This is a genomic window from Cystobacter fuscus, assembly GCF_002305875.1.
Taxonomy (GTDB): domain Bacteria; phylum Myxococcota; class Myxococcia; order Myxococcales; family Myxococcaceae; genus Cystobacter; species Cystobacter fuscus_A.
The window spans coordinates 5,854,119-5,911,789 of the sequence record NZ_CP022098.1 but is presented as its reverse complement, the minus strand read 5'-3'; the positions used below and the strand labels follow the sequence as shown (position 1 = coordinate 5,911,789).

The following is a 57,671-nucleotide window of genomic DNA, read 5'->3' as shown; positions in this document are numbered from 1 at the left end:
TCGATGACGACATCCGCGAAGGTCACGGGGCCGGAACCCGAGTTGGTGATCACCACCGGCATCCGTTTCACCACCCCCACTCGCACCTCGTCGAAATCGACATCGGGCACGGGATCGATCGCGGGTTTGACTCCCCGGCCCTTCAGCTTGACCGCGTAGTTGCTGTAGGTCGGGTCCGTGTTGACGAGGGCGAAGGTGGCCTGGACAAGGGAGTCCGAAGCCTCGGGCGCATGGAAATTCACATTCAACGACAGGGAGGACACTCCCTGCCCCTCGGGCTCGAGGGTGACCGCACCCGAGGGTTTGTTGAGGAGGGTGAAGGCCGCGTGGGTGGGATTGCCGATGGAGGTGAAGGTGATGGCGCGCGTGCCCGAGTTGCTCACCGTCACCGTCATCATGGTGTCGGTCCCTCCCCTCTTGTCACCGAAATCAAGTCCGTCGGTGGGACTCATGACCAGCACCGGCTTGTTGCCACTGCCCGACAAGGGAATGGTGTAGGTGCTGTAGTCCGGATCCGTGTTCACCAGGGCGATGGAGCCCGAGACGGGAACTTCCGTGTCAGTAGGGGCGCGGAAGCGCACCGTGAGCGACAGCGTGGAGTTGGCGCCGCCACCGGCCTGGAGGGTGACGGGACTGGCGGGCTTGCTGAGGAGGGTGAAGGCCGAGTGGGTGGGATTGCCGATGGAGGTGAAGGTGATGGCGCGCGAGCCGGTGTTGGTCACCGTCACCGTGGCATCCGTGTCCGTGCCGGCCCGCCGGGCCCCGAAGGCCAGGCCCGCCGTGGGGTCCCTCACCAGCACCGGCTTGTTGCCACTGCCCGACAGGGGAATGGTGTAGGTGCTGTAGTCCGGGTCCGTGTTCACCAGGGCGATGGAGCCCGAAACCGGCGTCTCCGAGTTGGTGGGGGCGCGGAAGCGCACCGTGAGCGACAAGGTGGAGTTGGCGCCCCCACCGGGCTGGAGGGTGACCGAGCCCGTGGGCTTGTTGCGGAGGGTGAAAGCGGCGTTGCTCGGCTCGCCGATGGAGGTGAAGGTGATGGCGCGCGAGCCCGTATTGGTCACCGTCACCGTGGCGTCCGTGTCCGTGCCGGCCCGCTGGGCTCCGAACTCCAGGCCCGCCGTGGGGTCCCTCACCAGCACCGGCTTGTTACCACTGCCCGACAGGGGAATGGTGTAGGTGCTGTAGGCCGGGTCCGTGTTCACCAGGGCGATGGAGCCCGAAACTGGCGTCTCCGAGTTGGTGGGGGCGCGGAAGCGCACCGTGAGCGACAGCTTGGAGTTGGCGCCTCCACCGGGCTCGAGGGTGACCGCGCCCGTGGGCTTGTCGAGGAGGGTGAAGGCGGTGTTGGAGGGGTTGCCGATGGAGGTGAAGGTGATGGCGCGCGAGCCCGTGTTGGTCACCGTCACCGTGGCGTCCGTGTCCGTGCCGGCCCGTTGGGCTCCGAACTCCAGGCCCGCCGTGGGGTCCCTCACCAGCACCGGCCTGTCCGAGCTGCCCGACAAGGGAATGGTGTAGGTGCTGTAATCCGGGTCCGTGTTCACCAGGGCGATGGAGCCCGAGGCGGGGGCTTCCGTGTCCGAGGGGGCGCGGAAGCGCACCGTGAGCGACAGCGTGGAGTTGGCACCTCCTCCGGGCTCGAGGGTGACCGAGCCCGTGGGCTTGTTGCGGAGGGTGAAAGCCGAATGGGAGGGGTCGCCGATGGAGGTGAAGGTGATGGCGCGCGAGCCCGTATTGGTCACCGTCACCGTGGCGTCCGTGTCCGTGCCGGCCCGCTGGGCTCCGAACGCCAGACCCGCCGTGGGGTCCCTCACCAGCATCGGCTTGTTGCCACTGCCCGACAGGGGAATGGTGTAGGTGCTATAGGCCGGGTCCGTGTTCACCAGGGCGATGGTGCCCGAAACGGGGACTTCCGTGTCCGTGGGGGCGCGGAAGCGAACCATGAGCGACAGCGTGGAGTTGGCGCCCCCTCCGGGCTCGAGGGTGACCGCGCCCGTGGGCTTGTTGCGGAGGGTGAAAGCCGAATGGGAGGGGTCGCCGATGGAGGTGAAGGTGATGGCGCGCGAGCCCGTGTTCGTCACCGTCACCGTGGCGTTCGTGTCCGTGCCGGCTCGCTGGGCTCCGAACGCCAGCCCATTCGTTGGGTTACTCGCCAGCACCGGCTTGTTGCCACTGCCCGACAAGGGAATGGTGTAGGTGCTGTAGTCCGGATCCGTGTTCACCAGGGCGATGGAACCCGAGACAAGCGCCTCCGAACTGGTGGGGGCGCGGAAGCGCACCGTGAGCGACAGCGTGGAGTTGGCGCCTCCACCGGGCTCGAGGGTGACCGCGCCCGTGGGCTTGTTGCGGAGGGTGAAGGCGGTGTTGGAGGGGTTGCCGATGGAGGTGAAGGTGATGGCGCGCGAGCCCGTGTTGGTCACCGTCACCATGGCGTCCGTGTCCGTGCCGGCCCGCTGGGCTCCGAACGCCAGGCCCGCCGTGGGGTCCCTCACCAGCACCGGCTTGTTGCCACTGCCCGACAAGGGAATGGTGTAGGTGCTGTAGTCCGGGTCCGTCGCGTCCTGGTTGGTGAGGGTGATGGAACCGGTGACCTCGTCCTCCGTGACCGTGGGCACGCTGAAGCGCACCGTGAGCGACAACGTGGAGTTGGCGCCTCCACCGGGCTCGAGGGTGACCGCGCCCGTGGGCTTGTTACGGATGCTGAAGGCGGCGTTGCTCGGCTCTCCAATGGAGGTGAAGGTGATGGCACGTGAGCCCGTGTTGGTCACCGTCACCGTCTCCTCGGGCTCCGTTCCTGCCCGGCGGACCCCGAAGTCCAGCTTGAGGTTCTCCGCCAGCACGGGCTTGTTCGCACGGCCCTTGAGCTGAATCAATTTGCTGTCGCTATTGGGATCCCCCTCGATGTCCAGGACGAGTTCTCCGTTGACCTCCTCCTCCGTGTCCTCGGGCCCCTCGAAATTCACATTGATCGTCTCCTCGTGCCCTCCTGGGATGAAGATGGGACCCGCCGTGGTTGGATCCAGGGAGAAGCTTGGGTGCGAGTAGGCGGCGAACGAGGGGGTGATCGTGAGGGTGTCGCTTCCCGCGTTGTATACCCTCACACTTTCTTGATGGACGGTCTTCGCGCGAACCAAACCGAAGTCGATCGGGGTCTCGTCCACCTCCGTGGCGAACTCCACACCAGTGCCAGAGAGGTCAACGGACAGCACTTCCTCCATGGCGTCACTGGTGATTCTCAACTGGCCATTGAACTGGCGCATCTGGTCAGCGCCAGGAGCGAACTTGACCTTGACTCCCAGGGGCGGATAACCCAGCCCCTCCGGATTCAAGACAAGTCCCGCGTCCGGAACGACTGGATCGACGACAATGAACCCTTCGCTGACTTCGATCTCGGAGATTGTCAGCGAAGCAGCGCCATTATTTCTGACACTGACTGACTTCGGATTGCTCTCCGTACCGGCCACCTGATGGTCGAACTCCAGTGTCGTGGGAGCTGCCAGGATGTGTCGTTCGACAACCGTCAGTTCGAGGTCGGCGTGCGAAATGCAGTAGCCAGTGCTGGTCGGTACCAGTACGAATTGGTTGCCTTGCGCTGTCCCCGCGTCCGTTGCCCCCGGCGTCCCACCGTCCGCACCCGCGGCCGTGCCCGTATCGGTAATCCACCCGATTCCATTGACCTTGTCCAAAACGGAGACCGCTACGCCATTCGCTCCGTTACTGGGCCCGTCGCACCTGTAGCTACTCGCTGAGCAACCCCGGCTCGTCGATTGGATGTTGGGATACCCGGCGTCACCAGTCGTCAGGGTGCGGTCGTTCAGTTTGACGACAACCTGCCCGGTGCCCGGCGCATTAACCGTGGCGCCATAGACATTGGCCTTGGCTCCCACGACGACCAGCCCGCGCGGAAGGATATAACCAAGGGACCGCTTGAATTCAGCAGAGTCGACCGCTCCCGGGCAGCGATACGCATAGGGGCTCCGGCACTTCAAACAATCCGTACTAGCTAAAGGTCCGCCTCCGTCCCACTCCAACCTGAGCATCCCCGCGTCGCGGTCGGTGATGACGCGAGTCCCCGCGTCGGGGTTGATGACGAGCGCCTCCTCCATGGCGTTCACCCAGAGCGAATCCTCGAGCGCGGCCCTTTCGGCGTCGCTCGGCCCGCAGGAGACCAGGCCGCCAAGGAGAAGCAGAGCCAGCACGTAGAGTCGGAACACTTGTCACTCCCCACGAAAAGAGCGGTAGGATTCTACCTGATCATGAGCTTACCTTCATTCCCGATCCGGCTCGCAATCACCGCGACACTGCTGGGCTGCCCGCTGGCCGCCGCGCAAAGCGGGGATCGGCTGCCGGGCTTCGAGCTGGAGCGACTGGAGACGAACATCGGGCGTGGCACGCTGCTGGTCGGCAACGGCGAACTGCTGGTGCCCCAGGGACTGAACGTGAACCTGCTGGGGCATTACCAGCACCTGCCGCTCGTGCTGCGCGACGCTGGGGACAGGCTCGAGGTCGTCCAGGACCGGGCCACGGCCCTGCTCTCGGCCAGCTACGGGATCCTGCCGTGGCTGGAGGTGGGCGCCCAGCTTCCGATCGTGCTCTTTCAAAGGGGAGCGAACCCCAGCGGCGTGGGCTTGGCAGAGCTGACGGCGCAGGGATTGGGAACTCCCGTTCTCCAGGTGCGGTTGGGGGTGCTGTCGCGGCGCCGCCGGCAACCGGTGGATCTGGCGGCGGACCTGGGCGTGGGTCTTCCGTTCGGCACCGGGACGGCGCTGGCCGGCGATGACGGATTTCGCTACCACGCGCGGATGACCGCGGGAATGGAGCTGGGCTGGTTCCAGACCTCGCTCGAGGCCGGCGTCCTGTTCCGGCCCAACATCCTCCTGCCCACGTCGGATTCGGATTGGGAGGTCCGCTCGGGGGCGTCCCCGGAGGTGCGGCTCGGGGCCGCGCTGGCCACGGTGGGCAAGGGTCTGCGAGGGGAGTTGGCCCTGCGGGCGACGTTCGCCAACCCCAAGCCCTCCTTCGAGTTGCTGGGTGGCATTCGCTTCCCCCTGGTCCCCTCGTTGGACGCCTTCGTGCTGGGCGGCCCGGGAGTCGGGGAGGCGCTCGGGACGCCGCTCTACCGCGTGATCATGGGCATTTCCTTCCGCAACGAGCCTCCGCCCAAGATCTCCTTCCTGGATGAGCGCGCGGACCAGGAACTGCAACTCGTCCTGGCCACGCCCCCGTCCACCTCCACGGAGGAGCCGGTCCGTCCGGTCGCCGCCTGGGAGCTCAATGCCCTGGGTCGTGGAGAGGCCCGGGTGGCCGACGACATGGCACCCCCCACGCCGCCCAAGCCCTACCAACCCGGTCCCCAGGACAAGGTCGTGCTCCGTGGGGAGTTGCACTTCGCGCGGGGCAGCTCGGAGCTGCCGGGAGTGGTTCCCCTGCTGGATCAGGCCGTCCTGCGGATGGCGGAGCGTGCCAACGCGGGCCGCATCCTCATCGAGGGGCATTCGGACAAGGACAGCGCTGACTCGTTCATGTCGGTCCGGCGCGCACAGGCGATCCGGCGCTACCTGATCGATCAAGGCATTCCCGCGACGCAGGTGCGCATCCAGGGCTTTGGCTCGGACTGGCCCGTCAGCGCCCAGCCCGCCACCGAGCAGGAGCGGCAGCTCAATCGCCGGGCGGAAGTGCTCGTCATCACCGACTCCTCCGCCCCACCCACCACCCAGTCCTCCCCTCCCTAGCCTCCCCGTCCACAGCCCCGGCGCCCCGCGCCGGTGGTGGGAGGAGGGTTCACCGGCGCGAGGAAGGAAGGGCTCCGATGCGGACCAGGAACCGCGTCTTGCGATCCATCTCCCGCTGCAGCTCGTCCAGGTGGCGGGACGAGGTTCTCTCGGGCGCCCTTTGGGAGGAAGACGGACCGCCCCCTCGCACGGGCATGAGGACGGGAGTGCTGGCGCCTCGCGACACCGCCACCTCCACGCGCGGGGCCGCCCCGTCATTCGCGTTGCTGGGGTTGCGCCGGACCAGTGCCGGACGAACGGGAAGCGGAGGGACCCGCTCCGCGACCGCACGGCCATAAAGCCAGGCACCACACCGCCAGAGCACATCATAGCGCTGGTGGAGCAGCGTCCAGAACCGGTCGCGCATCTCCAGGGCCCGGACGAGCGCGTTCTCCTCCTGCTTCGCGCCCCCTGGCTGCCCGAGCAGCATGCGCAATTGCCCGACGAGCTGCTCCGCCGCGTCAACCTCGTCGGGAGTCACGGGAGAGCGGCCCGCGATTCGCGCCGCGTTCCTGCGAAACAACGCCACGAGCGACAGACAATCCTCCAGGACGTCTTGCCGCGCGTGAAGCCAGACCTCGTCGATGTCCGGGTCGGGCAGGAGATGAGCCTCGGCGAAGGCGTCCGCGGCCTTGCGCAACCTGCGCCGCACCTGTTGAACGCGCTCGAACAAGGGGCCGAACGAGGCCGCCTCGCGCTCGCGTTCCACCCGGAGCGCGGCGAAGGCCAGGCCCTGCACGAGCCGAGGGAGCAGCGAGAGATCCCCGACATCGACGTGCGGCAACCCGCTCACGCTCTGGGCCCCTCCGCCCAGGACCTGCTCCACCGCGTGGCTCACACCGTGGTAGGCGAGGACGATGTCGGCGCAGCACTCCTCGATGAAGCCAGGCTCGAGAGCCTTGGCGGCGGAGAGGAAGGACTCGTAGGCCGATTGCGAGCTGATGCCCTCGAGCGCCAGGGTATCCACCGCCCCCGCTGACTCAGCCCCCTTGGCGCCATCCACTCGCATGCGCGGCAGATTATCGGGAGTGATCCAGGGTCGCAACGCACCGTCGACCAGGCAGGACGGCGGGCGAAGCCGGTGCCGATCCAACTCGCGCTCGATTTCGTCCTATCATCCGGCCGCTCGTCGGAAAGGAGTCCATACCTCATGAAGTTCAGCAAGGCCCTCCCGTGGCTTCCATCGCTCCTGGTGCTCGCGGGGTGCCCCAGTGAGCCGGAGCCCAAGCCGCCCCAGCTCGACAAGGTGTCCGTCACCTGTACCCCCACCACCCTGGAGGCCGGCCAGGGCGCGCAGTGCTCCGCCAGCGCCACGGACCAGAACGGTCAACCCTTCACCGTGTCCTCCTACACCTGGTCGTCCGGTGACGAGACCCTCGCCAAGGTGGATGCCTCGGGCAAGGTCGCCACCGTGGTCGTCTCCAGCGGCACCGTGGCCATCCGCGCCAGCGCCAGCGCCGGTGACACCACGCGCCAGGGTGAAGCCTCACTCTCCGTCACCCCCAAGCCCCCCACCGTTCATTCCACCCCCGTCACCGCCGCGGAGACCTGGCGGGCCGCCAACAACCCCCACCTGGTGAGCGCCGCGCTCGTGGTGGACGGGGGCGCCACGCTCACCCTGGAGGCGGGCACCGTGGTGCGCTTCGCCCCGGGCGCGGAGCTGCGGGTGGCCCACGGCTCCCTGCGGGCCCCCGGTACCCCGGAGGCCCCCATCCTGCTGCAGGCCCAGAACGGCGCCACGCGCGGCTCCTGGAACGGCGTGGTGCTCGCCTCCAAGGACAGCGCCTCGACACTGGAGCACGTCACGCTGTCAGGCTGCGGCCCCCAGAGCGCGGGCGCCTGTCTCGTCATCCGCGACGGGGCGGCTCCGGTGCTCAAGGACGTGTCGGTGCGCGACAGCGCGTCCACCGGCGTCCTCGTGGCCAGTGACGGCAGTTCCTTCGGCGCCGGCTCGATCCGGCTCTCCGTCTCGGGCAGCGAGGGCCCCGCGGTGCGCATCGATGCCAACCAGGCCGGCACTCTTCCCACGGGTGGCGCCTTCACGAGCAACAAGCCCGACGCCGTGGAACTCACCGGCGCGCGGGTCTCACGCACCCAGACCTGGCCCAACCCGGGCATTGCCTTCATCGTCAATGAGGAGCTGACCGTCGGCGACAAGACCACCCCGGCGATCCTCACCCTGGCCGCCGGAACGGTGGTGCGCTTTGGCGCCAACCTGGGACTCTTCGTGGGCTCCACTGGGGACATCCATGGAGGATTGGTGCTGGACGGCACGGCCGAAGCTCCCATCCTCCTCACCGCCCACGCGGACGCCCCCCAGCCGGGCCATTGGCGGGGTGTCCATGTGATGACCTCTGCTGCCTACGCGGGCCGCATCTCCCATGCCACCATCGAGTACGCGGGCGCGGAGCCGAAGCCCGACGACTTCACCACGCCAGGACAAGGCAACCTGAACCTCTATGGCAACCTGATCCAGGCCACGGCCTTCATCGCCACCGATCTCGTCGTGCGCAGGAGCAGTGAGCCCGGTCTCGTCCTGGTGGATGGGGGGGGGTTCGCCGCGGGCTCGGCGCGGCTGACGTCACGCGAGAACGGCACCTACCCCATCCTCATGCAGCCCGGTAACGTCCGCACACTGCCCCCGGAGCTCACCTTCCAGAACAATGGCATCAATGCGTTGGCGCTCCACGATGGAGAACTCTACGACACCCAGACGTGGCCCAACATGGGAATGCCCTACCTGCTCCGCGGTACGATGATTGTGGGTTTCACGACCCCACCCACGTTGACCCTCGCTCCCGGGACGGAGATCCAGCTCGCCCAGGGCGCGGCAATCCTGATCGGCGCTCGCGGCCGGCCGGGTGCCCTGAAGGCCGTGGGGACAACGGACGCCCCCATCCGCTTCGTTCCAGACATCCCCAATGCCCCCAATGGCCATTGGGCCGGACTCCATTTCTGGGACGCCACGGGAAGCCGACTGGACCATGTGCTCGTCTCGCACGGAGGCGGGGAAAGCCCTCCCTACCAAGAGGACGCCGTCTATGGCTTGGGCAATGTGAACGTCCACCGCGAACTCGGGAAGTTCATGACCAACAGCACCATGAGCAAGGCGAAAGAGTGCGCGGCAACCCGAGACAGTGGGCTCAACGATTACCTCGAAGACCCCTCGCTCAATAACAACTTCGCCGACAACCCGATCGATGCACTGTGCTGGAATACAGCACCTCGGTGAGTAGCCCGTCCCCAGTCAGCGCCACCCGCTGGCTGGGGATTACTTCAACTCCCGCTGGAGTGACGCCAGCAGGTTGAGGGCCTCGAGCGGCGTCAGCTCGTCCAGCTTCGTGGCCTTGAGCGACTCCAACACCTTCTGCTGCGCGGGCTCCAGCTTCGGCCCGCCTTCCCCACCGAACAGGCCGAGCTGACCCGGGGCCGGCGCCGACGTCCGGGCGCCGCGCCGCGCCAGCCGGGGCTTGCCGTTGTCGTCGAACTCCCCCGACTCCAGGTTCTGGAGGATGTCCCGCGCCCGCGCCACCACCTCCGGCGGCAGGCCCGCGAGCCGCGCCACCTCGATGCCATACGAGCGGTTGGCCCCACCCGACACCAGCTTGCGCAGGAAGAGCACCTTGCCCCCCTGCTCGCGCACGGCGATGCACAGGTTCCTCACCCGCGGCTTCTCCCGCGCCAGATCCACCAGCTCGTGGTAGTGCGTGGCGAAGAGCGTGCGCGCCCCACACTTGTCGTGCAGGTGCTCGGCCACCGCCCACGCGATGGACAGGCCGTCATACGTGGACGTGCCCCGGCCAATCTCGTCCAGCACCACCAGGCTGCGCCGCGTGGCGTGGTGCAGGATGTGACTCGTCTCCGTCATCTCCACCATGAAGGTGGACTGCCCCCGCGCCAGGTTGTCCGCCGCCCCCACGCGCGTGAAGATCCGATCGCACAGTCCAATCCGCGCCGCGCTCGCCGGCACGAACGAGCCCACCTGCGCCATCAACACCGTGAGCGCCACCTGCCGCATCACCGTGCTCTTTCCCGCCATGTTCGGGCCCGTGATGATGAGGATCTGCGACTCGCCCGAGTCCATCTTCACGTCGTTGGGGACGAACGCCTCCCCCGCCCCCAACATCCGCTCCACCACCGGATGGCGCCCCCCCGTGATGCTCAGCACCTCGGAGTCGTCCACCACCGGCCGCACGTAGCCGTACTCGGCCGCGCACCGCGCCAGCGACAACAGCGCGTCCGCCGTGGCCACCGCCTCCGCCGCCGAGCGCAGCCGCGGCGCCTCCTTCACCACCTGCGCCCGAAGCTGCTCGAACAGCTCCAGCTCCAGCGTGCCGCGCTGCTCGTCCGCCGTGAGGACCTTCTCCTCGTACTCCTTGAGCTCGGGGGTGATGAAGCGCTCGGCCCCCGCCATCGTCTGCTTGCGGATGTAGTCCGCCGGCACCAGGTGCAGGTTCGACTTCGTCACCTCCAGGTAGTACCCGAACACCCGGTTGTAGCGGACCTTCAGCGAGCCGATGCCCGTGCGCTCCTTCTCGCGCGTTTCAATCCGCAGCAGGTAGTCCTTGCCCTGCGTGGCGAGCGCCACCAGCTTGTCCAGCTCGGCGTGGAAGCCCGGACGGATGAAGTTGCCCTCCTTGAGCGTCGCCGGCGGTTCGTCCACCACCGCCCGCAGGAGCAGCTCCGTCAGCTCCGGCAATGCCCCGAGCGGTCCACCCAGGGCCTTGAGCAGCCCCGCCTCGCACCGCGCCAGCACCGCCGCGAGCCGCGGCAACTGCGCCAGCGACACCGCCAGCCCCCTCAGATCCCGCGCGTTGCCCGCCCCCAGCGACAGCCGGCCGCACAGCCGCTCGATGTCCCCCACCTCCTTGAGGGCCACCGTCAGCTCCTCGCGCCACACGCTGCGCTGCGACAGCTCCTCCACCGCGTCCAGGCGCGCGGTGATCTCCGGCCGCGAGCACAGCGGCGCCCCGAGCCAGCGCGCCAGCTTGCGCGCCCCCAGCCCCGTGGCCGTCCGATCCAACACCCCCAGGAGCGAGCCCTTGCGCCCCCCATCGCGCAGCGTGCGCAGCACCTCGAGGTTGGCCCGCGAGGACTCGTCCATCAGCAGGTGCCCGCCGCGCTGCTGGCGGCTGAGCCGATCCACGTGCGCCGCGTCCGTCTTCTGCGTGTCCTTGAGGTAGCGCAGCGCCGCGCCCGCTGCCCCCGTGGCCAGGGGCGCGTCCTGCAACCCGAACGCCTCCAACGACTGCACCGCGAAGTGGCCCCGCAGGAACACCGCGGCCCGCGCGGGCTCGAACGCCGCCTTCTCCAGCTCCGCCACCGCCGGCGTGCGCGTGAGCCGGGACACCACCAGGGCCGTCTCCGGCGAGTCCCGATGCCCCTCCGGCACCAGCAGCTCGCGCGGCTCCACCCGCGCCAGTGCCTCCACCAGCTCCTGCGTCGTCTCCGCCTCCAGGGAGAAGAACTCCCCCGTGGACGCCTCCAGCAGCGCCGCCCCGAAGCCCTCGGCCCCCGGGTACACCGCCGCCAGGAAGTTGCTCGCGCGCGGCTCCAGCGCCTCCTCGTCCAGCACCATGCCGGGCGTGATGACACGCGTCACCTCGCGCCGGACGATGCCCGGCCCGGCCCCCGGCTCGTCCACCTGCTCGCAGATGGCCACCTTGAGCCCGTGCTCCACCAGCCGTGTGATGTAGCGCCGCGCCGAGTGGTACGGCACCCCCGCCATCGGCACCTTCTCCGCGTTCTTCGCCCGCGCGGTGAGGGTGATCTGCAAGAGCTCCGAGGCGCGCACCGCGTCCTCGAAGAACATCTCGTAGAAGTCCCCCAGCCGGAAGAAGAGGATGGCGTCCGGATTGAGCGCCTTCACCTCGAGGTACTGCCGCATCATCGGGGTGAGCGCGCCGATCTCCCGCGCCCCGGCCGAGGGCTCGCCCGCCCCCTCCACCGCCGCCTCGACCTCGTCCCCGCTGCCCTTGACTGCCTTCGCCTGCGTCGCGCCCATCGCCGCCTCTTGTCTCACGCGTTCCGTCGGGGATCAACAGAACATCTGACCTCCGCCGTCCACCCGTTCACGCCTACTCCGCCCATGGGCCCATGCCCGCCTGGAGGGCAGGCACCCCGGGTGGGAAAGAATCGGTGGGAGCCCCGACCAAAAACGTGGCCTCCGAGGGCGCGGGTGTGCGAACTGTCCCGAACATGGACCCCCGCCCCGCGCCCCCTGTTCCCCGGCTGTTCCGGGCCGCCGTCGCACCCGTCCAGGCCTTCTTCAAGCTCGAGGCCAGCAGCGGCATCCTCCTGGCGCTGTGCGCCGTGGTGGCCATGGTCTGGGCCAATTCCCCCTGGGCCCACGGCTACGAGGCGCTCTTCGAGGCCCCCCTGGCGCTCGGCGCGGGCGAGGCCCTCTCCCACTTCACCGTGCGTGAGTTCATCAACGACGGGTTGATGGCGATCTTCTTCTTCCTCGTGGGGATGGAGATCAAGCGCGAGCTGGCCACGGGCGAGCTGCGCTCCCCCTCCCGGGCCCTGCTGCCCCTCATCGCCGCGCTGGGTGGCATGGTGGTGCCGGCGGCCATCTACGCGGCGTTCAACGCGGGCACCCCGGCGCTCAAGGGCTGGGCCATCCCCATGGCCACCGACATCGCCTTCGCCATCGGGTGCCTCACGCTGCTCAAGGGCCGGGTGAGCCATGGCCTGGTGGTGTTCCTCACGGCGCTCGCCATCTTCGACGACATCGGCGGCATCCTGGTCATCGCCCTCTTCTATGGCTCGGGACTGCACGTGTCGTGGCTGCTCGGAGCCCTGGGCGTCACCCTCGTGTTGGCGGCCTGCAACCACTACTACGTGCGCAATGGCGTGGTGTACGCGCTGCTGGGCACGGCGCTCTGGTACGCCCTGCACCATGGCGGCGTGCACGCCACCATCTCGGGGGTGATCACCGGCATGATGATTCCCGCGCGCCCCACGCGCCGCGGCCGGGAGGTGCTGCAGGAGCTGCACGGGTTCGTCGATCGGCTCCTCAACGAGCCCGAGGACGAGGAGGTGCGCTCCAGCCAGTTGCTGTACATCGAGGAGCGGCTGGAGGACATCGAGCCGCCGCTCACCCGCTTCGTGCACCTGTGGCACGGCTGGGTGGGCTATGGAATCGTCCCCCTGTTCGCCCTGGCCAACTCCGGCATCTCCGTGCGTGGCATGCACCTGGCGGATCTGCTCGCGCCCCTGCCCCTGGGGGTGATGGCCGGCCTCTTCGTGGGCAAGCAGACGGGAATCTTCCTGTTCACCTGGGCGAGCGTGAAGGCGGGGTTCGCGGAGATGCCGGGCCGGGCGCGGCTTGGACAGTTGCATGGGGTGGCGGTGGTGGCGGGCATCGGCTTCACGGTGGCGCTGTTCGTCGCGGGGCTGGCGTTCGCGAACGAGCCGCGGCTGCTGGCGGAGGCGAAGCTGGGCATCCTGCTGGGCTCTCTGTTGTCCGCGGTGGTGGGCTACCTGCTGCTGCGCTTCTCCCCGGTCCTCCCCGCGCCCGAGCCCGCGCCAGACCCGAGAACGGACGCACCCTGAAATTCTTGGGGTTTGCCGGGCGCCCGGGCCCGTGGAAAGGTGCCGCCCACCGTGCTCTTCCAGGACTTGAACCGCCTCCGGCAGATTGGGGTCATCGCAGCGCGCCACGGCTTCGGCGAGTGGTTCGAACGGGCCGGGGTGTGGCGCATGCTCGGGCGCCGCGAGAAGGTGGAGGTCTCCGCCGAGACCCAGCGCGCCAGCACCGCGCGGCGCTTCCGGATGCTCCTCAATGACCTGGGCCCCTCGTTCGTGAAGCTCGGGCAGGTGCTCTCCACGCGCGCGGACCTGCTGCCTGGCGAGTACGTCGAGGAGCTGGCCACGCTGCAGGATCACGTGGAGCCCTTCCCCCTGGAGCAGGTGTATGCGCGCATCCGCGAGTCGCTCGGCAGCGACGCCTCGGAGCTCTTCCGGGAGATCGATCCCAGGCCCCTGGCCGCGGCGTCCATCGCCCAGGTGCACCGCGCGGTGACGCTCGAGGGCGACGAGGTGGTGGTGAAGGTGCAGCGGCCGGGCATCGCCGAGCAGATCGACTCGGACCTGGCCGTGTTGCGCTCGCTCGCGCGGCTGCTGGAGGCCGTGGTGGAGGAGACGAGCCTCTACTCCCCCACGGGCATCATCGACGAGTTCGACCGGGCCATCCACGAGGAGCTGGACTTCGTGCACGAGGCGGCCAACATCCGCGCCTTCCTCGAGAACCACCGCAACCGGCCGTACATGACGATTCCGCGCGTGTACGAGGCGCTCAGCAGCCGCACGGTGCTGACGATGGAGTTCGTCCGGGGCGTGAAGGTGAGCCAGGCGCAGCTCTCACCCGAGGACCGGCGCGAGGTGGCCGGCCACATCCTCGACACGAGCTTCCGGCAGCTCTTCGAGGACGGGCTGTTCCATGGGGATCCGCACCCGGGCAACCTGCTCGTGCTGGAGGGCAACCGGCTGGCGCTGCTGGACTTCGGCGTGGTGGGCCGGCTCACGCGCGTCATGCAGGAGACGCTCGTCATGCTGGTGATGGCGGTGGCACTCAAGGACAGCGACTCGGTGGCGCGCATCCTCTACCGCGTGGGCGCGCCGGACTCGCGCGCCAACCTGATGGGCTTCCGCAACGACATCGAGACGTTGCTCGGCAAGTACCTCACGACAACGCTGGGCGAGGTGGACTCGCGCAGCCTCATGCGCGACCTGTTGGACCTGGCGGTGCGCTACCACATCCGCGTGCCCAAGGAGTACGCCCTGCTCGGCCGCGCCTCGGTGTCCACCGAGGGCATGCTGCGCAGCCTCCACCCGGACATGAACGTGCTCGAGGTGGCGATGCCCTACGCCAAGGAGCTGCTCGCGGACCGGTATGATCCGAGCCAGTTGCAGGGCGGACTGATGCGCACCCTGCTGCGCTTCCAGTCGATGGCGGCGGACCTGCCCACGCAGCTGTCGCAGATCCTGCTGGATCTGGAGTCGGGGAAGTTCAGCGTGACGGTGCGGGCCGAGCAGTTCGATCGGCTCAACGACAGCCTGCGCAGCGCGGCGCTGGTGATGTTCCTGGGCCTGTGCGCGTGCGGCACCATCGTGGGGGTGTTCATCTCCTTCGCGCAGACGGGGCCCTGGCAGTTCCACGGCCTGCCCGTGCTGGGCCTGTTGGGGCTCGCCCTGTCGGCGGGGCTCTTCGGGGCCACCTTCACCTGGTTCCTGTTCGGCAAGCGCTTCGGCAAGGTGCGCGTGAGCCGGTGGCTGGGCAACAAGAATCCCCCGCGGTGAGGAGTCAGGAACGGTGCCGCTCGGCCACGCGGTACAGCCAGGTGAGGGAGTGGTCCAGGAGCGACTGGCGCGAGCGCATGTAGTGGCGTGCCCGGACGAAGGGAAACCAGACGCGGCTGCCCACGCGCACCTGGGCCTCCTCGAGTTTGCGGCGCGGGATCCACTGGCCGCCGAGGTGGCGCACCAGGACCTCGCCCAGGTAGGCGCCCACCGCGGGGATCGCGTATCGCTCGATGACCTCCGGTAGATAGCGCGTCGGGAAGTCCTCGTGCCAGAAGTGGAAGTCGGCGTCCGTGAGCGACTCGGGCGTCGCATTGAAGACGGAGGGCGCCTTTGTGTGCAGCAGGGCCACGAGGTGTTCGGCGAGGGTGTCGTAGTGCTCGCGCGCCGCTTCCGGGTCGTCCACGTCCGAGGGCAAGGCGGAGGTGGCCGGAGCCCACTCCTCGGGCTCGGGCGGCTGCCAGGCGTTGAATTCGGCCACCTTCCGTTGGCGTTCGTAGCTGGCGACATCGTCCACCACGCGGGAGAGCAGCGGCGCGAGGTCCGGGTGGAAGCGGGGCTCCACGGGCGCGAGCAGGGCGCTGCGCTCGCGCAGGGTGCGCAATACGGTGTCGAAGTCCAGGTCCGGCCGAAGGTGGGCGTGAGCACGGGCCTGGGCGAGGCGTGCCTCGTCACTGGCGAAGTCCGCGGCGGTAGGCCACGTCACCAGGAGGACGCAGCCATTGGGAAGTTCCTCCACCCTCCAGGCGGGCGTGGACAGCACGCGCTCACGGCCGACGGACTGCACCAGCTTGGGGCCGAAAACGTTGAGCCAGAACACCTCGTAGATTTTGTCGAACCCATCTCTTCTTTGAATCTCGTCATCGCGGCCAAAATTGGGAGAGCCCGACAGGTTCAAGTCATCGGAGCTATGGGCCTTGGCATGATTGACCGGGTAGCGGGAGGCCCAGGCGCGCACCATTTCCACGAACTTCCGGCAGCGTTCCGCCTCCGCGAAAAAGGAGAGCGGTTTCACGTTGATGAGGATGTGCAGTTGGGGAAGGCGCGGCGGGTGCTTTAGCCCCAAATAACCATCCAGTGCGGGCAACTCCGTCCGGTAGAGTCCAAGGTCCGAGCTATTTCCATCGTGCCCCTCCTCCAACGCCTGCCAGAATGAAGTACGAGAGTACTTGCGTTTTCGCTTACCCTTGACGACGTTCGGCATCCATCCATCCGCGTATGCCTCGAACGCCTGAAGAAAGGGCTCCAACTCATTCTCCTGTGCGGCTTGAGGATCCACGTCACCTTTGAAGTCGAACCATAGACTATCCTCCGGTTTCAAATCATGCACGCTCAGCGATTTCATTGAATCAGCACCTCCACCTCAGGAATTTTTGCCGTGGTCTCGTGCACAGCCTCGTCCAATAGGCTTGGACCCCTGGGCATGAGCCCACCGCCTTCGTAGACGAGACGAATCCTTGAAACCGACACCTCGCGGCCCTGCCGGAGGATGGGCTGGAGGGAGTCTCGACGGATATCCAGTGTCTCACCATACTTCCACAGGGCTTCCCTTGCATCTTCAATCAACTGAGCTTTCAAGGCATTGAATTCCAGCCCCGAGAAGTCTCGACTCTTGAAGCTCAACGTCTCGACACGAGGTTGCCGCCCAGCGAATTCACCCTCTTCAATGATGAGCACATCCACGAAGCGCAGGCCCGTGTCCGGCTTTCTCACGCCCACATAGGTTTCGATGCGAGGTTTGTCAAAATCGCCCAGGAAGCGGCGCTGAGCCCGGGGCAGAGCCGCATCTGCCTTCAGCCGCTCCACCATGGTGCGCTCGAAGGCCAGCCCCCGGGTGAACCACCCCCACAGCCGCTCGTAGGCCTCCCAGCGCAGAGGACCCTTGGAGGCCTTGCCCTCCTTTATTTCCGCCAGGCGCCTCTCGTAGTAGGCGACGTACTCGCTCCAGCGTGGATTGCCCTGGGCCTCGGGCGGCGAGGCATCGAGCGAGGGACGCTGCTTCTCCAGCACCGCCACGTCCCTGGGCAGTCGCGGGCTCGAGGCTTCGAGTTCCGCCGCCGCGAGCTTGGCTTGCACCACCTCCCGGGTGAGGCCCGCCCGCTCATCCACCCAGGCGGCCAGGGTGGCGGGGTGCTCCATGACGCCGCCCTGTTTCAGCGAGGGGCGTGCGGCTTCATTCGCCGCGGAGGCGCCTTTCGTGCCGCCTCTTCCCGTCGAGGAGCCCGTGGCCTCGGGGTGGGCCCTGGACAGCATCGCCTGGGCCTTGGCGACGTTCCCCCGCGTCTCGTGCAACGCCAGGGCCGCATCCACCCCCCCCACCGCCACCAGGCGTCCCGCTTCCCTCCTGGCGCGGATGTATCCGGCCAGCTCTCGCATCCCCTCCTCGCCCAACAGCTCCCGCCCCCGCCGCGCCATGTCCTGGAGGCCCTTCACCCGCGACTCCACCACCTCCAGTCCACTCAACACCCGCGTCCCTACTCCCGGGACGCCTCGGCCCTCGGAGAGCCAGGCCGCGCCCTTCCCGCCCGCGTAGAGCGCCACCAGCAAGGCCGCGGGCGCCAGCTCGCGCACGGCCTGCTCGTACCTGCCCCGCACCAGCGAGTGCGCCCCCTGGCCCGTCCCGGCCACCAGGCCGTAGAAACCCAGTGGCACGCCGAAGGTCATGTGGTCCACGACGCCCACCGCCACGGAGCCCGTCGAGAATCGCTGCTCGAGTTGCTCGTGCTCCACCGCGTCGAGCGCCCGCTGGTAGGGCGGCGGCAGTTGGGCCTTGAGCGCCTGCAACGCCATGAGCGTGGATTGGGCGCCGTTCACCACGGAGCTGGTGGACAGCGCGTCCTTCGCCGCGCGGGACAGGCCTCGGCCTACGTCACTCCATTGGAAGTCACGCTCGGGATGAGACGAAGGCTCGATGCCACGAGCCTTCAGCGCCGGGTCCAGGGAAGGCAGTTGCTCGAGCAGCTCCGTGAGCCGCTTGTCCTGGGCGAGCAGGCGGAGGATGTCCTTCAGATCATCGTCATGGCAGGAGTCGAGGACGAAGTGGGCGAGCACCTCGGTATTGGCGGCGCCGTAGTGCTCCAGCGATTGGAGCAGGAAGACGGTGCGCTGGCGGTTGAGCGGGCCAGACGCCTCCTCGCACACCGGCCCCAGCGCCCCGAGCCGCACGGCGCTCCATGGATCCAACCGCGCCACCAGCCGGGGCATGTCCACGCGCCGCTGCAAGGCGAGGAAGTCGCCGGGCGAGGCACAGGAGAGGAAGGGCTCCAGGAGCGCCTGGGAATCGCCAGAGGAGAGGTCGGGCCAACCCGGGGCAAGAGCCTGGGTGGCACAGGTGGACACCTCCCCAGCCACGCCGCCGGAGCCACCAATCGCGCCCGTGGCGCAACCCGCCAGGAGCAGGAGCGAAACCAGGGCCAGGCGTGCCGGGCGCACCAACACCCTCAGGGCCCGGCGAGTCCGGGCTTGTCTCCCTCGGCGACAGGTGCGTCCCCGGAGGAGCCGCCCAAGCGCCGCGCCAGCCGCGTCTTCATCCGGTCCGCCACCACGTAGAAGGCAGGCACCACGAGCAGGCTGAGCACCGTGGACAACGACAGGCCTCCGAGCACCGCCACCGACATGGGGGCACGCGTCTCGCTGCCCGCGCCCAGCGCCAGCGCCGCCGGCACCGCCGCCATCATCGTGGCCAGCGTCGTCATGAGGATGGGCCGCAGGCGCACCGGCCCCGCGCGCAGCATGGCCTCGGTCGCGTCCGCGCCCTGCTCACGCTGCAACAGCGCGTAGTCCACCAGGATGATGGAGTTCTTCTTCACGATGCCCATGAGCAACAGCAGGCCGATCATGCTGAAGATGTTGAGCGTCGTGCCCGTGGCCGCCATCGCGAAGGCCGCTCCGGCGATGGACAGCGGGAGGATGGTGAGCACCGTCACCGGGTGCAGGAACGAGTTGAACTGCGAGGCGAGCACCATGTAGGCCACCAGAATCCCCAGCACGAGCGCGAAGAGCAGGCTGCTGATGGACTCCTGGAAGGCCACGCTCGAGCCGCCGAACACCACGCGCGTGCCTCCGGGCAGCTCCCGCGCCAGGCGCTCCACCGTGTCCATCGCTTCCTGCTGCGTGGCGCCCGGGGCCACGTTGGCGAAGATGCTGATGGCGCGCTCGCGATCCCTCCGGGTGATGGCCTGCAGCGCCGGGCGCTCCTCTTGCGCCACCAGCGACGACAACGGCACCAGTTCACCCGACTGGGTGCGCACCTTGAGCAGTGACAAGTCCTCCGGCCGCGCGCGCTGATCCTTGAGCAGGCGCATGCGCACGTCGATGCGCCGCCCGCCCGTGCTGTACTTGCCCACGCGCACCCCGCCCACCAGCGAGTTGAGCGTGCTGCCCACCGCCTCCATGGACACCCCCAGATCCGCGGCGCGCGCCCGATCCGGGGTGATGCGCAGCTCGGGCATGCCAATCTGGTAGTCGGTGTCCACGTCCACCACCTTGCCGCTCGCCTGGAGTTGCTCGCGCATCTGCGTGCTCGCCTCGATGAGCCGCTCCCAGTCCGCGCCGCGCACGCTGAACTCCACCGGGAAGCCGCGCGAGGCGGTGAAGCCACTCTGCGACAGGTCCATAACCACCGCGCGCAGGCCCGGATAGGAATTGAGCTCCTTGCGCAGCACCTGCTGGAACTCGGCCTGGCTCATGCGCTGCTCGGGCGGAACCAGGGTGACGTTGAGCATGCCGCCATTGACGCTGCTCACCCCGCCGCCACCGCCCACCACCGCGTAGAGCCGCGCCACCTCGGGCCGCCCGAGCAGGAAGGCCTCGGCCTTCTGGAACAGCCGGTTGCTCTCCTCCAGCGTGCTGCCCACCGGCGTCTGCATCCGCACCATCAACCGGCTCTGATCCTGCGAGGGCACGAACTCGCTCGACAGCGTCTTGAAGGCGAACCCGGAGACGGCCAGCAACACCACCGCTCCTCCCAGCACCCACCAGGGGTGGCGCAGCGCGCGCGCGAGCACCCCCCCATAGCGCCGCTCCAGCCACTCGAAGGCACGATCCACGGCGAGCCCCACCCGGCCACGCCCCTCGCGCCCCGTCTTGAGCAGCTGCGCGCAGCGCGCCGGCGCCAGGGTGATGGCCTCCACGTACGACAGCAGCACCGCCACGCACAGCGTGACGCCGAACTGGAGGAAGAACTTGCCGATGATGCCCTTCATGAAGATGACGGGCAGGAAGATGGCCACCACCGCCAGCGTGGCCGCCAGGGCCGCGAAGGTGATCTCGTGCGTGCCCTCGCGCGCGGCGCGCACCCGGTCCGCGCCCTCCTCCGCGTGCCGGAAGATGTTCTCCATTACCATGATGGCGTCATCCACCACGATGCCCACCGCCAGCGACAGCCCCAAGAGCGTGAAGGTGTTGAGCGTGAAGCCCAGGAAGTAGATGACCGCCACCGTGCCCAGGAGCGACATGGGAATGGCGAGGATGACGTTGAAGGTGCTCGAGAGCGAGCCGAGGAACGCCCAGCACACCAGCGCCGTCAGGATGCACGCGAGCAGCAGCTCGAACTCGATTTCATGCACGCTCTCCTCGATGAACTGGGTGGAGTCGAAGTTGACGCTCACCTCCAGTCCCTCGGGGGCATCCGCCTGGATCTGCGCCATCTTCTCGCGCACGCCCTGGGCCACCGCGACGGCGTTGGCGCCGCGCTGCTTCTTGATGCCCAAGCCCTGCGCGGGCTCGCCGTTGACGCGCGCCAGGCGGCGCTGGTCCTCGAAGCCGTCCTCCACCAGCGCCACGTCGGACAGGTAGACGGGAGCCCCCTCGGCCTCGCGCACCACGAGATGGCGCAGCGTCTCCAGATCCAACGCCTCGCCCATCACGCGCACGTTGATCTCCCGGCCCTCCGCCTCGATGCGTCCGGCGGGCAGCTCCACGTGCTCGCGTTGCAGCGCGGCGAGTACGTCCGCGACAGTGAGCCCCCGCGCGTCCAGCTTCGCCGCGTCCACCCAGATGCGCACGTTGCGCTCCAGCGAGCTGTTGAGCGCCACCTCCCCCACCCCGGGCACCGTCTGCAACAGCTCCTTGAGCCGGTAGCGGGCGAAGTCGGAGAGGTACTGCGGGGAGAAGGGGCCGGACACGCCCACCGTCATGATGGGCTGATCCTCGGGGTTGCTCTTGGAGACGACCGGCGGATCCATGTCCTCGGGCAGCCGGCGCTGGGCCTGGCTCACCTTGGCCTGCACGTCCTGCAACGACAGATCCACGTTGCGCGCCAGGTCCAGCTCCACCGTGATGGAGCCGCTCGACTGCCGCGCGCTGGAGGTGATGGACTTGACGCCCTCCACCTGCATCACCGCCTCCTCCAGCGGCTCGATGATGTCGCTCTCCACCGCCTCGGGCGAAGCGCCCTCCCACGTCACGCCGATGCTGATGACGGGGTAGTCCACATCCGGAAACTGGCTGATGCCGATGCGCTGCGCCGCCACCAGGCCGAAGGTGATGGTGGCCGCCATCAACATCCAGGCGAAGACGGGTTTCTTGATGCAGACCTCGGTGATGTTCATCGCACCGCCCCCACGCCGCCATCCGTGCTCATCACCCGAGGCTCGCCGGTGAAGGACGGTTCGTCCCCCTTGGCCAGCCGCACCGCCACGCCCTCCTTGAGGGCCTCGCCACCCCGCACCACCAGCTGCTCGCCGGGCTCGAGCCCCTCACGCACCTCCACGCGCCCATCCGCCGTGCGCAGGCCCAGCTCCACCACGCGCTCGCGCGCCTTGCCCTCGCGCACCACGAAGGCCAGGAAGCCGCGCTCGCTCGGGCGCACCGCCGTCTGGGGAATGACGGGCGCCCCGCGGGCCGTCTCCACCGGCACCGTCACCGAGGCGAACGAGCCCGGCCGCAACCCCTGGGCCTCCGCGCCCGCCACCTCGGCCATCACCTTCACCATGCGGCTCGTCGGCTCCGCCGCGTCCGCCACGTGGATGACGCGGCCCTGCCAGGCGCGCCCGTCCCCGCGCACCGTGAAGCGCGCCGGCATGCCGGGCTTCACCCGCCCCACTTCCGCCTCCGCCACGGTGAAGTGCAGCAGCAGCGGCTCGCGGCGCAGCAGCGTGGCCAGCACCGTGCCCGGCTGTACGTACTGCCCCGTCTGCACCGTGCGCGTCTGCAGCACCCCATCCAGCGGCGCCTTCACGTACGCGTCACGCAGGTTCAGCTCCGCCTGCTCCACCGCCGCCTTCGCCGCCGCCGTGTCCGCCGCCGCCCCGAGCGCCAGCGCCTCCGCGCTCTCGAGCTGCTCGGCGGGCAAGAGGCCCGGCTTCACCTCGTTGACCGACGCGCGCCGCTGGGACGCGGCCTGCGCCTGCATCCGCGAGGCGTCGGCCCGATCCAGCGCCGCGCGCGCCGCGCGCACCGCGATGCCGTAGCGCGTGGGCTCGATCTCCGCGAGCACCTGCCCCTTCTTCACCGACTGCCCTTCCAGGAAGCGCACCTGCTCCACCACGCCCGCCACGCGCGCGGTGATCTGCACCTGCTCGAACGCCTCCACCGAGCCCACCGCGGAGATGACGTACTCCACGTCCCGCGCCGCCACGGGCTCCACCTCCACCGGGAACTCGATGGGTCCACCCCGTCCACCCCCCCGGCCGCCTCCCTTGCCGCCAGCGGAGGCTTCCCCGGACGGCTTGCCACACGCCAGGGTCAGGATGAGCGCGATGCCCAGCCCTCGTGTCATCCCGTGCCTGCTCACTTACGGCTCCTTCCCAAGGGGATCGAGTCCCACCGCGGCCCGAAGCTCCAACAGGGCCGTGCCCAGCGCGTACCGGGCCTGCGCCAGGGAGACCTCGGCTTCGTATTGACTCACCTGCGCGTCACTCAATGCCAGCGAGGAAGCAAGTCCCTGACGATACAGGATGCTCGTCTCCTCGGCGTTCTGGCGTGCGGCCCGGACGGCCACCTCGCCGCGGGCGAACGACGCCTGGGCGGTGCGCAGCGACACCCGCGCGCTCTCCACCGCCACGTCCACCCGCCGCTCGCGTGCCACCGTCTCCCACTCCAGCGCCCGCGCCAGGGCGAGCCGCTCGCGGCGATCCGCGTAGCGCTCGCCCCCATCGAACAGGATCCAGGACAGCTCCAGCGCGAGGAACCCATTGCCCGTGCGTCCGGACAGGCCCGACTCGTTGTTGAAGGTGTACTGCGCGGAGGCGGAGAGCGCGGGGAACAGCCGCGCCAGGGGCTCGCGCGCCAGGGCCCGCTGCTGACCCACCCGCAACCTCGCGGAGAGCAGATCCGGCCGGCGCTCCAGGGCCCCCTGCTCCAGTCCCGCGAACGCATCCACGGGGCGCGAGGCCTCGCCGAGCAGCGTCTCGGGCGGCGCCAGCGGGCCCCGCGTGGGCGCCACCAGGAGGTAGCCCAGCTCCAGGCGGCTCGTCTCGGCCTGTCCCACCGCCTCGGCGAGCGTCGCCTCCGCGGTGGCCACGTCCAGCTCCGCGCGCGTCACGTCATTGGTGCTCGCCAGCCCCGCCGAGGCCCGCGCCCGGGCATCCTCCAGCGACTGCCGCGCCAGGGCGAGCCGGCGCTCGGCCGCGTCCGCCACCTGGAGCAGCCCCAGGGTGGACAGGAAGGCATTCGCGGCCTGGAAGGCCACCTGCCGGCGCGCCTCCCGCGCATCCAGGGCCGTCGCTTCCTGATCCCTCGCCGCCGCCTGGTACAGCGGGAAGCCGCGCGCGTCGAAGAGTGGCACCCGCACGGCGGCAGTGGCACCCAGGGCATTGGCGCGCTGGACGACCACCGTCTCGCCGCCCACTTCCCGCGTCAGCTCCTGCGGACGGCGGGTATAGGTGCCACTGGCGGAGAGTCGCGGCAGGAAGAAGGCCCGGGCCTTGGCCACCCGCGCCTCGGCCGCCTCGGCCCGCGCTCCGGCCGCCCGGGCCGTCTCGTTCTGCTCGGCCGCGAGCGACACCGCGCGCTCCAGCGTCAGCGGCTCCTCGGTGGACGGAACCGGCGAGGAGGTCTCCTCCTGGGCTCGCACAGCGGGCGCACATAAGACGAGCCAGGCACACAGGGGAACGGCGAAGGAGGAGCGCATCAGGGGCACGAAGAACAGGGGGGCGATCGGCCTCCATATCGGACATGGGCGGGCGCGACCACGGGAAACGCCCAGGGTTGAATGCTGCACCAAGCATCGGGCTCGACGCCCGGAAATGGACGGGCCCTGCGTTTATTCCTGGTACCGTGGCTCGTCCATAACCTGAAATTGACTTTGATTATCGATTTCAACTAGGACGCGGAGCGTCACCTCCTCGAAGGGGCCGCGGATGCGCTGGTTGGGATGGGTTCTCGGGTTGCTCGTGAGCGTGCCGGTGCTGGCACAGCAGGGCGAGCCGTCCGTGGACGGTGGGGTCGCGCAGGAAGCACCGGCGGAGGAGACACCGGTGATACAGACGGTGGTGACGGCGTCACGCTCGGTGGAGCGGCTCCAGGACACACCGGTGGCCGTCGAGGTCATCACCCGCAAGGACATCGAGGCCACGGGCGCGCGGGATCTGGCCGAGGCGCTGGGCGCGCGTCCGGGCCTGGAGTTGCGGCGCGGCTTCGCCGGCACGGAGCTGCGGGTCCAGGGTCTGTCCCCCGAGTACACCCTCGTGCTGGTGGATGGCGAGCGCGTGACGGGGCGGCTCGGCGGCGCCCTGGACTTCTCCCGGTTCTCCACCGAGGACATCGAACAGGTGGAGATCATCCGGGGCCCCTCCTCGGTCCTCTATGGCAGCGACGCCGTGGCGGGCGTGGTGAACATCATCACCCGCAAGGCCCAGCGGCCGCTGGGGGCCACGGCCCAGGCCTCGCTCGGCAGCCTGTGGCAGTTCGAGGCGGATGGCTCCGCGGAGCTGCGCGGCGAACGCGCGGGACTGAGGCTCAGTGGCGGCTTCCAGCGCCGGGATGGCTACGACCTGACCCCGGACACCCCGTCCACCACGGGCAGCTCGCTCGAGGGCTTCCAGGTCTCCGGGCGCGGCGACGTGCGCGTGACGGACGCGCTGCGGCTCGAGGCCCGGGCCGGTGCGTCCCGGCAGGTGCAACGGGGCGTCGACGAGGGCGCGGCCGGCGCGCTGTTCGATCGCGCGAGCCAGAACGAAAGCCAGGAGGTGACGCTGTCCCCCTCGTGGATGCTCTCCCCCACCGGCTCGCTCCAGCTCTCGGGCCGCTACTCGCGCTTCCGCCATCGCTACGTGTCGGATCAACGCCAGTCCTCCGCCCTGGATCAGGTGGAGGAGACGCGCGAGCAGATGGCGCGGGTGGGCCTCCAGCTCGACCAGACCCTGGCCCAGGTGCACCAGCTCGTGGTGGGCGTCGAGGCGATTGGCGAGACACTCGACTCCGATCGACTCTCGAGCCCGGGCCAGCGTGGCCGGCTGTCCCTCTACGGACAGGACTCCTGGAAGACGCCCCTGCCGGTGGCGTTCCACGTCGTGCCCGGCCTGCGGCTGGACGTGGACTCGGAGTTCGGCACGGTGCTCACCCCCCGGCTCGCCGTGCGGCTGGAGCCGGTGGAGACGCTCACGGTGCGCGCCAGCTACGGCCTCGCCTTCCGCGCGCCGAGCTTCCAGGAGCAGCTCATCGACTTCGAGAATCCCAGCGTGGGGTATGTGGTCGCGGGCAACCCCGCGCTGCGCCCCGAGCACTCGCGCGGCGCGACCGTGTCCGCGGAGTGGCGCGTCGGCGGCCGGAGCCTTCTGTGGACGAACCTGTTCCGCAACGATCTCTCCGACATGATCACCGTGGTGCAGGATCCCACCTCCCCTACCCTGCGCTTCACCTACGACAACGTCGCGCGTGCCACCGTGCAGGGCGCGGAGGTGGGCTGGAAGCAGCGGCTGCCGCTCGGGGCCTGGCTGGATGTGGGCTACACGTTCATCCACGCGCGGGATCTCGAGGAGGACCGGCCCCTCGAGGGACAGAGCGCGCATCGGCTCACCACCCAGCTCGGCCTGCGCTACCGGCCCTGGCGCCTGGAGGCGTCCGTGCAGGGCTCCTGGGTGGGCCCCCGCCCCTACTACCAGGCCCCCGACGGGACGGAGCGAACGGTCCACGCCCCCGCCTACACGACCCTGGACGCTCGACTCGCCCATGGGGTGCTGGAGTCGGTCCGGCTCTTCGTCGCCGGCCGCAACCTGCTGGGCGCGGGAGATGCCAACTACCTGCCCATTCCACCCCGCGCCTTCTACGCGGGGCTCATCCTCGACGTGTGAGGGAGGACGCATGCAACGCATTGTCAGGCAGTCGCGACACCGCTGGGCCCTGGGCCCCTTCCTGCTGCTCGGCCTCGCCGCGTGTGGCGGGGACATCCAACCGGAGCCGGGCCCCCAGCAACCCACCGATGGCGAGCCGGCCCCCTTGTTCCGCCACACCCGCGAGTCTGACGGCTCGGTGACCACGATCGTCGATGCGACCGATGGGGCGGCGTGGCACGCCCTGGATCTCGACACGGGCGAGGCCGCGGATGCCGCCGTTCAGTCCGCCTGGGATTTGTCCTTCCAGCGCTTCCACATCCGCACCCGTGGAGGCGTCAACGGCACGGGTGGCGTCACCGTGGCGGTGCTGGCGGACGCCTTCGAGTCAATCACCCAGGCGCCCGCCTCGGGCTACCACGAGGACGCCGCGGACGGGGACGACACGGACAGCGAGCCGGACAACGTCTTCGAGCGGGTGGAGGACGGCTGGTACAGCTACGACGTGATGACCCACACGCTCACGCCGCGCGCGCGGACCTACGTCCTGCGCACCGACGAGGGCCGCTACTTCAAGCTGCGGATGCTGAGCTACTACGACCCGGCTGGCTCTCCCGCGGTGCTCTCCTTCCGGTGGAAGCAGGTGGATCCACCGGCCCTTCCCTGACCCACGCACGAGGACACCACCCATGAAGAACGACCCTCTCCCCAAGACCCGAGTGACCGCTCTGACGCTGGCCGTGCTGCTGGGAGCCTGTGGCGTGAACGAGCCGGTGGATCCCCCGGCCGAGGCCCCGCGGTGCGAGGCGAGTCCGGTGCGCTGCGCCGAGCAGAGCATCGATCAATTGAACCTGCTCACCACGGTCTCCACGGGGGAGATCCGCGAGGAGGGAACGACCGCGGGCGAGTTCCACACCTACGTGGACGCGCGAGCGGGAGGCTCCTCCTCCACGCAGTCGTATACCTATGTCCGCTTCACGTCCCAGGGACTGAGTCGGGTGGCGGTGGAAGATCAAGCGGCCCTGGCCTCGACGGACTGGGACATCGCCTTGCGCCGTTACACCATCCGGGTGAACAGCGGCGTATCCGGCCCCTCGTGCGTCGCGGTGGCCCGGACTCCGGCGGGCACGGCCTTCGAGTCGGTGACGGCGGTGGACGTCGCCTGGGAGTTCCGCACCGAGGACTACTTCACCGAGTCCTGCGAGGCCATCCCCGGACAGTACGGCCTGGGACTGGCGACACGGCTGGAGGATTTCTGGGGCTATGAGGCTTGCCTGTCCATGAGCGGCGCGGTGTTCGTGCTGCGCCTGGCGGATGGCAAGCACGTGAAGCTCCAGGTGACGCACTACTACGAGCCGGAGCCGCAGCGGGTCTGCGACGAGACGGGCGAGGTCCCCCTGCCCAACGGCGCGGCCCAGCTCCGGGTCCGGTGGGCCTTCCTGCCATGAGGCTCCCCGCGTGGCCGCTGCTCCTGCTCGCCGGGTGTGGCGGCCCGGCGCGGCCGCCGCATGAAGGGCTCGGGGAGGAAGCGCGGACGCTGCTCCAGGGGGGACGACCCACCGAGGCCACGGCGGAGCCACCGCGTTTCGAGCCCGGCGAGCCGGTGGAGTCGGTGGTCTCTCCCGGGGGCCGTTTCCGGATCCACTTCTCGCGGAGCGGGACCAACGCGGTGGCGCTCGCGGACGCGGACGGCAACGGGGTTCCGGACGCCGTGGACACCGTGGCGCGCACCTACGACGCCGTGGCGGACTTCTACGCGGGGTTGGGCTACCGCTCGCCGCCCGAGGACTCCGGAGCGCCTGGCGAGGCGGGAGGCGACGGACGCTTCGACGTCTACCTGGTGGACTTCGCCGGACGGGCGGATGGGGCCTTCCGGCGGGAGGACTGCCTCTCGGTGGAGCTGGGCTGCCGCGGGTACATGCTCCAGGAGAACGACTTCGCCGGCTACGGCTATGCCTCCTACGAGCAGGCCGTGACGACGCTCGCGAGCCATGAGTTCTTCCACGCCGTGCAGGCCGCGTATGGCACGGCGCTCGGGCGCGTGGCGGAGGAAGGCACGGCGGTATGGGCCTCCGAGCGCTTCGCTCCCGAGCTGGACGACCTGGAGCACTTCGTCCCGACGTACCTGTCGCGCGCAGAGCGCAGCCTGGTGGTGGAGCCGGACGGACCGGCACAGTCCTTCAGTTATGGGGCCGCGCTCTTCTTCCAGTTCCTCGGCGAGCGCCTGGGCGACGGGGTGATCCGGGCGATGTGGGAGGAGAGCGTGCGCGCGCCCTCTTCTCACTGGGCGGAGCTGCTGGAGACGGTCCTGCGCCGCGACGCGGGCACGGACTTCGACACCGCGTTCAGCGAGTTCGCCACATGGAACCTGGCCACCGGGGAGCGCGCGCGGGAAGGCAGCGGGTACGCACGGGGCGCGGGCTACTCCGGACTGGCTCCCGCCGCCAGGGAGCTACCGGTGGACGAGCCCTCGGTACGGGTGGCGGCCGCCTCGGCGCGCTACTTCGACGTGCCGGGCGGGACACCGGACGTCTCGGTGTCCTTCGAGCCGAGGGAAGGCACGGACAGCGCGGCGGTGCACCTGCTGGTGGCGGCGGTGACCGAGCGCGAGGTACTGCGCATCGTCCGCGCGGACGGGCCCGGAGTGCTCTCCGCCCGGGTCTCCGCCGAGGATGCCAAGCGCGTGGTGGTGGCGGTGGTGAACGGGCGCCACTCGGGCGACGGACGCTATGGCCGGCTGCGCATCTCCTCCGAGTCACCGTCCGAGGAGCCCGCCCGCGGGTGCCAGACCGCCCCCGGAGCCATCCCCGGGGCGCTGCTCCTCGCCGCCGCGTGGTGGGCCCTTCCGAGACGACGGACTCACTGAACGTCCCGGGCCGCTGGCACGGCTCCGGGTGTCGTGCAACGCGGCCCGCTCAGGGCGTGCGGATCGGCGGCAGGGTCACGCTGCCCATGCCGTTGCCGAGGAAGAAGCCCGGGTGGGCCGGCTGGTTGTAACCCATGTTCTGACCGGCGACCTGCACACGGTACTGCGGATCGTGCATCAGCGTCGGGATGCGGTAGCTGGTCTCGATCGGGGTGGTGAAGAGCAGCAGGGCGGTACTGTCGTTGTTGCGCAGCACGACCTCTTCGCGCCAGTCACCGAGGATGTCGGCGGCGATCACCGGGTTGGACTTGGTGCTGTTGTTGGACGCGGCGCCGTAATCCGAAGCGGTCAGCAGGCGGGTCAGGCTCAGGGAGCTGGGTACCCATTTGTCGATCTTCACGCCATCGAGCAGCTCGCGCGAGAGGTCGCCATCCCACCACACGGCCATGTTCACGCTGCTCGGGCGCTTGGTCGAGGAGATCTGCACGCCCCCGGCGCTCATCAGCACCGAACCGGCGGTGCTCCAACACTCCTCGCCCGGATCGGCCGGGTCGATGTCCGCGCACATGCCGCGGCCGACGTCCGCCCCCGAACCGTAGCCCCACAGGATGGCGCCGGTGGCGGCATCATGAATTTCCATGCCGCGATTGCTGCCGTACTTGGCCGGATCCTCGTGCACCATGAAGATCTGCTTGCCGCCGCGGTTCGGGTTGAGAACGCCGGCGTGCAGCGCATCGCCGTGGCCAAGACCGGTGCGGTAGCGCAGGCTCCCGTCGCTGTTGATCGTGGCGGCGCCATAGATGATGTCGTCTTTGCCGTCGTCGTTCACATCGGCGACGCTGAACCAGTGCGCGCCCTCGCCGTAGGAGCCCGAACCCGAGGTCGGGCTGTCGTGGAGCCAGCGCTGGGTCAGCTTGCCGTCACGCCAGTCCCAGGCCACGAGCACCGAGCGGGTGTAGTAGCCGCGAGCGAACACGGCGGAGGGCCGGGCGCCGTCGAGATAGGCCACGCCGGCGAGGAAGCGGTCCACGCGGTTGCCGTAGCTGTCGCCCCACTTGGACACGGTGCCGCGCGCGGGCAGGTAGTTGGTGGTGGCCAGGGCGACACCGGTGGCACCTTCGAAGACGGTCAGGTACTCCGGACCGGAGAGGACGTAGCCGGAGCTGTTGCGGTAGTCGGCCGAGCTGGAGCCGATCACCGTGCCCTTGCCGTCGACGGTGCCGTCGGCGGTCTTGATCATCACCTCGGCCTTGCCGTCTCCATCGAGGTCATACACGACCATCGAGGTGTAGTGTGCGCCGGCGCGGATGTTCATGCCCGGATGGATGCGCCACAGGCGTTTGCCGTTGAGCTTGTAGGCATCGATGTAGGTGTTGCCGGTGTAGCCAGACTGGGAGTTGTCCTTGGCATTGGTCGGCTGCCACTTGAGCACGATCTCGTATTCGCCATCGCCGTCGAGATCGGCCACCGAGCCGTCATTGGCCTCGTAGGTGTAGGCCACACCGTCGGGCGTGGTGCCACCGGCGGGCTTGTGGAGAGCGATCGTGAGGTAGGGATTGGCCAACACCGTGGCGTTGCTGCCGGACTGCTCGACACCGTTGAGAACAGGCTTGACGGTGTAGGTCGAGCTGGTGGTGCCCACCGTGTCGGTGTAGTTGGTGCCGCCGGTGAGCACACTGCCGTTGAGCTTGGTGGTACCACGGTAGACATTGAAGCCGATGCCCGAGGGATCGGTGCCGAGCAGACGCCAGCTCACCAGCATGCCTCTGGCCGCCGGGACGGCGACCACGCCGCGGCCGAGCTTCTCGACGTATTTGGCGGTGGCCGCGAGGCTCGAGCTGGAGGACTCGCTGGTCCCGGTGGAAGAGTCCGTGGCCGCCTGGGCCCCGGAGGCCAGCAGCATGACGGTCAGACCGCCAAACAACTTGCTATGCATGGTGTCCTCTCGAGTTCGATCTGCCCGGAGGCCCTTTGACCGAGGCTTCCAGTGTTCGCAGGAGAAGTCTTAATCGAATCGTTTCGAACAAGCAAGACTTGAAATTCCCCCAAAACCGGTTATTTCTTCAAACACCTGCACGGCATAGGGTCTGATTTTCCCCTGGACGAAAAATATCGACTGCGATCGAAACCCAGCAGGGATTCATTTACAGCAGGAAGGTCATTTTCTCGAGGAGGTTCATATGATCAAACTCCCGAAGCAACGACTTCAGTCCGGTTCGATCCGTGGCCTCGTCGGAAACGTTTGCGCTCTTGCTCTCTTCCTGGTGGGTGTCGGCTGTGCTGCCCTTGAGCGCTCGGAGGAAATCGGAGCAAACGCTGGCATCAGGGGGCAAGGGCATCATCCAAGACTTCAATGGTCGCGAGGCTGAGCCAACCCGGAGGGGTTCAGGGGCAGCTCCAGCACGAAGGTGGCCCCCTGCCCCGCTCCCTCGCTATGGACCGTCAGCGAGCCACCCATCTCCTGGGCCGCCAGCGCGCTGGAGTGCAGGCCAAAGCCATGGCCATTCTGACGCGTAGTGAATCCGTACTGGAAGATGCGCGTGAGATGATCCGGTGCGATTCCCATCCCCGTGTCTCGCACCTCGATACGGACGAGGTCGGCGGCGGCGAGCTCCAGCTTCACGACCAACCGCCGTTCCTCCGTCGGCACCACATCCATGGCGTATTTGGCGTTGCTGAACAGGTTGACGAGGATCATCAGGACCTTGTGCTTGTCGGTGAGCACAGAGGGCAGCGGGGCCAATTGCCGCTCCACCTTCACCTGATGGCGGGAGAGACCGGCCGCGTTGATGCGCAGTGCGTCCTCCACCAGCTCCGCCAGGCTGACCGGCTCCTGGAGCCGCGGCATCCGGGCATGGTTCTGTTGCACCTTGACGATGTCGCCGATGTGCTCGGTGTACCGGCCGATGTCACCGAGCAGCTCGAGCATGTTCCCCCGCTCGTCCAACAGGTTCTGTCCCAGCTTGTCCAGGAAGGGAAGGAGATGCCGCCCACGCTCGTCCTGGGTGACGAAGGTCGTCAGCTCGCCCTGGTGCTCCTGGAGCATGTGGGACACCCGGCCCACCTGCTCGAGCTTCATCCCGCCCATGCGCTCCCGGGCGAGCTGGGCCGCGGTGTAGACGCTGTTGAGGACATTGCCCACGTTGTGCAGCACGTTGGTGGCGATCTCCGCCATGCCCGCCTGCCGTGCCGCCCGCATGAGCTGCTGGTGGACATCCTTCAGCTCCTGGGTGCGCTCCTCGACACGTTGCTCCAGACCCTCGTTGGCCTGCCGCAGGGCCTCCTCGCGTTGCTGCACCTCCCGGGCCATCAGCTCGAAGGACCGGGCCAACTGTCCCAGCTCGTCCTCGCGCGAGGTCTCCAGGGAGACCCCGAAGTCGCCGGCCGCCACCTGGGTCGTGGCCCGGGTGAAGGTCCGCAACGGGCGGGAGAGCTGATCCCTGAGCACCCAGAACATGATGAGCAGCTCCACGAGCAGCGACACGAGGCCGAACACCAGCACATAGCGCGCGGCCTCGATGGCCTTCGAGGTCACCACGCTCTCGGGCAGCACCGTGACGAAGTTCCAGCCCGGGCCCTGCAGCCGCGCCACGGCGATGTACTCGCCGTACTCGGGCAGATCCACCACGGTCTGCCCGGGCTCGAGGCGCTTCACCGCGTCGAAGATGCTCCGCAGATGGGCCTGCTGCTCCGCGGTGGCGAGTCCCGGCAGAGAGCCCTCCGGCTGTTTGGGGGCCAGGATGTCGTAGCCGCCCGTCGTGCTGTCCAGCTTGATGTCGGGATGGGCGACGAGCTGGCCATCATCGCGGAAGATGAGGTTGTACGCGCCGGGCAGGTGATCGATGAGGGTGCGCGACAGCAGATCATCGACGATCACGTCGTTGCCGAGCGTCGCGACATGCTTGCCGTCCTGGTCCAGCGGGGTGACGGCGGAGATCAGCCATTTTCCGGAGACGTCATCCTTGTAGCTGCGGGTCCAGGCCATGCGCCGCAGGGGATTCTCCTGGGGCCGGGCGATGAGGGCGTACTCGAAGGAGAGCAGCGGGTAGTCGGGGCTGGCGTCCTGGGTCCAGTTGGGGACCTCTGGCCAGTAGAGCACGTTCACGCTCTCTGTCAGGAAGACGTACGTGTTGGCGTAGCGGGTGCGGTAGGCGGGCCCGTATTGGGCGATCACGTCATACGAGGCCAGGAGCCGGCGCTGGAACGCGGTATCGACCTTCACCCCCGGGGCGATCCAGACGCCCGGCACCCGCGTTCCATCGAAGCCTTGGGGCCGAGTGCGAATCGTCCCATCGGACCGGAGCTCGAGCATGCTGTTGAAGCGGGAGGTGGGATCCTCCTGGCTTCCGGCCTGGAGCCGTTCTTCGAGGGCCTGCTTGAGGATGGCGTGGACTTCCTCCACCAGGACGAAGATGGCCTGCTCCCGTTGGCCGCGCTCTTCGACGTGCCGAGCCAGATGCTCCAGGCTCTCGTCGCGCATGGTGCGCAGGATGTGGAGATAGCTGACGAGGGTGGTCAAGGCGATGACCACCCCGATGCGCCCCGCCATCTGCAGGAGGGTTCGGCGCGCGAGGGTAGAACGGGCGTTGGATGGATACGGCATGAGTCCACCAGCATCCCTCATGGGATGGGGGTGTGGACAAGCGCACCGGGAGTATGTGCCGCGCCCCGGGGCGGAAGGCTCGGTGCTGGAGACCGTCGAAGAAGTCGACCTCGTCCCCCCAGCGCCTCGCCCGGATGCCCTGTTTGGGCAGAATACCGTCCTTTCATGCTGTTCATTGAAAACATGTTTCAGATATGAATAGAATCATCAAATCACCTGATTCAAGAAAGGGAGTTCTTCATGGGTCTGTACTCGTCTCTTTGGCTCAAGCGTGTTCTACGCATCTGTGTGGCCATGCTTGTCCTACCGGTGGCTGCATTCGCCCAGACACTTCCGCCGGCGTCGCAAGTGGCCGGCCAGATCACCATCGGCTGGAACCTCGGGAATACGCTCGAGGCCATCTGCGGTGAAACCGCGTGGGGCAACCCGACCGTCACCCAGCAGTTCATCAACAGCGTCAAGGCCGCTGGGTTCAACGCCGTGCGCATTCCCGCTGCCTGGGATTGCCACGCCGATCAGAGCACGCTCACGATCGATCCGGCATGGATGGCTCGCGTGAAGGAGGTGGTGGACTACGCCTACGGCCAGGGGATGTATGTGATTCTCAACATCCACTGGGATGGTGGCTGGCTCGAGGAACACCCGTTGTATTCGCATCAGCAGGCCGTCAACAAGAAGCAGCGCGCCTACTGGACGCAGATCGCCAACACGTTCAAGGCCTACAACGAGCGCCTGCTGTTCGCCGGCACCAACGAGGTACATGCCGACTACGGCACGCCGACGACCGAGCACATCACCGTGCAGCAGTCGTATCTCCAGACCTTCGTCGACGCCGTGCGCGCGACGGGCGGGAACAACGCATCACGGACGCTCGTGGTGCAGACCTACAACACGAACAGCTGGCACGGCCTCGATTACTTCTCGCTGCCGTCGGACACGATCGCGAACCGGCTGATCGTCGAAGTCCATCACTACGATCCCTACGACTACACGCTGAACACAAACAACACCTGCTCTTCCTGGGGCGCCCCCTATCCGTCGCAGAGCGCATGCTCCTGGGCGCAGGAGGCCTACCATGACGATCTGTTCGCGCGCGTGAAGACGAAGTGGATCGCCCAGGGAGTCCCGGTGATCATCGGCGAGTACGGCGTGGCGACGCGGCCGAACCTCAACCTGGAATCGCGACAGTACTACCTCGAGTACGTCAATCGCACCGCGGCTGCCAACGGCATCAAGACCTTCTACTGGGACAACGGCGTCAACCCCAGTCAGACCAACGGCTTCGCCCTGCTCAACCGGAGCAACGGAGCCGTCGTCGATCAAGGCGCCCTGGATGCCATACGGCGAGGCGCGGGTATTGGCAACCCGAACAATTTCACGCTCACGGTCACGAAGTCGGGTGCGGGCAGCGGCACGGTGACGTCGTCGCCGTCGGGGATTGATTGTGGAAGCACGTGCGGCGCGAGCTATTCGAGCGGAACCTCCGTGACCCTCACCGCCGCCGCGGCGAGCGGCTCGACGTTCGCTGGCTGGAGTGGTGCGTGCAGTGGCACGGGAACCTGCACGGTGTCGATGACGGCCGCGCGTTCGGTGACCGCGACGTTCAACACGAGCGGAGGCAGCACGACGTGTTCCAACCCCATCACGTTCTCGGGCAGCACGGGCAACTTCAACACGGCCGGCGCCGTGTGCTATCGGACCAATGCCACCATCAACGGTTGGGGTTGCCACAACTTCGACGGCCGGACGGTCACCGTCGGTGGGCAGGCGCGAACCTGTAGCCAGATGCCTTTGACGCGCTCGTCCGACGGTTACTACTACTTCGCCGTGTCGGGTGGGGAGTATCCGTGGGCGGGCTTGTATACGTGGTAGGAGGAGCGTGAGGTCGTGCGCCCTCGGCGACTCTCAGCGCCCCTGGAAGACGGGGGCCCTGCGGGCCGCCGCGGCCGCGAGCCCCTCGCCCAGATCCTCGCTCCCGTAGCTCTCCGCCTGGAAGCGCGCCTCCTCCTCCAGGGCCCGCTGGAGGGCGGCCCGGTCCGGCGCCAGCCCGCGCTTGAGCGCGCGGGTGGCCAGCGGGGCATTCGCCGCCACCCGGGCCGCGAGCTCGCGGGCGCGCGCGAGCACCTCGGACCCTGGCGTCGCCTCGAGCGCCAGTCCGAGCCGCACCGCCTCACGCCCATCGAAGCGGCGGCCCGTGAGGAGCAGCTCCGCGCCCCGCTGCGCGCCCGCCCGCCAGGGCACGAAGTACGTCGCCCCCATGCCCGGGTGCAGGCCCAACTGGACGAAGTTGAGCGCGAGCTTCGCGTCCTCGGCGACGACGCACAGGTCGCACGCGAGCGCCACGCACAGCCCGGCGCCAATCGCCGCCCCCTCCACCGCGGCCACCGTGGGCACCGGCAGCTCCAGCACGGAGAGGTAGCGCGCATAGAAGTCGAGCATGAAGGTGCGGGCCTCCTCCGAGGACACCCGGCGCAGCCGCTCGAGCATCTGGAGGTCTCCCCCCGCGGAGAACGCACCGCCGGCCCCGGCGAGGACGACCGCCCTCACGTCGGGGCGCTGCCGCAGCTCGGCCACCCGGTCACGCAGGGCCTCCCCGAGCTCGGGCGTCATCGCGTTGCGGCGGGCGGCGTCATTCAGCGTGAGGGTGGCGACGACACCCTCCACCTCGAGCAGGACCGCGGTGGATGAAGTGGACATGGAGGTGCACTCTATAACGAGAAGGTCGTAGACCGAGCTGAGTCGCGGAGGATGGAGACACTTATACAGACAACTGCAATATCGGCTGGGTAAACTCCATCGACTGGCAATACACGTCGTTGGGGACCATCTACACCACCAGCCATGTCCAGGACGGGGCCGGCAACGAATCCACCTGCTCGACGCGGTGGACGGTGACCGACACCGTGGCCCCGTGGATCGAGCTGGTGGGTCCGGAGGAAATCACCCTCGACGCCGGCTCGGAGTTCGTCGATCCGGGAGCCATGGCCCACGACCTCTGCATGTATGCCCCCGGGGGCTCCGCCAACATCACTGCCACCGGCACCGTCAACACCCAGGTTCCGGGCACCTATACGCTCACCTATGCGGTGACAGATCCCTCTGGGAATTCGGCCGTCCCTCGGACGCGTACGGAGAAGGTGCTCCCCACCCCGTGGGACACCTGAGCACGGGCCGCTCCGCCCACTCGGCCACCCTGCTGCCCTCGGACAAGGTGCTGGTCGTGGGCGGCCAGACCGCGGACTCGTCACTCGGCGCCACCTCCGAGCTGTTCGATCCCGCCACGTCCACGTGGTCGCCGGCCGGCTCGATGGATGCTCCGCGCCAGAGCCATACGGCCACCCTGCTGAGGGGCAAGGTGCTGGTGACCGGCGGGTACAATCCCCAGACGGGCATCCAGTCCTCGGCCGAAGTCTATGAGCCGGGCTCGGGCTGGAAGGGATTCTCGGCCTCGATGAACGTGGACCGGTACAAGCATACGGCCACGCGGCTCGACGCGGACAGTGTGCTGCTCGTGGGTGGATTCAGCAACGCGGACCAGAGCGCGACCACGGCGGAAATCTATTACCAGCCGTGAGCATTCACGGCGCGGGTCCCTCTCCGGGACCCGCGCGATGTCAGCCCTGGAGACCGTCGAAGAAGTCGACCTCGCCGGTGTCCAGCGAGTAGTCCGCGCCCACCACCAGCAGCCCCTCCTCCTGGATGAGCCGCTCGAGCAGCCGACTGCCGTGGCGCAGGTGGGCGCAGGACTGCCGCACGTTGGCGCGCACGGCCTCGTGCACCAGGCGCTCGGGCTGCACGTCCGGACCGGCGGCGTGCACCACGCTCTCCACCGCGGGCCGGCACCGGTCCACGATGTCGTGGATGTTCTCCGACGGCGCGTCCACGCGGTGCTGGATGAAGTCCAGCGTGGCCTTGATGGCGCCACAGCGCGAGTGGCCCATCACCACCACCAGGCGAGTCCCGAAGGTGGCCGCCGCGAACTCCACGCTCCCCACCAGCGAGGGCGCCACCACGTTGCCCGCCACGCGGATGACGAAGAGATCCCCCAGCCCCTGCTCGAAGACGATCTCCGAGGGCACCCGGGAGTCCGAGCACGAGAGGATGACGGCGAACGGATTCTGCCCCGCCGCCACCGAGGCCCGCGCCGACTTGCCGATGGCCGTGTCCAGGCTGCGCACGTTCTGGACGAAGCGGTGGTTGCCCTCGCGCAGACGCTGGAGCGCTTGAGTGGCGGACAGGGGAGCGGGAGGAATGCCTGCGATGGTCATGTCCACGAGCCTCTCCTCCTGGGAGGGGCGCCGTCCAGGGAGATTCACGGGCGTGTGACGGGCGCCGGGCCATGGTAGAGGCTCCCGCACCCCGGGGAAGCACCGTGCCCGGGTCCCACGCTCATGCCCGAACCTACCCCCACGAAGCGGGATGCCTTTGGCTCCACCCTCGGAGCCTTCGCCGCGACGCTCGGCTCCGCCGTCGGCCTCGGCAACATCTGGAAGTTCCCCTACCTCACCGGCTCCAACGGCGGAGCGGCCTTCGTGCTCACCTACCTGTTGGCGGTGGCACTCGCCGCACTGCCGGTGATGGTGGTGGAGCACGCCATCGGCCGGCACCTGCGCGTGGACGCGGTGCAAGCCTACGCGCGCATCGTGCCGCGCCAGCGCTTCTGGGCCGCCGTCGGCTGGGCGGGACTTGCCGCGTCGATCCTCATCATGGCCTTCTACACGGACGTGGCCGGGTGGGTGCTGGCCTACGTCTTCAAGTCGCTGGGTGCCTTCGTCTCGGGCGCGCCCCTCACGCCCGCCACGTTCCAGGCGCTGGTGGGCGGCACGTGGGAGCCCGTGCTGTGGCAGCTCGCCGTGCTGACCATCACCGTGGGCGTGGTGGCCGCGGGGGTGTCGGGCGGCATCGAGAAGGTGACCAAGACACTCATGCCGCTGTTGCTGCTGCTGCTGCTGGCCTGCGACGTGCGCGCGCTCACGCTGCCGGGTGCGTCGGCCGGCGTGGCCTACCTCTTCACGCCCGACCTCTCGAAGCTCTCGAGCACGGTGCTGCTGTCCGCCCTGGGGCTCGCCTTCTTCAAGCTGTCGCTGGGCATGGGCACCATGACGACGTACGGCTCGTACCTGCCGGACGACACGCGCCTGGTGCCCAATGCGACGCGCGTGGCGCTGGCCGACACGCTGGTGTCGCTGCTGGCGGGCCTGGCCATCTTCCCAGCCGTCTTCGCCCTGGGTGACACACCGGCGGGCGGCCCGGGCCTGCTCTTCGTCACCATCCCGCGCGTCTTCGCGCAGATGCCCGGCGGCGAGCTCTTCACCGCCCTCTTCTTCGTGCTCGCGGCGGTGGCCACCCTGGGCGCCATGGTCAGCCTGATGGAGGTCCCCGTGGCGTGGCTCATCCGCTCCGCCCGGCTGCGCCGCCCCACGGCCGCGCTCCTCACCGCGCTGATCATGGCGGTGCTGGGCATCCCCGCCACCCTGTCGCAGGGGCCGGCACTCTCGCACCTGCGCGTGCTGGGCCGGGACCTCTTCTCCCTCTTCGACTTCGTGTCCTCCAATGTCCTGCTGCCGCTGGGTGGTCTGGCCGTCACGGTGGTGGGTGGCTGGCTCGTCCCGCGCGCCGTCCTCCGCGACGAGATGAGCAAGGGTCACGGCGAGCCTGCCTGGTACGACAGTGGGGTCCACGTCCTCGTCCGCTACGTCACCCCCGTCCTCATCCTGCTCATCCTGCTGCACAGCCTGGGACTCCTCGGCGGCACCTGAGCGTAAGGGGTTCTATTCCGGAGCCTCACCTCCGCCCTGTTGTCCGTCGACGTGGCGGATGAGGTTGTCGCGAATCCTGGCGACGGCGCGCTGCACCTTGGCGAATTCTTCCGGCTCGAGGCCGGCCGCCTTGACCAGGGTCTTCTGCAGACCCTTCTCGCGCAACTGGCGACCCGCATCGGTCAGGCTGACGATCACCTGGCGCTCGTCGGACGGATCACGTCGGCGCCGCAGGTAGCCGAGGGTCTCGAGCTTCTTGAGGATCGGCGTGAGCGTGTTGGATTCCAAGAAGAGCCTGGCACCCAGGTCGCCGACCGTTTGATCGTCCTCCTCCCACAGGGCGACGATGATGATCCATTGGGTATAGGTCACCCCCAGCTCGTCGAGGATGGGCTTGTAGGCCCGCCCGTACGCCAGGTTGGCCGAGTAGATCGCAAAGCACATGAAGTCCGCCAGCTTGGGGACCTTCGGGTTCTGGGGTTTGGTCATGTCGGCCTTCGTGCGATGGAGACCTCCTACATATAGTTCGGACCCGATTGAATCGGAAGGTTGACGAACGCCACATGCTCGGGTTATCAACTCGGAACCGATTAAATCGGTTCCGACCAATAGGAGCAGTCCATGTCCCCCATCGAAAACGTTCTCTACACTGGCAAGACCCACACGACCGGCGGCCGCGACGGCGCCACGCGCAGCTCGGACGGCCGGCTCGACGTCAAGCTGTCGCCGCCCGGGTCTCCCGGCGCGGGCACCAACCCCGAGCAACTGTTCGCCGCCGGCTGGTCGGCCTGCTTCATCGGGGCGATGAGCTATGCCGCGCGCGGCCTGAACGTGACCCTTCCCGCCGGTGTCGCGGTCGACGCCGAGGTGGATCTCGGCACGACGGCGGGCGCCTTCTTCCTGCAGGCGCGCCTGAAGGTGAGCCTGCCGGGCCTGGAAGCCAACCTCGCCCGCTCGCTCATCGAGGCGGCGCACCAGACCTGCCCCTACTCCAAGGCCACGCGCGGCAACATCGCCGTGACGCTCGACCTCGCCTGAGCCCTCGCGGCGCGGCGTCAAAGCCTCGTCGGGCTCGCCAGCGCGCCCGCTGGCGAGCTCGACTCCAACCAACCAGAGACTTCCAGAGCAACCCATGCTCGACCAAGACCAGCACGCCAGGAGACCGTCCATGACCTTGAAGCCCGACGACCTCGCCAATCCAGGCCGGCGCCGACTGCTCATCGCGGGGGCCTTCGCCGTCAGCGCGCTGAACCAGCTCGCGTGCACGGCGCTCGCCGAGCCCACCCCGTCCGCCTCGCCCACTCCCTGGGCGCCGCTCCGTCAGATCGACGCCGGCGACCTCTCCATCGGCTACGCCGATTTCGGCCCGTCCGACGGCCCGCCGGTGATCCTGCTGCACGGATGGCCCTACGACATCCACAGCTTCGTGGACGTCGTCCCGCGGCTGACGGCCGCCGGGCGCCGGGTCATCGTGCCCTACCTCCGCGGCTACGGGACGACACGCTTCCTCGCCGGGGACACCGTTCGCAACGGGCAGCAGGCGGCCCTCGCCGTCGACGTGATCAACCTCATGGACGCACTGGGTCTCGCCAAGGCGGTGATCGCCGGCTTCGACTGGGGCGCGCGCACCGCCGACATCGTCGCGGCGCTCTGGCCAGAGCGCTGCACGGCGCTGGTCTCGGTGAGCGGCTACCTGATCGGCAGCCCGCAGGCCAACCAGGAGCCCCTAGCGCCGGAGGCGGAGCTTTCCTGGTGGTACCAGTTCTACTTCGCCACCGAGCGTGGCCGCCTCGGCTACGAGCGCAACCTGCGTGACTTCACCCGGCTCATCTGGCGGACCGCCTCGCCACAATGGCAATTCAGCGAGGCGACCTTCGCCCGCTCGGCCCAGGCCTTCGACAATCCCGACCATGTGGCGCTCGTCGTCCACAACTATCGCTGGCGCCTGGGCACGGCGGCCGGTGAGGCGCGCTACGACGCCATCGAGAGCCGGCTCGCGCAGTTCCCCGTGATCGGCGTGCCGACGATCACGATGGAAGGCGACGCCAACGGCGCGCCCCACGCACAGCCGACGGCCTACAGGGCGAGGTTTTCCGGGCCCTACGCCCATCGCCTGATCACCGGCGGGATCGGCCACAACCTGCCGCAGGAAGCGCCCGATGCCTTCGCCCAGGCGGTGCTCGATGTGACCGGGCTGCCCTGACCGGAAGAAGGCGGCAGCCCGCCGCCTTTTCTTGACCATCCGTTCCAAAATCATGTATCCAACGACCATGGCCAGACCCAAGGCGTTCGACACGGAGGAGGCGCTGGACGCCGCGATCGGCGTGTTCCGCGAGCATGGCTTCGAGGGGACCTCGGCCGACATGCTGGTCAAGGCCATGGGGATCGGCCGACAGAGCCTCTACGACACCTTCGGCGACAAATGGGGCATCTATTGCGCCGCCGTACGGCGCTATTCAGCCCTGGAAGGCGAAGCCCATACCGCGGCCCTGCGCAGTCGGCCGCGGGCCATCGAAGGCCTTCGGGCCATGGTGGAGCGCCTGGTCGAGGACGCCGGGCAGGCCTGCCTCGGGGTCGGGTCCATCTGTGAGTTCGGCCGCGCGCGGGCCGATCTGGCGAAGATCCACGACGCCGCCCAGCGGGCGCTGCACGGCGCGATCCTCGAACGCGTGCGCGCGGCCCAGGCCGATGGCGACGTCGGCGTCGAGCTGAAGCCCGAAGAGGCGGCGGGTTTCCTCATCTCGAGCTTCGCCGCCATCCGCATCGCCGCCCGGGGCGGCGCCAACGCCGCCCATCTGCGCGGCCTGGGCCGGCTCGCGCTGCGCGCCCTGCGGTGAGCTTTTCTTTTTTTTGCGCAGTTCTGGAATGAACGTTCAAACAAAGGAGAGAACAATGAAAGCTGTCGTGATGACCCGCCAGGGCGGGCCCGAGGTCATGGCGTTCGTGGAGCGTCCCGAGCCGGTCGCGGGGCCGGGCGAGGCGCTGGTGGAGATCGCCGCGGCGGGAGTGAACTTCATGGACACGGGCGTGCGGCGGGGGCTCGCCTGGAGCGGCATGCCGGACCCGAAGGTCCTGGGCGTCGAGGGTGCCGGGCGGGTCCTGTCGGTCGGCGCAGGCGTCGATCCCACGTGGGTGGGACGCCGGGTCGCCTGGGTCTACGCGCCCGGCAGCTACGCCGAACGGGTCGCCATCCCGGTCGACGCGCTCGTACCGCTGCCCGACGCCATCGATGATCGCACGGCGGCGGCGGTGATGATGCAGGGTCTGACCGCGAGCCACTTCGCCACCGACTTCTACCCGGTGCAGCCCGGCGAGGTCGCACTCGTCCACGCCGCCGCCGGCGGCCTTGGCCTGCTCCTCACCCAGATCATCAAGCTGAGGGGTGGCCGTGTCATCGGCCGCGTGTCGCACGAGGACAAGGTCGCCGCCGCACGCGAGGCGGGCGCCGATCACGTGATCGTCGACGCCGAGGGCCAGTTCGCCGACGAGGCGGTGCGTCTCTCCGGAGGCGACGGTGTGCACGTGGTCTACGACGGCTCGGGTCCGAAGACCTTCCAGGCCTCCCTGGCCTCCTTGCGCCGCAGCGGGACCTTCTGCTGGTACGGGCCGGTGCTCGGCGGGCCCGGTCCCATCGACTTGATGAGCCTGCCCAAGAGCATCAAGCTCGGCTACGCGGTCTTCTCCGACCATGTCGCGACCCGCGAGCTGCTGCGCAGCCACACCGCGCGCCTGTTCGACTGGATCGCCACTGGCTCGCTGAAGGTCAGGATCGGGGGCGTCTATCCGCTGGCCGAAGCCGCGCGGGCCCATGTGGACATGGAAAGCCGCCGCACGACCGGCAAGCTCCTGCTCATCCCGTGAAGCGCCCCGTGGATGCCGGTGCCACCGGCAGCAGCAGCGTCGCGCGCAGGCCACCGCCGCTACGGTTGGCGAGCACGAGCTCGCCGTCCAGCGTGGCCGCCAGTTGCTGAGCGATGGCCAGCCCCAGTCCGGTGCCGCCGGTATCGCGGTTGCGCGAGCTTTCCAGCCGGTAGAACGGTTGCAGCACCGCCTGCATCTCCTGTTCGGGAATGCCCGGGCCGCGGTCGCACACGTCCACGGCCACGCGCCCGTCGTCGAGCCGGCGCATGCCGACCTCGGCGCCGCCGCCGTACTTCACCGCGTTGTCGATCAGGTTCTCGACGACGCGCCGCAATGTCGGCGGCCGCGTGCTCAACGAAACGCGCGCGCATTCGCCCAGCGTGACCGGCTTGCCCGTGTCCTGGTAGTCGCACACCACGCTGTCGAGCAATGCGTGCAGGTCCAGCCGCACCTCCGGGCCGGTGGCTCCATGGGTGCTGCGCGCGTAGGCGATGCCCTCGCGCACCAACTGCTGCAACTGCTCCAGGTCGCCAATCAGGCGATCGCGCTCGGCGCCCTCCTCCATCGCTTCCAGGCGCAGCTTCATGCGCGTGATCGGAGTCTGCAGATCGTGCGAGATCGCGGCCAGGATCTGCAACCGCTCCGCGAGATAGTGGCCGATGCGCGCCTGCATCGCATTGAACGCGGTAGCGGCCTTGACCACTTCCACCGGCCCTTCCTGCGGCAGCGGCGGATGCGCGCGGGCCGGGTCCAGCCGCTCGACCGCGTCGGCCAGTTGCACCAGCGGCCGCGTCGCCAGGCGCACCGCCAACCACGCGCACAACAGCAGCAGCGCCAGCTGCGCCGCCAGCACCACCGGCAACCAGCGCGCGATCGGCATCACCGAGGGTGTGACCTCGATGGTCAACGGCTGGCCATCGGCCAGGGTGAGTTCCACCTCGAAGCGCTCCGGCGAGGTGGACACCGTGCGCGCCCGCAGGGCGTAGCGATGGTTCAGGCTGCGGTCGATCAGGGCGGTGACCTCGCGCGCGCGGTCACTGGTCAGCGGCACACCGGGCCGCGCGGGGCCGAGCAGGTAGCGGTAGGTGCGCCGCTCCAGGCGCGGCGCCCATCGCGCGCGCTCGGCCGGGCTCAGGCGTTCGAGCAGGGCCACGCTGACGGCCACGTCCTGATCCAGGTTGGTGAGCATCATCGAACGCGCGGCCACGTAGCGCTCGGAGAACAGCAGCGCGAAGGACAGCGCGTGCGCGAGCAGCAAGCCGGTGAACAGGATCAGGGTCAGGCGCGCGCCGAGAGTGCGTGGCAGCAGGCGTCGCCAGCCGGTGCTCGGGGTGGCGTTCATGTGTTCTCGCCGAGCAGGACCACGGGCTGGCAGAACACGTAGCCCTCGCTGCGCACGGTCTTGATGTAGGCCTGCTCGCGCGCGTCGTCGCGCAGGCGCTGGCGCAGGCGGCTGACGAGCAGGTCGATGGAGCGGTCGAACAGCTCGGCGTCGCGGCCCCGGGTGAGGTTGAGCAGTTGGTCGCGGCTGAGCACGCGCTGCGGGTGGTCGAGGAACACGCGCAGCAGACGGAACTCCGCGCCGCTGAGCGGATAGGCGGTGCCGTCCTCGTCGAGCAGGTGGCGCGCGGTGGTGTCCAGCCGCCACTGGCCGAAGCCGATCAGCCGGCCGGCCTCGGTGACCTGCAGGTTGGGCGGCATCATGCGCGAGCGCCGGATCACCGCGTTGATGCGCGCCAGCAGCTCGCGCGCGGAGAACGGCTTGACCACGTAGTCGTCCGCACCCATCTCCAGGCCGACGATGCGATCGGTCTCCTCGTCGCGCGCGGTGAGCATCACCACCGGCACGTTGCGGTGCTTGCCGGCGCGCAGGTTGCGGCACAGGGACAGACCGTCCTCGCCCGGCATCATCACGTCGAGCACGATCAGGTCGACGTCGCTGGTGTCCAACGCCGCGCGCATCTCGCGGCCATCGGCGGCGAGCGTGGTGCGCAAGCCGTTGCGCTGCAGGTACTCGCCGACCATGCGACGGATCTCGCGGTCGTCGTCGACGATGAGGATGTGGTCTGTATGGGCCATGGTGTCGTCCGTGGGAAGGATGGCGACGGCCGCCGCCACGGACGCCGCCATGTTAACCCGCCAGTGTCAGCGCGCGGCCAGCAGGGCCTGTATCTGCGCCTCGGTGCGGTCGTAGGCGCCCTCGCCGAAATGGCGGTACACTACCCTGCCCTCTCTGTCGATCAGGTAGAGCGCGGGCCAGTACTGGTTGCCGTAGGCGTTCCAGATCCGGTAGCCGTTGTCCTGCACCACCGGATAGTGGATGCCCAGGCGCTGCACCGCCTCGTGCACGTTGGCGTTCACGCGCTCGTAGCCGTATTCGGGCGTGTGCACACCGACCACGACCAGGCCCTGGTCGGCGTAGCGCGCGTGCCATTGCGAGACGTGAGGCGCCACGCGCAGGCAGTTGATGCACGAGTAGGTCCAGAACTCGACCAGCACGACCTTGCCGCGCAGTCGCGACATGCTCAGCGGCGGGCTGTTGATCCACTCGCCGCCGCCACTGAAGTCCGGCGCGGTGGTGAGCGTGGCCGGCCGCGCCTCGTCCGCGCGGGAGGAGGACCAGGCCAGCACGGTGAACACGGTGACGATGGCGACGATGAGAAAAGCACGGAGGTAGGTAGGCATGTTCACAGTCCGGTGGAGATGGAGGGCAGCCATGGCAGCAGTCGCGCGGTGAGCGCGGCATCGAGCTGCCACAACTGGAGCAGGGCCATGGCCACGGCGCAGACGCCGAAGCCGCGCCGCACCCAGGCGGTGTGGCGTTGCAGCGGGCGCAGCCGGGCACTGGCCCAGCGACCGCCGTAGATCAGGGCCAGCAGCGGAGTGACCGCGCCGAGCGCGTACACGCCGAGCAGGGCGCTGGCGCGCGCGGTGGCCTGGGCGCTGGCGGCCAGCGCCAGCACCGAGGCCAGCACCGGCCCGGCGCATGGCGTCCAGGCGATGCCGAGCGAGACTCCGACCAGCAGCGCGCCGCCCGCGCCGGCCGCCCGCGGTTGCCAGGCGAACAGGCGCGAGCCGGCCAGCCAGCGCTGCTGCAACCGTTCGAACGGCGTTGGCCACACACAGGCCAGCCCGGCCAGCAGCAGCACCACGAGCGCGGCCACGCGCACGCCTGCCTCGAACTGGCCGGAGGACGCCGCCAGCGCGCCGATGGCGATGCCGCCGGCAGCGAAGGAGGCGACGAAGCCGACGACGATCAGCAGCGGTTCGCGGCGGTCGCCGCCGGCCCCGCGCGCCAGCACGATGGGCAGCATCGGCAGCACGCACGGCGAGAGGATGGTGGCCACGCCAGCCAGCGCGGCCAGGACGAAAGCCCACATGTCAGCCACCCACCTTGGCCGGCGACGGATCGGCCGGCTTCACCCCAGCGGCCTCGAGGATGACGTCGGCGACCTCGCCCGGATGGGACAGCATCGAGACATGGCTGGCCTGGATCGAATGCAGTCGCGCGCCGATGCGCTGCGCGGTGGCGGACTGCAACTGCGGGGCGAGCATGCGATCCTCGCGGCTGAGCACGTACCAGTTGGGCTTGTGCTTCCACGCCGCCCGCGCGACCGGCTCGGACAGCGCGCTGGCCTTCAGCGGGCCCTGGGTGCTGTAGATCAGGCGCGCGGTGGCTGGATCGAGGTCCTGCGCGAAATCCTCGGCCACCGCCTCGGCCGGCAGCCACAGAAAGCCGTCGCGATCCTGCAGTCGCGTCAGCCCCGGCGCGGTCGGGAAAGGCTCGCCCTGCTGGGCCGAGTTCTCGCCAGCATCGGGCGCGAACGCGGACACGTACACCAGCGCGACCACCTTGTCGTCGTCGCCGGCCTCGGTGATGACCGTGCCGCCCCAGGAATGGCCGACCAACACCACCTTGCCCGGCGCGGCGGCGATGGCGCGACGCGTGGCGGCCACGTCGTCCTGCAGCGAGGTCAGCGGGTTCTGCACCGCCAAGGCGGGCACCCCCCTGGCCTCCAGGCGTGGGATGATCTTGTTCCAGCTCGAACCGTCGGCGAAGGCACCATGAACCAGGATCACCGTGGGCGCGGCCGGATCAGTAGGCACCGGACCCGAGCACGCGGCGACCGGAATCAGGGCGGTGGCCACCAGCGCGGCCAGCATCGTCTTGCGAATCATTGAGAGCACTCCTGTGGAAGGAGCGCTCATTGCAAGCCACGACTGTATCGCCGCTGTTTCCGCGCGGACGGCTTCTTGTCACACAAGGTGTCGGCGTGGCGCGGCGCTACGTTTCGACACACAACGCCCGCGCCAGCCACGCCGGTGCGCGGTCGCGTGACCTCGCCCCGTGCCTGTCGCCCACCGCCGGGCATTTCGTATCGAAATGTATCGACCGCCGTCCGCGACACAAGCGCTGACAAAACTCCGGCCTACCCGACACGGTGCGGATACCTCGCGCCCTTTCAATAGCCACCATCCCATTCAACGCCGCCATGGCGAGGAGCCGTCCATGTCAACGCAACGTCCCGCAGGAAAACCTACCATGTCCCATTCCGAATCCCGCAATCGCAAACCCCTCGTCGGCGCGATCGGCGTCGCCCTCGCCGGCGGCGTGCTGCTCAGCACGCAGGCGCTGGCGATGCAACCACTGACCCTCGGCGCGATGGCCGTGGCCAGCGCTGGCGAAGGCGGGTGTGGCGAAGCCGGATGCGGCGCCAGCCACACCACCGCCAAGACGGGCACTACCGCCAAGACGGGCACCACCGCAGCGCCGGCCGCCGAGGGCAAGTGTGGCGAAGGCAAGTGCGGCGAAGGCAAGTGCGGCGATGCCTCCTTCGCCCGCACCGACAGCAACCACGACGGCAAGGTCTCGCGCGCGGAGTTCCTCGCCGTGGCCGCCAAGCGCGCGGCCGACTTCGACCGCATCGACAGTGACCACGACGGCTACATCAGCGAGCAGGAGGCGCACGACTTCCTGCGCGCGGCCTACGAGGCGAACGGCAAGACCCTGCCGAAGGGCCGCTTCGCCAACATCGTCGACTGAACAAACACCCCGCGCCGCCGCCTCCGCGCGGCGGCGCCCCGGCGGAGCAACGAGATGAATCCCACCCTGCACACCGCCTCGGCCGGGCTCGGCCTGCGCCGCGGCATGCTCACCGATCTGCTCGCCCTGACGCCAGATGCGGTCGATTTCCTGGAATGCGCGCCGGACAACTGGATCGGCGTGGGCGGTTCCTTCGGAAAGGTGCTGGACGAACTGTCCACGCGCTTTCCGATCACCTGCCATGGCCTGTCGCTGTCGCTGGGCGGCACCGACCCGCTGGACCGCCGGCTGCTGGTGCGCACGCGCGAATTCATCGACCGCCACGCGGTCACGCTCTACAGCGAGCACCTGAGCTATTGCGCGGCCGACGGCCAGCTCTACGACCTGCTGCCGCTGCCGTTCACCGAGGAAGCCGTGCGCCATGTCGCCGCGCGCATCTCGCAGGTGCAGGACATGCTGGGCCGGCGCATCGCGGTGGAGAACATCTCCTACTACGCGGTGCCCACGCCGGCGATGAGCGAGAGCGAATTCATCAACGCGGTGCTGGCCGAGGCCGACTGCGACCTGCTGCTGGACGTGAACAACGTCTTCGTCAACGCCTGCAACCACGGCTACGACGCCTTCGGATTCCTCGACCAGCTGCCGCCCGATCGCGTGGCCTCGTACCACGTCGCCGGCCACATCGACCGGGCCGACGGCCTCAAGATCGATACCCACGGCGCCGCGGTGAGGGGCCTGGTGTGGACCCTGCTCGACCATGCCTACGCACGCTTCGGTGTGCGCCCGACCCTGCTCGAACGCGACTTCAATTTCCCGCCGATCGCCGAGCTGCTGGCCGAGGTGGCACGCATCCGCGACACACAGGCCACGCACCTGCCACGGCCGGAGCTCGTGCCATGACCGCCACGCTGCGCGCGCTGCAACTGGCCTGGGCGGCGCATGTGCGCGATCCCTCGCGACCGCCGCCACCGGGCGTGGCCCCGGAACGGCTGGCGCTATACCGCGCCCTGTGCGTGAACGGCGTCGAGTCGCTGCTCACCGGCAGCTTCCCGCGCCTGTACATGCTGTTGGGCGAGGCCGGGTGGCGTCGCGCCATCGAGGACTTCTACCGCCGGCATCGCTGCGATACGCCGCTGTTCCCGCAGGTCGCCGGCGAGTTCGCCGCGTGGCTGGCCGAGCCCGACACGGCGCTACCGCCGTGGGCAGCGGAACTGGCCGACTACGAATGGAGCCGGCATGCGCTGCTGTTCGCCGAGGCCACCGCCGCACCCGTCCCCGTGGCCGGGCTGGCTCTGGACGTGCCGCTGGCGCTGTCGCCACTGGCCCACGTGCGCGGCTATCACTGGCCGGTGCATATGGAGTCGGCACTGCCTCCCGACACCGACGCACCGCCGGCCGCGCCCACCCTGCTGTTGCTGCGGCGCGACGCGGACCATGTGCTGCGCACCGACCTCCTCTCGCCGTTCGCCTATCGCCTGTTGCAGGCCATCGCCACCGGAGCCGACAGCGCGCGGGCACATCTCTCCGCGCTGGCACACGAGAGCGGCACGGCGGCGGCCGACATGCTGGCACACGGGCAGGTGCTGCTCGCCGAGCTGTGGTCCGCGCGCATCGTCGTGACGGCCAGTGCTCCCGCCGACGCCGACCCCTTCCACCCCGAATGAATGGAGTCCTCGCCATGAACCCGATCCCCCTGCCCCACCGCTTCGGCGGCTGGAAATTGTTCCTGATGCTGGCCGCGCTGCTGATGGGTGCCGCGGGCGCCGCCTACCTGATCGGCCCCGACGCAGTGGAAGGCAGCCGCCGCGTGATCCGCGTCACCGCCCGTACCTCCTTCGTTCTGTTCCTGGCCGCGTTCACCGCGTCCTCGTTCGCCTCGCTGCTGCCCGGCCCGTTCACCCAGGCGTTGCTGCGCGAGCGTCGAATCGTCGGCCTGTCGTTCGCGTTCTCGCACCTGCTGCACGCGATCGCGATCTACGCCTTCGGCCAGCTCAATCCCGAGTTCTGGCCCGGCCGCTCCACCTTGACCAACCTGCCCGGCACGATCGGCTACGTGGCCATCCTGCTGCTGGCGGTGACCTCGCATCGCGGCCTTGCCCGGCGCATGGGCTCGACCGCCTGGCGACGGCTGCACGTCACCGGCATGTGGGTGATCGCGGCGGTGTTCACCTATTCGTACTTCAAGCGCGTGCCGATGAACTACTGGTACGCCGTGCCTTCGGCGCTGCTGTTCACCGCGGTGGTGGTGCGGCTGATCGCCAGGCGTGCCCAGGCCCTCCGGCGCGGCACCCGGTCTCCCTTGGCTCCGACCGCCGCTTGACGTGCCGGAGGAATGCCCAGCGCCGCACCCGCCGCCGCGTCGAGTCCACAAAGACAGGAAAGGCTCCGCATGACCACGAGCTCCGCACCCGCGGCGGCGGCAACAACCATCTTCATCGCCGACGACGTGAATCACAATCGCCAGCAGTATGTTGGCAAGAAGATCGTGGCGCTCGGACCGCGCTGATCTTATTTAGGCTTCAGACGTGCGCCCCGTGGCGCGCGAAGTAGAACAGGACATCCTCATGCATCCTCCGCGTTCCCATCGAAGCATGTTCGCCATTTCTCAAAGTCTGTTAGCCATTTCGGCATTCTTCCTTCTCACGGGCGCCAAGGGCCAGGACCCGGGCGGCGCATCATCCCCCGTTGCCCCCTCGAACGGCGTCTATCGGGGAGCGACGCTGGCCGCGCCATCGTTTACGGGCTCGCCGGCGGCGGGCAGGATCAATGGTCTGCTCGATCCCGTCAGAGAGTTCACGCTCACTCTCACGGAAGGTACCAACATGGCGGCAGCGCCGTCTCCAGACGCGACGCGGATCGCGCTGGCGCTGCAGGGCGCGCTCTACGTGGTGCCGATCTCCGGAGGAGAGGCAAGGCGAATTTCCACCTGGAGCATGGAAGTCACGCACGCGGTATGGTCGCCTGACGGCTCGCGCATCGCGTTCCAGAACTACGACACCGAAGGCAATTATCACATCTGGACGATCGCTCCCGATGGCTCGAATGCCACTCGCGTCACGACTGGCCCGTTCGATGATCGCGAGCCGAGTTGGAGCGCCGACGGCTCGCGCCTCATCTTTTCTTCTGACCGCAGCGGCGACATGCAATACAAGATCTGGAGCATCGGCATTGCCGACGGTCAGTATCAGCAGCTGACCACGGGAGCGGGAGCCGAAAGCCATCCCGCGCTGAGCCCTGATGGCACGAAGCTGCTGCTCGTCGAGAATGGTGGCGTCGTCCTGGTGGACCTCGTCACGGGTGCACGCACCTCTCGCGGGGCTGGCAGCGCGCCCGCGTGGACACCCGATGGAAGCGGCGTGATCTCGCAGGGTGGCGGCTCTTGGAGCGTGAACGGAGTCCCCGTGAATGCCGCCAGCGAGGACCTGTTTCCGTTCCCGGCGCGCTTTCTGCCGGACGGCCGCTTCTTGTACACCGGCGACGGCAAGATCAGGCTCCGTACAACCACGGGTGAGAGTGTCAGCGATGTTCCCTTCAGCGCCCAGATCGCGCTGCGCCGGCCTGTTTTCACGCCGAAGGCGCAGCATCGCCTCGACGATCTTGACTGGCGTACCGTGAAGGGCATTTCAGCTCCGATCCTGTCTCCGAACGGGGAGAAGGTCGCCTTCGTCGCGCTCAACGACATCTGGGTGCTGAGCATCAACGGCGACGGCCAGCCGGTCCGGCTGACCGACACGAGGGACTACAAAGCCAGTCCTGGATGGTCGCCCGACGGCAGCTTCGTCTACTTCTCCACGGACAGGGATAGTGGCGGTGTTCTCGCCGTCGACAAGGTGGAGTTGTCCTCTCGCAAGCGCAGCCGGCTTGTCCTCCTCACCGGCATCTCGATGGCGTATCCCTCGCTTTCGCCCAGCGGCCGGCAGCTCGCCTATTGGACCGGGGGGGGCCGGGTGGAGGTCTATGATCTCGCGGCACGCACGAGCACCGTCATCGTGAATCCTTCGCTCGGAACGGGTGTCAGCCGCCCTTCGTGGTCATCCGATGAGCGGCTGCTCGCTGTCTGTGACGCCGAGCGGGTGAACAACCGGTTCAGGGAGGGATACAACAAGCTCAGGATCATCGACATCAACAACAAGACGGCGGTGTTTCACGCGGTCGGGCCAACGCCCGCGAGCATTTCCGAGCGGAATGAAGCAGGCCCCGTGTGGTCGCCCGATGGACGCAAGATGGCGTTCATCATGGATTCGTTGCTGTATGTCATGCCGGTCAATCTTGATGGCTCGCCGAGCGGTCCCGCCGCTCAGTTGACCACATACGCAGCGGACATGCCCTCGTGGGGACCGGATTCCAATACGCTCCTCTTCATGGCGAGCGGTCACCTGCGCACGCTCAACCTCTCGAGCAGGGCCACGCACGACATCGCTCTCGACATGCAGTACAAGCAGGCCACGCCCGCCGGCATCACCATCATCCACGCGGGCGGTCTCTGGGACGGCGTGACCGCGACCCTCCAGTACAACAAGGACATCATCATCGACAAGAATCGCATCATCGCGATCGAGCCGCACGGAACGAGATCCGCGGACACCGCGAACAAGTACATCGATGCGTCCGGTTTGACCGTCATGCCGGGGCTCTGGGATTCACATGTCCATCCTCTCGACGTCTTCAACAATCAGGCCTACGGACTCGCCTGGGCCGAGATGCTCGCCTGGGGGGTGACGTCGACGCTTTCCATGGGCGGAGATCTGTATCAGAGCGTCGAGGTCCGCGAGGCGCTGGATGCTGGAGTCCTGGTGGGCCCTCGGGCGTTCATCGCACCGCCGCTCTACGATGGCTCGCGAGTTTTCTACCCGTCCGCCAGAGCCGTGCGCAACGAGCAGGTCGCCGAGCTCGAGATGAGCAGGATGAAGCCCTTCGACGTCGATCTGCTCAAGGCCTACGTGCGGGCTCCCATTCCAGTGATGGAGATCGTCGCACGTACGGCCCACGAACTCGGTCTGCCGAGCTTTTCGCACTTCCTCTCTCCGGGAATCCAGACCGGCCTGCTGGGCACGTCGCACCTGTCCGCGACTGAGCGGCTGGGCTATTCGTGGTCGATATCCACTCGCTACCAGGACGTCCGCGAGCTTCGCACCCACGGACTGTTCAACATGGTTGCCACCACGGGCTCCTCGCAGAACGATCCGGTTGTCCGCGGCGGAGGTCTGGTCACGATGGGTACGGATTTCCCGTTGGCGCCCGCGGGCAGCGGACTGCACACCATCATGCGAGAGGAGGCCACGACACTGGGCGCTTTCGAGGTGCTGAAGACCGTGACCATCAACGGTGCGCTCAACGCGCGCGTCGGCAACGAGTTGGGAAGCATCGAGCCCGGCAAGCTCGCCGATCTGATCGCCATCCGCGGCAATCCTCTCGAGAACGTAGCGAATGTTGGGAACATCGTGTACGTGGTCAAGAACGGTCTGGCGACCACGCCAGAGGAGATCAGGGCGCGATTCACCACGACCAGGGCATTGACGCAGCGAGCGAAGGCGCTCGATGCGTTCGCCAAGGCCTGCAGGAAGGAGCCGGAGTGGTGCCATCCGCCAGCCATGGCTGGCCATTGAGCGTCCGGCGTTTCCGTTCCCCGAGCCCGCCCGGGTGCTGAAAAAGGCCTTCGACCCCCAGACGGCCCACTACCAGATGGGTAAGGCTGTGGGATCGAACCGCGAATGTTGGGGGGAGCGGCAGGGGTCCCGTCTCTTTTTCAGCAGCCAACCAAGCGGCGGAATGCCCCTGCTCAACCTGCATTTCGGGGTGGTGGGAACTGGTTTCTGCCGCTAGTGGTACTCCTTCCATGTCGAGATCGCATCCCTTGACGTCGAAGGAGCAGCAGCAGGAACCCCACGGCGACATCTTCGTCGGCGATGGCGAGATGGCCAGGCTGATGCGGGCCCACGACTGGGCCTCCACTTCCCTGGGCGCGCCGGAGAACTGGCCGAACGCGCTGAAGGTGGCCCTTCGGCTGCTGCTCACCTCGCGGTTCGAGATGTGGCTGGGCTGGGGCCCCGACATCAACTTCTTCTACAACGACGCCTACCGGCCCACGCTGGGGGTCAAGCACCCGAAGTCGCTCGGGGTGCCGACCCGGCTCCTGTGGGCCGAGATCTGGGACGACATCAAGGATCGCCTGCAGACCGTCTACGAGCGGGGAGAGGCGACCTGGGACCGGGCGCTGCTGCTGCTCCTGCGCCGCAACGGCTATCCCGAGGAGACCTACCACACCTTCTCCTATAGCCCGCTGCTCGGCGACAGCGGCAAGGTGGAAGGGGTGTTCTGCGCCGTCTCGGAAGAGACGGACCGGGTGATCAGCGAGCGGCGCCTGGCGTCGCTCCGCGAACTGGCCTCCCGGCTCGCTCCCGCCTCGAGCCGGGCCGAGGTGATCAACGCCGTCCGGGAGGGGCTCGGCGGCAATCTGTACGATCTGCCCTTCAGCCTGACCTATCTGTTCGACGAGGAGGGTCAGGGGCAGCTGGCCTGCGCGACCGGGATTGAGCCCGACCACGGCTGCGCGCCCGCGATCCTGGGCGCGAGCGGCGACCTCTGGGACCTGAGCGCCATCTGGGCCGGCGAGGCCAACGTGACGGTGGACCTCCGCGGCCGTGAGGCCCTGCCGACGGGCTCCTGGGACAGGCCGCCGACCACCGCCGCGGTGGTTCCGCTGATCGGCCAGGGCGGGGAGCGTCCGCGAGGAGCGATGATCGTCGGACTGAACCCCTACCGCCCGGTAGACGAGAGCTATGTGCCGTTCCTGAAGCTCCTGGCGGGGCAGGTGTCGTCCAGCCTGGCCAACGCCGAGGCGCACGAAGCCGCGCACCAGAGGGCCGCGGCGCTGGCGGAGGCCGTGGAGATGCGCCAGAAGGCGGCCGACGTCCTGCGCCAGGCCAATGAGCGGCTGACCTCCGAGGTCGAGCTGCGCACCCAGGAGCGTGATCGCTTCCGCACGCTGTTCCAGCAGGCTCCCAGCTTCATGTGCATCCTGTCCGGCCCGGACCACGTGTTCGAGCTGGTCAACGACGCCTACCTGCAGCTGGTCGGCCACCGAGACCTGATCGGCCTTCCGGCGCGCGAGGCCCTGCCGGAGATCGAGGGCCAGGGCTTCTTCGAGCTGCTGGACGGGGTCTATACCCAGGGCGAGGCCTTCGTGGGCCGCAACATGCCGGTGATGATCCAGCGCGCGCGCGGCGGTGCGCTGGAGGAGCGTTTCGTCCACCTCGTCTATCAGCCGATCATGGAGCCGGACGGCAAGGTGTCCGGCATCTTCGTCGATGGCTACGACGTCACGCACCAGAAGCGAGCCGAAGAGCAATTGCAGAACCTGAACGAGACGCTCGAGCAGCGGGTCGCGGCGCGCACGGACGAGCTGGCGGACACACTCGAGCGCCTGCGGCGGGAGACGGCCGAGCGGCAGAAGATGGAGGCGGCGCTCCGCCAGGCCCAGAAGATCGAGGCCCTCGGCAAGCTCACGGGGGGCGTCGCCCACGACTTCAACAACCTCCTGCAGGTGATCAGCGGAAACCTGCAACTGCTGGTCAAGGACATCGCCGGCAACGCCCGGGCCGAGACCCGCGTGCAGAACGCCCTGGCCGGGGTGGCGCGAGGCTCGAAGCTGGCCTCGCAGCTCCTGGCCTTCGGCCGTCGTCAGCCGCTGGAGCCCAAGGTGGTGAACCTGGGCCGCCTGCTGAAGAACATGGACGATCTGCTGCGGCGGGCGCTGGGCGAGGACATCGAGATCGAGACCGTGGTGTCGGGCGGGCTGTGGAACAGCCTGGTCGACCCGAACCAGATCGAGAACGCCATCCTCAACCTGGCGATCAACGCCCGGGACGCCATGCAGGACGGCGGCCGACTGACGATCGAGGCGGGCAACGCCCTGCTGGACGACGAGTACGCGAGCCAGCACGAGGAGGTGAAGCCCGGGCAATACGTGATGCTCGCCGTCACCGACACCGGCGCCGGGATCCCGCCGGACATCCTGGAGCGCGTGTTCGAGCCCTTCTTCAGCACCAAGCCGGAAGGGAAAGGGACCGGTCTGGGGCTCTCGATGGTGCACGGACTGGTCAAGCAGTCCGGCGGCCATATCAAGCTCTACAGCGAGGTCGGCGAGGGCACGACCATCAAGCTGTACCTGCCGCGCGTCGCCCAGAGCGAGGACGTCCTCACCGACATCAGCAAGGCGCCGGTGCGCGGCGGGACCGAGACCATCCTGGTGGTCGAGGACGATGACGACGTGCGGGAGACCGCGGTCGGCCTGCTCTCCGAACTCGGCTACCGGGTGCTCAAGGCCCGCGATGCGGCCAGTGCCCTGAACGTCGTCGAGAGCGGAATCCCGATCGATCTCCTGTTCACGGACGTGGTGATGCCCGGCCCGCTGCGGAGCCCGGAACTCGCCCGCAAGGCCAAGGAGCGCCTCCCACACATCGGGGTGCTGCTCACCTCGGGCTACACCGAGAACGCCATCGTCCATCACGGGCGGCTGGACCCGGGGGTGGAGCTGCTCTCCAAGCCCTACACGCGCGAGGCCCTGGCCCGAAAGGTGCGGCACGTGCTGGGCAACGAGGCACAGCATCGGCTGGTCAAGCAGCAGCGGACCGAGGCATCCGCCCCGGTCCTGGCGGCGGAGGACGTGCCACGTCGCCTCACGGTCGTGCTGGTCGAGGACGATGAACTCATTCGTTCGAACACGGCCGAGCACCTGGTGGACCAGGGTCACGTGGTGGTGGAGGCCCAGGACGCCGAGAGCGCGCTCACCGCGCTGTCCACCAGCCAGGCGGACGTACTCCTGACCGACGTGGGGCTGCCGGGGCGCTCGGGCACGGAACTGGCGCGCGAGGCCGTCGCCCGCTGGCCACACCTGAAGGTGATCTTCGCCAGCGGCGACGACGCGGGGTTGGCGGAATCGGGCCTGTCGAACGCCGTGGTGCTGCTGAAGCCCTACACGCCCAAGGACCTGGCGGCGACCCTGGCCAAGGTGTCGAAGAATTCGAATCGCAGGACGTGAGCCAGAGCGAGACTCGACCCTGACGGAACCGCGATGGGGGCTACTTCCGCTCGAGCAGGGCGAGCCGCAGCCCGAGCCCCACGAACACCAACCCCGTGGCGCGCTTGAAGAGGGAGGACGAGCCCACGCGGTGCTTCGTCCACTGCCCGGCCCGGCTCGACACGAGCGCCACCACCGTGTTCACCAGCGTGCCCGAGGCATTGAAGAGGAACCC

The 57,671-nt window shown here is 68.6% G+C and carries 42 protein-coding genes (2 of these 42 cut by a window edge); 22 read left to right on the top strand and 20 right to left on the bottom strand.

Annotated elements, in window-relative coordinates:
* Window positions 1–3,326 carry the 5' portion of a choice-of-anchor D domain-containing protein gene (locus CYFUS_RS24030; protein ID WP_198316727.1) on the bottom strand. The gene continues 3,607 nt to the left of window position 1, outside the view, so the window shows 3,326 of its 6,933 coding nt (coding positions 1–3,326); its start codon is at window positions 3,324–3,326; the stop codon falls past the left edge of the window.
* A gap of 927 nt (window positions 3,327–4,253) precedes the next feature.
* Between CYFUS_RS24030 and CYFUS_RS24025 the strand changes: the two genes are divergently transcribed.
* Window positions 4,254–5,729, top strand: coding sequence for an OmpA family protein (locus tag CYFUS_RS24025; RefSeq protein ID WP_095987349.1), 1,476 nt, complete (start codon window positions 4,254–4,256; stop codon window positions 5,727–5,729).
* Window positions 5,730–5,778: 49 nt separating this feature from the next.
* Here the strand turns inward: CYFUS_RS24025 and CYFUS_RS24020 are convergent, their stop codons facing one another.
* Window positions 5,779–6,777, bottom strand: a complete 999-nt coding sequence (locus CYFUS_RS24020) for a hypothetical protein (RefSeq protein WP_095987348.1) — start codon at window positions 6,775–6,777, stop codon at window positions 5,779–5,781.
* A 141-nt stretch (window positions 6,778–6,918) separates the two neighbouring features.
* Here CYFUS_RS24020 and CYFUS_RS24015 point away from each other — a divergent pair, with 141 nt between their 5' ends.
* Window positions 6,919–9,000: a hypothetical protein gene (locus tag CYFUS_RS24015; RefSeq protein ID WP_095987347.1), complete on the top strand. Its 2,082-nt coding sequence runs from the start codon at window positions 6,919–6,921 to the stop codon at window positions 8,998–9,000.
* A gap of 39 nt (window positions 9,001–9,039) precedes the next feature.
* Here CYFUS_RS24015 and mutS read toward each other — a convergent pair whose 3' ends face one another.
* Window positions 9,040–11,658, bottom strand: a complete 2,619-nt coding sequence (gene mutS, locus CYFUS_RS24010; RefSeq protein ID WP_198316929.1) for a DNA mismatch repair protein MutS — start codon at window positions 11,656–11,658, stop codon at window positions 9,040–9,042.
* Between the two features lie 308 nt (window positions 11,659–11,966).
* Between mutS and nhaA the strand changes: the two genes are divergently transcribed.
* Entirely contained in the window at window positions 11,967–13,325 is a 1,359-nt protein-coding gene (nhaA, locus tag CYFUS_RS24005; RefSeq protein WP_095987345.1) for a Na+/H+ antiporter NhaA, read from the top strand.
* 51 nt (window positions 13,326–13,376) lie between these two features.
* Entirely contained in the window at window positions 13,377–15,071 is a 1,695-nt protein-coding gene (locus CYFUS_RS24000; protein WP_095992193.1) for an ABC1 kinase family protein, read from the top strand.
* 4 nt (window positions 15,072–15,075) lie between these two features.
* On the opposite strand, the gene CYFUS_RS23995 is transcribed toward CYFUS_RS24000, so the two are convergent.
* From CYFUS_RS23995 to CYFUS_RS23975, 5 genes are read right to left on the bottom strand one after another with little or no spacing between them, the layout of a single operon-like run.
* The gene (locus tag CYFUS_RS23995) at window positions 15,076–16,416 is read right to left on the bottom strand and encodes a hypothetical protein (protein WP_095987344.1); all 1,341 of its coding nucleotides are present in this window, start codon (window positions 16,414–16,416) and stop codon (window positions 15,076–15,078) included.
* Window positions 16,413–18,503 carry a hypothetical protein gene (locus CYFUS_RS23990; RefSeq protein ID WP_157758615.1) on the bottom strand — a complete coding sequence of 697 codons (2,091 nt, stop codon included), beginning with the start codon at window positions 18,501–18,503 and terminating at the stop codon, window positions 16,413–16,415. Before CYFUS_RS23990 ends, CYFUS_RS23995 begins: the two co-directional genes overlap by 4 nt.
* A gap of 8 nt (window positions 18,504–18,511) precedes the next feature.
* Window positions 18,512–21,622: an efflux RND transporter permease subunit gene (locus CYFUS_RS23985; protein WP_095987342.1), complete on the bottom strand. Its 3,111-nt coding sequence runs from the start codon at window positions 21,620–21,622 to the stop codon at window positions 18,512–18,514.
* Window positions 21,619–22,791 (bottom strand): efflux RND transporter periplasmic adaptor subunit, encoded by a 1,173-nt coding sequence (locus CYFUS_RS23980; RefSeq protein ID WP_232537736.1) that lies wholly within the window; start codon window positions 22,789–22,791, stop codon window positions 21,619–21,621. Before CYFUS_RS23980 ends, CYFUS_RS23985 begins: the two co-directional genes overlap by 4 nt.
* Window positions 22,792–22,806: 15 nt before the next feature.
* Entirely contained in the window at window positions 22,807–24,087 is a 1,281-nt protein-coding gene (locus CYFUS_RS23975; RefSeq protein ID WP_095992192.1) for a TolC family protein, read from the bottom strand.
* 286 nt (window positions 24,088–24,373) lie between these two features.
* Between CYFUS_RS23975 and CYFUS_RS23970 the strand changes: the two genes are divergently transcribed.
* Genes CYFUS_RS23970 through CYFUS_RS23955 form a run of 4 tightly spaced genes read left to right on the top strand, consistent with a single transcriptional unit; the run spans window position 24,374 to window position 29,150 of the window.
* Window positions 24,374–26,305 (top strand): TonB-dependent receptor plug domain-containing protein, encoded by a 1,932-nt coding sequence (locus CYFUS_RS23970; protein ID WP_095987340.1) that lies wholly within the window; start codon window positions 24,374–24,376, stop codon window positions 26,303–26,305.
* Window positions 26,306–26,315: 10 nt separating this feature from the next.
* Window positions 26,316–26,951, top strand: a complete 636-nt coding sequence (locus CYFUS_RS23965) for an HmuY family protein (protein WP_095987339.1) — start codon at window positions 26,316–26,318, stop codon at window positions 26,949–26,951.
* 22 nt (window positions 26,952–26,973) lie between these two features.
* On the top strand, window positions 26,974–27,732 hold the full coding sequence (locus CYFUS_RS23960; RefSeq protein ID WP_095987338.1) for an HmuY family protein: 759 nt from the start codon (window positions 26,974–26,976) through the stop codon (window positions 27,730–27,732).
* Window positions 27,729–29,150: an MXAN_6640 family putative metalloprotease gene (locus CYFUS_RS23955; protein WP_095987337.1), complete on the top strand. Its 1,422-nt coding sequence runs from the start codon at window positions 27,729–27,731 to the stop codon at window positions 29,148–29,150. The genes CYFUS_RS23960 and CYFUS_RS23955 overlap by 4 nt, the downstream gene beginning before the upstream one ends.
* A 49-nt stretch (window positions 29,151–29,199) precedes the next feature.
* Here the strand turns inward: CYFUS_RS23955 and CYFUS_RS23950 are convergent, their stop codons facing one another.
* The 3 genes from CYFUS_RS23950 to CYFUS_RS23940 form a co-directional block, all read right to left on the bottom strand.
* Window positions 29,200–31,086 (bottom strand): rhamnogalacturonan lyase, encoded by a 1,887-nt coding sequence (locus tag CYFUS_RS23950; RefSeq protein WP_095987336.1) that lies wholly within the window; start codon window positions 31,084–31,086, stop codon window positions 29,200–29,202.
* A 208-nt stretch (window positions 31,087–31,294) separates the two neighbouring features.
* A complete protein-coding gene (locus tag CYFUS_RS23945) occupies window positions 31,295–31,492 on the bottom strand; it encodes a hypothetical protein (protein WP_095987335.1) in 198 nt (65 codons plus the stop codon).
* 8 nt (window positions 31,493–31,500) lie between these two features.
* Window positions 31,501–33,753: an ATP-binding protein gene (locus CYFUS_RS23940; RefSeq protein WP_232537735.1), complete on the bottom strand. Its 2,253-nt coding sequence runs from the start codon at window positions 33,751–33,753 to the stop codon at window positions 31,501–31,503.
* Between the two features lie 240 nt (window positions 33,754–33,993).
* On the opposite strand from CYFUS_RS23940, the gene CYFUS_RS23935 reads away from it, so the two are divergent.
* Window positions 33,994–35,625: a cellulase family glycosylhydrolase gene (locus CYFUS_RS23935; RefSeq protein WP_095987333.1), complete on the top strand. Its 1,632-nt coding sequence runs from the start codon at window positions 33,994–33,996 to the stop codon at window positions 35,623–35,625.
* Between the two features lie 33 nt (window positions 35,626–35,658).
* On the opposite strand, the gene CYFUS_RS23930 is transcribed toward CYFUS_RS23935, so the two are convergent.
* Window positions 35,659–36,450: an enoyl-CoA hydratase/isomerase family protein gene (locus CYFUS_RS23930; protein WP_095987332.1), complete on the bottom strand. Its 792-nt coding sequence runs from the start codon at window positions 36,448–36,450 to the stop codon at window positions 35,659–35,661.
* A 119-nt stretch (window positions 36,451–36,569) separates the two neighbouring features.
* Here CYFUS_RS23930 and CYFUS_RS23925 point away from each other — a divergent pair, with 119 nt between their 5' ends.
* Together CYFUS_RS23925 and CYFUS_RS23920 are read left to right on the top strand one after the other, a co-directional pair.
* Window positions 36,570–36,917 carry an immunoglobulin-like domain-containing protein gene (locus CYFUS_RS23925; RefSeq protein WP_157758614.1) on the top strand — a complete coding sequence of 116 codons (348 nt, stop codon included), beginning with the start codon at window positions 36,570–36,572 and terminating at the stop codon, window positions 36,915–36,917.
* The gene (locus tag CYFUS_RS23920) at window positions 36,905–37,327 is read left to right on the top strand and encodes a Kelch repeat-containing protein (RefSeq protein ID WP_095987330.1); all 423 of its coding nucleotides are present in this window, start codon (window positions 36,905–36,907) and stop codon (window positions 37,325–37,327) included. Before CYFUS_RS23925 ends, CYFUS_RS23920 begins: the two co-directional genes overlap by 13 nt.
* Before the next feature lie 40 nt (window positions 37,328–37,367).
* Here the strand turns inward: CYFUS_RS23920 and CYFUS_RS23915 are convergent, their stop codons facing one another.
* Complete coding sequence (locus tag CYFUS_RS23915; protein WP_095987329.1) at window positions 37,368–38,021, bottom strand: carbonic anhydrase; 654 nt, start codon at window positions 38,019–38,021, stop codon at window positions 37,368–37,370.
* A 123-nt stretch (window positions 38,022–38,144) separates the two neighbouring features.
* On the opposite strand from CYFUS_RS23915, the gene CYFUS_RS23910 reads away from it, so the two are divergent.
* Window positions 38,145–39,512 (top strand): sodium-dependent transporter, encoded by a 1,368-nt coding sequence (locus tag CYFUS_RS23910; protein WP_095987328.1) that lies wholly within the window; start codon window positions 38,145–38,147, stop codon window positions 39,510–39,512.
* Window positions 39,513–39,524: 12 nt separating this feature from the next.
* Here the strand turns inward: CYFUS_RS23910 and CYFUS_RS23905 are convergent, their stop codons facing one another.
* Complete coding sequence (locus CYFUS_RS23905) at window positions 39,525–40,001, bottom strand: MarR family winged helix-turn-helix transcriptional regulator (protein ID WP_095987327.1); 477 nt, start codon at window positions 39,999–40,001, stop codon at window positions 39,525–39,527.
* A gap of 132 nt (window positions 40,002–40,133) precedes the next feature.
* On the opposite strand from CYFUS_RS23905, the gene CYFUS_RS23900 reads away from it, so the two are divergent.
* From CYFUS_RS23900 to CYFUS_RS23885, 4 genes are all read left to right on the top strand, one after another.
* A complete protein-coding gene (locus tag CYFUS_RS23900; RefSeq protein ID WP_095987326.1) occupies window positions 40,134–40,550 on the top strand; it encodes an organic hydroperoxide resistance protein in 417 nt (138 codons plus the stop codon).
* Between the two features lie 130 nt (window positions 40,551–40,680).
* On the top strand, window positions 40,681–41,715 hold the full coding sequence (locus tag CYFUS_RS23895) for an alpha/beta fold hydrolase (protein ID WP_095987325.1): 1,035 nt from the start codon (window positions 40,681–40,683) through the stop codon (window positions 41,713–41,715).
* A 67-nt stretch (window positions 41,716–41,782) separates the two neighbouring features.
* Window positions 41,783–42,349, top strand: a complete 567-nt coding sequence (locus CYFUS_RS23890) for a TetR/AcrR family transcriptional regulator (RefSeq protein ID WP_095992191.1) — start codon at window positions 41,783–41,785, stop codon at window positions 42,347–42,349.
* A gap of 55 nt (window positions 42,350–42,404) precedes the next feature.
* Window positions 42,405–43,373 carry a quinone oxidoreductase family protein gene (locus tag CYFUS_RS23885; RefSeq protein WP_095987324.1) on the top strand — a complete coding sequence of 323 codons (969 nt, stop codon included), beginning with the start codon at window positions 42,405–42,407 and terminating at the stop codon, window positions 43,371–43,373.
* Here the strand turns inward: CYFUS_RS23885 and CYFUS_RS23880 are convergent.
* From CYFUS_RS23880 to CYFUS_RS23860, 5 genes are all read right to left on the bottom strand, one after another.
* A complete protein-coding gene (locus CYFUS_RS23880; protein ID WP_095987323.1) occupies window positions 43,363–44,715 on the bottom strand; it encodes a sensor histidine kinase in 1,353 nt (450 codons plus the stop codon). The genes CYFUS_RS23885 and CYFUS_RS23880 overlap by 11 nt on opposite strands.
* Window positions 44,712–45,452: a response regulator gene (locus CYFUS_RS23875; protein ID WP_095992190.1), complete on the bottom strand. Its 741-nt coding sequence runs from the start codon at window positions 45,450–45,452 to the stop codon at window positions 44,712–44,714. The genes CYFUS_RS23880 and CYFUS_RS23875 overlap by 4 nt, the downstream gene beginning before the upstream one ends.
* A gap of 66 nt (window positions 45,453–45,518) precedes the next feature.
* A complete protein-coding gene (locus CYFUS_RS23870; RefSeq protein WP_095987322.1) occupies window positions 45,519–46,058 on the bottom strand; it encodes a thioredoxin family protein in 540 nt (179 codons plus the stop codon).
* A 2-nt stretch (window positions 46,059–46,060) separates the two neighbouring features.
* Complete coding sequence (locus tag CYFUS_RS23865) at window positions 46,061–46,753, bottom strand: cytochrome c biogenesis CcdA family protein (protein WP_095987321.1); 693 nt, start codon at window positions 46,751–46,753, stop codon at window positions 46,061–46,063.
* A 1-nt stretch (window position 46,754) separates the two neighbouring features.
* On the bottom strand, window positions 46,755–47,552 hold the full coding sequence (locus tag CYFUS_RS23860; protein ID WP_095987320.1) for an alpha/beta fold hydrolase: 798 nt from the start codon (window positions 47,550–47,552) through the stop codon (window positions 46,755–46,757).
* A gap of 364 nt (window positions 47,553–47,916) precedes the next feature.
* Here CYFUS_RS23860 and CYFUS_RS23855 point away from each other — a divergent pair, with 364 nt between their 5' ends.
* The 6 genes from CYFUS_RS23855 (at window position 47,917) to CYFUS_RS23830 (ending at window position 57,457) form a co-directional block, all read left to right on the top strand.
* On the top strand, window positions 47,917–48,417 hold the full coding sequence (locus tag CYFUS_RS23855) for an EF-hand domain-containing protein (RefSeq protein ID WP_095987319.1): 501 nt from the start codon (window positions 47,917–47,919) through the stop codon (window positions 48,415–48,417).
* Between the two features lie 54 nt (window positions 48,418–48,471).
* Window positions 48,472–49,317: a DUF692 domain-containing protein gene (locus CYFUS_RS23850; RefSeq protein WP_095987318.1), complete on the top strand. Its 846-nt coding sequence runs from the start codon at window positions 48,472–48,474 to the stop codon at window positions 49,315–49,317.
* A complete protein-coding gene (locus tag CYFUS_RS23845) occupies window positions 49,314–50,081 on the top strand; it encodes a DNA-binding domain-containing protein (RefSeq protein WP_095987317.1) in 768 nt (255 codons plus the stop codon). Before CYFUS_RS23850 ends, CYFUS_RS23845 begins: the two co-directional genes overlap by 4 nt.
* A gap of 14 nt (window positions 50,082–50,095) precedes the next feature.
* Window positions 50,096–50,737 carry a ferric reductase-like transmembrane domain-containing protein gene (locus tag CYFUS_RS23840; protein WP_095987316.1) on the top strand — a complete coding sequence of 214 codons (642 nt, stop codon included), beginning with the start codon at window positions 50,096–50,098 and terminating at the stop codon, window positions 50,735–50,737.
* 214 nt (window positions 50,738–50,951) lie between these two features.
* Window positions 50,952–54,023: an amidohydrolase family protein gene (locus CYFUS_RS23835; RefSeq protein ID WP_157758613.1), complete on the top strand. Its 3,072-nt coding sequence runs from the start codon at window positions 50,952–50,954 to the stop codon at window positions 54,021–54,023.
* Window positions 54,024–54,271: 248 nt separating this feature from the next.
* A complete protein-coding gene (locus CYFUS_RS23830; RefSeq protein WP_198316726.1) occupies window positions 54,272–57,457 on the top strand; it encodes a response regulator in 3,186 nt (1,061 codons plus the stop codon).
* A 40-nt stretch (window positions 57,458–57,497) separates the two neighbouring features.
* On the opposite strand, the gene CYFUS_RS23825 is transcribed toward CYFUS_RS23830, so the two are convergent.
* Window positions 57,498–57,671: the end of a LysE family translocator gene (locus CYFUS_RS23825; RefSeq protein ID WP_232537734.1), read on the bottom strand. The gene runs 456 nt beyond the window's last position; the window shows 174 of its 630 coding nt (coding positions 457–630); its start codon lies beyond the right edge, outside the window — the gene reads right to left on this strand; its stop codon occupies window positions 57,498–57,500.

Excerpts from the sequence above, each read along its gene's own strand:
- CYFUS_RS23960 (WP_095987338.1), top strand. The coding sequence starts at position 26,974 with ATGAAGAACGACCCTCTCCCCAAGACCCGAGTGACCGCTCTGACGCTG.
- CYFUS_RS23860 (WP_095987320.1), bottom strand. The coding sequence starts at position 47,552 with ATGATTCGCAAGACGATGCTGGCCGCGCTGGTGGCCACCGCCCTGATT.
- CYFUS_RS23930 (WP_095987332.1), bottom strand. The coding sequence starts at position 36,450 with ATGTCCACTTCATCCACCGCGGTCCTGCTCGAGGTGGAGGGTGTCGTC.
- CYFUS_RS23855 (WP_095987319.1), top strand. The coding sequence starts at position 47,917 with ATGTCCCATTCCGAATCCCGCAATCGCAAACCCCTCGTCGGCGCGATC.
- CYFUS_RS23915 (WP_095987329.1), bottom strand. The coding sequence starts at position 38,021 with ATGACCATCGCAGGCATTCCTCCCGCTCCCCTGTCCGCCACTCAAGCG.
- CYFUS_RS23870 (WP_095987322.1), bottom strand. The coding sequence starts at position 46,058 with ATGCCTACCTACCTCCGTGCTTTTCTCATCGTCGCCATCGTCACCGTG.
- CYFUS_RS23845 (WP_095987317.1), top strand. The coding sequence starts at position 49,314 with ATGACCGCCACGCTGCGCGCGCTGCAACTGGCCTGGGCGGCGCATGTG.
- CYFUS_RS23865 (WP_095987321.1), bottom strand. The coding sequence starts at position 46,753 with ATGTGGGCTTTCGTCCTGGCCGCGCTGGCTGGCGTGGCCACCATCCTC.
- CYFUS_RS23965 (WP_095987339.1), top strand. The coding sequence starts at position 26,316 with ATGCAACGCATTGTCAGGCAGTCGCGACACCGCTGGGCCCTGGGCCCC.
- CYFUS_RS23890 (WP_095992191.1), top strand. The coding sequence starts at position 41,783 with ATGGCCAGACCCAAGGCGTTCGACACGGAGGAGGCGCTGGACGCCGCG.
- CYFUS_RS23840 (WP_095987316.1), top strand. The coding sequence starts at position 50,096 with ATGAACCCGATCCCCCTGCCCCACCGCTTCGGCGGCTGGAAATTGTTC.
- mutS (WP_198316929.1), bottom strand. The coding sequence starts at position 11,658 with ATGATGCGGCAGTACCTCGAGGTGAAGGCGCTCAATCCGGACGCCATC.
- CYFUS_RS23910 (WP_095987328.1), top strand. The coding sequence starts at position 38,145 with ATGCCCGAACCTACCCCCACGAAGCGGGATGCCTTTGGCTCCACCCTC.
- CYFUS_RS23980 (WP_232537736.1), bottom strand. The coding sequence starts at position 22,791 with ATGACACGAGGGCTGGGCATCGCGCTCATCCTGACCCTGGCGTGTGGC.
- CYFUS_RS24015 (WP_095987347.1), top strand. The coding sequence starts at position 6,919 with ATGAAGTTCAGCAAGGCCCTCCCGTGGCTTCCATCGCTCCTGGTGCTC.
- nhaA (WP_095987345.1), top strand. The coding sequence starts at position 11,967 with ATGGACCCCCGCCCCGCGCCCCCTGTTCCCCGGCTGTTCCGGGCCGCC.
- CYFUS_RS24020 (WP_095987348.1), bottom strand. The coding sequence starts at position 6,777 with ATGCGAGTGGATGGCGCCAAGGGGGCTGAGTCAGCGGGGGCGGTGGAT.
- CYFUS_RS23905 (WP_095987327.1), bottom strand. The coding sequence starts at position 40,001 with ATGACCAAACCCCAGAACCCGAAGGTCCCCAAGCTGGCGGACTTCATG.
- CYFUS_RS23875 (WP_095992190.1), bottom strand. The coding sequence starts at position 45,452 with ATGGCCCATACAGACCACATCCTCATCGTCGACGACGACCGCGAGATC.
- CYFUS_RS23885 (WP_095987324.1), top strand. The coding sequence starts at position 42,405 with ATGAAAGCTGTCGTGATGACCCGCCAGGGCGGGCCCGAGGTCATGGCG.
- CYFUS_RS23850 (WP_095987318.1), top strand. The coding sequence starts at position 48,472 with ATGAATCCCACCCTGCACACCGCCTCGGCCGGGCTCGGCCTGCGCCGC.
- CYFUS_RS23895 (WP_095987325.1), top strand. The coding sequence starts at position 40,681 with ATGACCTTGAAGCCCGACGACCTCGCCAATCCAGGCCGGCGCCGACTG.
- CYFUS_RS23985 (WP_095987342.1), bottom strand. The coding sequence starts at position 21,622 with ATGAACATCACCGAGGTCTGCATCAAGAAACCCGTCTTCGCCTGGATG.
- CYFUS_RS24025 (WP_095987349.1), top strand. The coding sequence starts at position 4,254 with ATGAGCTTACCTTCATTCCCGATCCGGCTCGCAATCACCGCGACACTG.
- CYFUS_RS23945 (WP_095987335.1), bottom strand. The coding sequence starts at position 31,492 with ATGATGCCCTTGCCCCCTGATGCCAGCGTTTGCTCCGATTTCCTCCGA.
- CYFUS_RS23970 (WP_095987340.1), top strand. The coding sequence starts at position 24,374 with ATGCGCTGGTTGGGATGGGTTCTCGGGTTGCTCGTGAGCGTGCCGGTG.
- CYFUS_RS23935 (WP_095987333.1), top strand. The coding sequence starts at position 33,994 with ATGGGTCTGTACTCGTCTCTTTGGCTCAAGCGTGTTCTACGCATCTGT.
- CYFUS_RS23940 (WP_232537735.1), bottom strand. The coding sequence starts at position 33,753 with ATGCCGTATCCATCCAACGCCCGTTCTACCCTCGCGCGCCGAACCCTC.
- CYFUS_RS23880 (WP_095987323.1), bottom strand. The coding sequence starts at position 44,715 with ATGAACGCCACCCCGAGCACCGGCTGGCGACGCCTGCTGCCACGCACT.
- CYFUS_RS23900 (WP_095987326.1), top strand. The coding sequence starts at position 40,134 with ATGTCCCCCATCGAAAACGTTCTCTACACTGGCAAGACCCACACGACC.
- CYFUS_RS23995 (WP_095987344.1), bottom strand. The coding sequence starts at position 16,416 with ATGAAATCGCTGAGCGTGCATGATTTGAAACCGGAGGATAGTCTATGG.
- CYFUS_RS23955 (WP_095987337.1), top strand. The coding sequence starts at position 27,729 with ATGAGGCTCCCCGCGTGGCCGCTGCTCCTGCTCGCCGGGTGTGGCGGC.
- CYFUS_RS23950 (WP_095987336.1), bottom strand. The coding sequence starts at position 31,086 with ATGCATAGCAAGTTGTTTGGCGGTCTGACCGTCATGCTGCTGGCCTCC.